Below are 55,584 nucleotides of genomic sequence, written 5' to 3' on the forward strand. Positions count from 1 at the left end.
GCCGCCCGCGCCGTTCCCGCCGTTCGTGCCGTCGCCGCGCAGCACCGTCAGCAGCCGCCGCATCTCGCCCAGCGACTCGCGCGCGGCGGCCGCGATCGCCGCGAACTCCTCCCGTACGGGCTCCTCCATGCTCGGCAGCCGGTACGGCGCCGAATCGGCCTGCACGGTGATCACCGACATGTGGTGGGCCACCACATCGTGCAACTCCCTCGCGATGCGCGCCCGTTCCTCCAGCAGGGTGCGCCGCGAGCGCTCCGCCTCGCTGATGCTCTCCTGCTCCGCGATCAGCTGCCGGGCATCCCCGAGCTGCCGCAGCGCACCCGTCAGGGCCAGCACCGCCCCGCTCAGGACGAACATCAGGGCGACGGTGTCCGTCACCCCGGCGGGCTTGAAGAAGCCCGTCACCACCCCGGCCGCGCCCGTCACCAGCCACACCCCCACCAGGGTCCGGACCGACTCGCGCAGCCCCAGGCAGACCATCAGGACCAGGTACCCGATGATCGCCATCGGAGTCCACGGCCAGGAGTGCCCGGCCAGCCGGTCGGCGTGCAGCAGCACCACGGCCCCGACGCAGTCCGCGGCCAGCACCATGCCCCAGGCGGGCAGCGGCCGCGTCACCGCCAGCAGCAGCGGCACCGTCTGCGCCACGCCCAGCGCTCCGGCCCAGCCGCCGCCCGCCGCGTAGTCGTTGGTCAGGACGGCGATGGTCACCGGCAGCAGCGACATCACGAAGACGGCGACGACGCCGAAGGGCAGCATCCGCTGCCAGCGCCGGGGCGCCCGCGCGAACAGCGCCTCGCCCGGCCGGGCGGGCGTCCTCAGCACGACCGCGAACCGGTCGAACGAACCGGTCCCGCGCATACGGAGCTCCTCGCGCCCGGCCCGCCCGCCCTCGCCGGGAGTGCCGCGAGGGGCCTTGAGGGGCCGGAACCGGGCCGGGATACGGACTTTGAGGCTCATGATCCCCCCAGCCTAGGGGCTGCCCGGGCCGCGGCGCCGATCCGCGGTCCGTTCCCCCGGCGGGCCCCGCTCGTTGACCCGGCATGGAGCTGCTGCCGACCATCGCGGCGCCGGGCGTCGGTGAACGGGCCGACGCCGCGGCCGATGCCGCCTGTCACCTCTACGACGCCGTCGTGCCCTGGAGCGGCGGCCGGCCCGGCGGCTGGAGCCGGACGGCCGCCGAGGACGCCGCCGAGACCATCGAGACCACGGCGCACGCCCTCGCGCACATCCACCCCCGCGCCGAGGTCATCCTGGCGCCCGTGCACGCGGCCCTCGCCGACCTGCGCCGTCAGCTCGAACTGGCCCCGGCCGACCCGCTGACCGCCGAGGGCGTGCCGCCGACCCCGCGCACGGTCGGCAACCCGCGCCGGACCCGGTGGGTGCGGGTGCTCACGCCGCCTTTGCCCCGGCAACTGCCGCCTGGTACAGCTTCCTGATCTCCGCCCCGAAGTAGGAGCTGTACGAGGTGTCGGCCGTCGGGCCACCCGTCTTCCAGCCGCCGATCACCCCGACCAGGTCCCCGGTCCGGGAGGCCTCGTCGTAGCGGGCGAGGAAGGGGCCGCCGCTGGTGCCGCCCGGGTACCCCGTGCAGTCGATCCGCAGGAACGAGCCCGGGCTCTTCGGGTCGGTGCTGGTGAACTTCGTCGTCCGGTTGACGCAGACGCGCGGACGGGCCGCCGACGCCGGGTGCCCGATCAGGGTCACCTTGGCGTGGGCGAACGTGGCCCCGGTGACGAGCCGGTTGCCGCCGACCGCCTTCTCCACCGGGATCCCCTCGGCGTTCGGGCCGACGGCCGCGAAGGCCACGTCCAGGGTGGCCGCCTTCTCCGCGCCCTGGGTCTTGTAGCGCTGGTCGATCCACACCGAGGCGTGCCCGGCGGAGTCGCGCAGCACCGGGAACATTCCGTACGGCCGGGGGCTCGACCGGGTGTACCGGGGGACGAAGGCCACCTGGCGGGTGTCCGACCCCAGCAGGCAGTGCCCGGCGCTGACGACGAGGTTGCGGCCCGGGGAGGAGACCACGCTGGCCGTGCAGAAGTAGGCGCCCGAGCCCTTCATGACGTACATCCGCCCGACGGCCGGGATCCCGTCGAAGTCCTGCCCGACGCCGGTCGTGGCGGGTACGGTCCCGGGCGCGCGGGTGGGGGCCGCGGGGGAGGGGACCGGCGCGGGGGGCGCCGGCGCCGTGGCCGGTGCGGAGGGACCGGGCGGCTCCGACGGGCCGGCCGGGCCGGCGGACGGGGCCACCGGGCTCGCGGGACCAGGCGGAGCCGGGGGGAGGGGGACGGCGGGACCGGAGGCGTCGGCGGGCTGCGGCGCCGGAGCCGGGCCGACGGCCCCGCCCGTGTCCGGGGCGGCCGGTGCCGGGTCGGCCGGTGCCGGGTCGGCCGGGGGAGCGGTGGTACCCGGTCCGGTACCGCCGCCCGGCGCCGGACCCGCGGGCGGCGCGGCAACGCCGGGGGCGGCCCCGGCCGGCGGCGGAGCGACGGCGGGGACCCCGTCCGCCGGGGCCGTGCCGGTCGCGGGGGCCGTCGCGCCGGGCCCGTCCGCCGGGAGCCCGGCCCCCGCCGCCGGGCCGCCCGCCGCCGGGCCGCCCGCCGCCGGGGCCGGGTCGGGGACGGGGAGGGCCGCGGCCATCCGTTCCGGCGTCCAGAAGGCGATGGCCTCCCGCGCGGTCCAACGGCTCTGCGCCGCCTGCGCGCTGTCCGTCCGGGTGACGGGCAGCGGCCCGCCCGGCAACACCAGGCTGGCCGCGGCCACGGCCGCCGCCACCGTCAACGTACGTCGCATGCATCGCTCCTGTGGGTGGGGGTCGGGACCGCGCTGGGGGAGCGGCGGCCGGGACGGCTCATACGGCCTGCGGGAAACGGAACAGCCGGTCCGGGTCGTACGTCCGCCGGACCGCCTCCAGCCGGGGGAGGTTCGAGCCGTAGTAGGCCGCGCGCCAGCCGGAGAGGGCCGGGTCGGCGTAGTTCTGGTACGCGCCGCCGCCCGCCCAGGGGCGCAGGTCCCGCCAGAGCCCGTCGAGCCAGGCCCGGTGCCGGGCCACTTCGGGACCGGGCGCGGACGGCGGCCAGTAGACGAGGTACTGGGCCAGGAAGGCGCTGTCGCGGTGGACGAACGCGGTCGCGGCGGCGGGCACCCGGTTCAGGGCGCCCCCGCACACCCCGTCGAACTGGACCACCCCCAGGCCCCCGCGCGGCGTCTCCCGCGCGTACCGCCGGACGGCTTCCAGGACGGTCGCGGCCGCCCGTTCCGTCAGCCCGGCCGCGCCCCAGAAGTCGCTGCGCGCGGCGTAGGAATCCCGCTGGAGGAGGCCCCGGGGGTCCCGTCCGGGCAGCCGGCCCGGCAGCCGGCACTCGGCGGGAGCACGTTCGAGGCAGCCCGCCAGGGCCCGCACGGTGTCGCCGTAGCTCCGGACGACGGTCCACTCGTCCCGGGGCTCACGGCCCACGAGGCGCGCGAGCCGCGCCAGTTCCCGCTCCAGCTCGGCGCGCCCGTCGAGGCACACGACCCGGACGGCCGGTACGGCGGCCGCCCCGGCGTCGCCCGCGGCCCCGGCGGTGAACTCCACCTGGCTCCAGAACGGCTCCGCCAGCCCGGCCAGCCAGCGCTGCCAGCCGCTCAGCACCGCCGGGGAGTCGGCTTCGGCCCAGTGCAGTTCGGCGAAGGCGGCGTCGGTCACCGGATGGGTGCGCAGCCGGAACTCGGTGACCACCCCGAAGTTGCCGCCGCCGCCCCCGCGCAGCGCCCAGTACAGCTCGGGGTCCCGGTCGGGGCCCGCCTCGCGCACCACCCCGTCCGGGGTCACGGCCCGCGCGGCGGAGAGCCGGTCGCAGGTGGCCCCGTAGGCCCGCGAGGACAGGCCCAGGCCACCCCCGAGGGCGAGCCCCGCGATGCCGACGGAGGGACACAGCCCGGCGGGTACGCCGAGCCCCCGCCCGGCCAGGGCCGCCTGCACGTCGCCGAGGCGGGCACCCGCGCCGACGCGCACCTCGTCCCCCTCGACCGTGACCGCGGCCATCGCCCCGGTGTCGACCACCAGCCCGCCGGCCACGGTGGACCATCCCGCGTAGCCGTGGCCGCCGCCGCGCGGCACCACCGCGGCGCCCGAGCGGCGGGCGAAGTCCAGGCAGACGGCGACGTCCCCGGCGTGGGCGGGGTAGGCCACGGCGCCGGGGGCGACGGAGTCGAAGCGGGGCTGGAACAGCTGCCGGGCCTCGGCGTAGTCCCCGTCGCCGGGCAGGACCACCCGGCCGTCCAGGGCGCGGCCGAGCGCCGCGAAGTCCGGGGCGCCCCGCGCGGCCCGCGCCCCCGCACCGGCGGCGGCCGTACCGGCGCTGCCCGTACCGGCGGCGGCCAGGACGGCGGCCGCGGTGCCCGTGAGGACCCGGCGGCGTGGGATGTTCATCCCACCTTCCTGCCACTGCCCGGCCCGATCGCGGCGAAGGCGGGCCCGCCGGGACCCGGTTGTCAGCCGAACAGATTACCCCTCGCGCTCACGTGCCCGGGGGCCCGCGTCCACCCGCCCGGCCGGCTCCGCCCTCACTCGGCCGGCGGCTTGCGGATCAGGAGCAGGCCCCGGGGGCCGCTCTCGTCCGCGCCGGGCCGTCGCACCAGCCGGCCCACCTCCGTCAGGCCCGCCCCGGCCAGCAGCCCGGCGAGGCGCGCGGGCGGGGTTCCGGTCTCGGGGCCGGACGGACGGCCGGGGCCGGGGGAGGGGTCCGGGGCGCTCCCCCCGTCACCGGCCTCGAAGGCGACCAGCGCGTAGCCGCCCGGGGCCAGCACCCGGGCGAACTCCGCGAAGACGGCGTCCGGTTCCTCCGGCGGCGGGTGTGCCACGGGATACCGGGCGACGACCCCGCCCAGTACCCCGTCCGCCGCGTCCACCGAGGTCGTGCGGCCCACCTCGAAGCGCAGCCCCGGGTAGCTGCGCCGGGCCGCGGCGACCATGGCCGGGGACAGGTCCACGCCGAAGGCCCGTATGCCGAGACCGTCCAGGTACGCCGTGGTGCGGCCCGGACCGCAGCCGAGGTCGGCGACCGCGCCGCCGCCGTGGGCGCGCACGCACTGGGCGAAGGCGCCCAGCATGGCCCGGTCCAAGGGGTCGGCGTCCAGGGCCCCCGTCGGCGGCCGGGCGGGGTCGGCGGCGGCGTCGTGGGACGCCCGTACGGCACTCGGGCGCGAGCTCTCTGTCATGCCCCTGAACAGTAGCCCGCCCGGCCGCCGCGCTCACCCCCCGTCCGGACCCGGGCGGGCCCGTTCCGCGCGCGTTCCCCGCCGCTTAGGCGCCGGTTCCCCACCCGTTCCGTCCCCGGCGGCCCTCGATCAGGCCCCGGCCAGCGGGGAGGGGAGCTCCGCCCACTGGTCGCCCGGCACTCCCGGGCTCAGCCGCATCAGCGTCAGCGCCTTCACCGGCAGCGGTCCGCCGCGCAGCAGTGCGGAGTCCGCGGTCGGGGCCAGGCCGTCCAGCGCGGCGGCCAGGGCCCGGCCGAACCCCTGCGACGAGCCCGCCGTCGAGGCGAGCGCCCCGGCCGCCAGGGAGCCGAAGAGCTTGCGCCGCAGCACGGTGACGTCGTCGGTGACGAGCCGCCCCGCCAGCGGCGGCACCGCCAGCCCGTGCCGGGCGAGCCGGGCGGGGCTGATCCGGATGTCGGCGAGATCGCGGTAGACCAGCCGCAGCGGGGCGCCGTCGGGCGCCAGCACCACCAGCAGGTTCTGGCCGTGCGCCTCCAGCGCCACGCCGAGGTCGAGCACCGTCAGGCACACCGACAGCGCCAGCCGGGCGAACGCGGCCTGCCAGGCGGCGGAGCGGGCCAGGGCGGTGCCCGCGAGCGCCGCCACCGGCACCACCCGCTCACCGGGCCCCGCGTACGCCTCCGGGGCCTCGCGCAGCACCGCCGCCAGGTCCGGGCCGTAGGCGGTGGCCGCGCCGAGGGTACGGGTGATGTGCAGCCGGCCGTCGAGGCGTTCGGTCAGCGCGTGGGCGAACGCGGAGACCACGGCCGCCGTTTCGACGGAGTACGCGGAGATGTCCCGGACGGAGGAGGTGAGCCGGGTGCTCAGGGCGGTCTTCACGTGGGGGCCGCCCGCCGCCGGCGCGAGCGTGCGCAGGGCCATCAGCGGATGCGCCGCGAAGGCGGCGGCGCGGACGTCCTCGCCCTTCAGGACGTGCTCCGCCTGCCACGGGTGCACCGGCACCAGGACCCGGTCCCCGTCGCGCAGGTGCTCCGGCCACTCCCCGGTGACCAGGCACTCCCGCGCCGGTACGGGGACCAGCCCGAGCTCGACCAGCGGCCGGTGCTCCGGCGCGTAGGCCAGCTGCTCCGCGACCGAGAAGCCGGGGCGCGAGCGGCAGTTGGGGTGGTAGGGATGGCCGTCGACCACCCGCTGCTCCCACTCCCAGCCGCTGCGCGGCTCCGCCTCCGCCTCCGGCCCGGCGGGCTGCCCGGCCCGGGACAGGGCCAGCGAGGCGGTGCTGTCGTCCAGCTCGGCGGCGAAGGCCGCCCCGTGCGGCACCCGCAGCGCCGCCACGAGCCGTGCGGCCTGCCGGTGGCTCCGCCCGTCGAGCCGCAGCGAGGTGACGCGGGCGTCGGTGGCGTACGGGTCCACGGGCGGCCCCTCCAGCCGTCCGCCGCCGGCCAGCCACAGGGTGAGCGAGTCCGGCCCGTGCTCCCGGCGCACCACCCACGGCAGCGGCTCGAAGGCCAGGCCCCGCCACAGCCGGCTCAGCACGGCGGCCCGCGCGCCGTCCAGCGAGGTCTCGTACGCGGACCCGAGCCCGGGCCGTACGCCGGCCAGTCCGGCGGCGACGGCCTCCTCGGCGGCGGTGGCGGCCGGGGCCGCCGGAGCGGGGCCGGGGCGGGGGCCGTGGGCGGGATCGGGGACGTGCGTGCTGCGGTCCAGGGTCCTGTTCCTCTCGCGTCGCTTCACCTGATGATCACGTCATCATCGCGGATACTGAAGATCACTGAAGATCACCGATCGAGCACCGATCGAGCACTGAAGATCGCCGAAGATCACGGCCGGTGGTCCCGCCCGTGGACCTCCGGCGCAGCACCGGATGGACCGAATGGAACCAGTGGACCTCACCTCCGCCGCCGACGCCCGCGCGGCCGCTCCGCTCCTGAACTGCCTGCTGCGGGAGGTGGCCGACGCCGAGGGCGGCGGCGTCCACCGGCTGCGCGGCAGCGGCCGGCTGCTGCGGGTGAGCGGCGGCCACCGGCCCGCGGGAGCGGCCCTGCGCACGGAGGCCGGCTGGCATCCGCTCAGCCACGCGGAACTGGTCAAGCTGACCTCCGACGAACTGCTGCGCTACACCGGCGTCGCCAACGACGAACTGCCCGCGGAGATCGCCGACAGCCGGCACACCGTGTCCGTGCTGCTGGCCGCGCGGGCCGCCGCCGAACCCCCGCCGGACCCGTACGTCCGCTCCGAACAGGCCCTGGTCACCGGCCATCCGTACCACCCCGCGCCCAAGGCCCGGGGCGGGGCGCCCGCCGCGAGCTGGCTGCCGTACGCCCCGGAGGCGTACGCCCGCTTCCCCCTCGTCGTCCTGGGCCTGCGCGAGGACCAGGTGGCCGAGGAGGGCGGCCCGGCCGCCGCCGACGCGCTCGACGCGCTGACCGCGGTCCTCGACGGCCCGCGCCCGCCGGCCGGGTACCGGGCCCTGCCCGCCCACCCCTGGCAGCTGGAACTGCTGGCCGGGCGCTCCGGGTTGCGCGAGGCCTTCGCCGACGGGCGGCTGCTGCGCCTCGGTCCGACCCGGCTGCCCGTCTGGCCCACCGCCTCCATCCGTACGGTGTACGCCCCCGGGGAGCGGACCGACCTGTTCGCGAAGTTCAGCCTCGACGTGCGGATCACCAACGACGTCCGCCGGCTGTGGCGCCACGACCTGCTGAAGCTGCGCCGTACGGACTCCGCCGTCGAGGAGGCCTTCGCCGGCCTCGGCCGCCGTACGGGCGCGAACGCGGTCTGGCTGCGCGACCGCGGCTACCGCACGGCCGCCTTCGCCTTCGAGGAGCTGGCCGTCCTGGTCCGCGACGGCCTGCGCACCCGGGTGGCCGCCGGCGCGACCCCGCTGCTGGCGGCCGCGCTCGCCGAGGACTTCCCCGGCAGCCCCCTCGCGGCCACGGCCGACCCGACCGGCTGGTGGCGGGCGTACCTCGGCCATGTCGTGCCTCCGGTCCTGGACGTGTTCGCCCGGCACGGGATCGTGCTGGAGGCCCACCTCCAGAACTGCCTGGTCGCGGTCGACGACCGGGGCGTGCCGGTGCAGGCCCTCTTCCGCGACGCGGAGGGCGTGAAACTCCGGCAGGACATGCCGCGTGCGCAGGCCTGGCAGCGGCTCGTGTACTGCCTGGTCGTCAACCACCTGGCGGAGGTGGCGGCGACCCTGGCCGAGCACCACCCGGAGCACGCCGGGGCGCTCTGGCCCGCCGTGCGGGACGAGTTGCGGCGCTACGACGCTGCGCACGGGCTGCCGGAGATCGCGGAGCTGCTGACCGCCCCCGCGCTCCCGGCCAAGACGAACCTGCTGCTGCGCTGGACCCGCGCGGACGGCGCCGACGCCCGGTACCTGCCGCTGCCCAACCCGCTGCGGGGGTAGCCGCCGCCCGCGCCGGGAGTGGGATTCGGCCAAGGTGGTCCGGGCGGGCGGAACCCCCGTACCGAAAGGTATAGACCAATGTTAGGTTGGTCGGGCAGACCGCGCAGTCCTTGACCACCCGTCAGAGGAGAAGCCATGCCCTCCCCTTCGCGGGGCGGCGGCCCGGCCGCCACGCCCAAGTACCAGCGGATCGCCGCAGCCCTGCGGGACGAACTCGACCGCGGCTCCGGCGGCCGGCTGCCGTCCGAACGCACCCTGGCCGCCCGTTACGGGGTCAACCGCCAGACCGTCCGCGCCGCCCTCCAGGAGCTGCGCGCCGACGGGCTGATCGTGACCGGGCGCCGCGGCACCCGGGCGGCGGCTCCGGCCGTCGGCGCACCGGCAGTCGGAGCAACGGCCGCCGGCCCCGCCGCCCGGGCGGCCGTCCCGCGCGGGGCGCCCGCACCGGCCGCGGCCACCGTGAACCGGCTCGCGCTGGTCACGGTGCCGCCCTCGCTGGCCGGGCTGCTCGGCATGAGCGGGGGCACGCGCACCCTGGTCCACCACCACCGCGTCCTCGGCCCGGGCGGCGAGACGCTCCAGCACGCCGTGACGTACTTCTGCCCGCGCACCGCGGCCAGGGCTCCGGAACTGGCGCCGTACCTCGACCGGCCGGCCGGGGTCCAGGGCGAGGACCTGCGTCCGCTGCACCGCTGGCTGGAGCGGGCCGCCGTCCGGGGCCGGACCTCCGAGACCATCACCATGACCCGGACCAGCCACCCGGCCTCCCCCTCCCCGGCCTGCGGCCTCTCCGTACGCCGCCTCCTGCACGACACCACCGGCCGGCCGGTCGCCGTCACGGACGTGGCCTTCCCGACCTGGGACCGGCTCACCTTCGACCGGCACCCGCAGGCGGCCGGCTTCCGCGTGAGCTGATCCGCGCCGCGCGAGTGAGGCCGGGTCAGGAAGGGGCCGGGTCAGGAAGAGGCCACCGCGGTACCGGCCGCGGGTCCGTCCGCCACCGGTCCGTCCACCGCGAGCGGAGCCGCGCCGGCGAGGCGCTCCGGCGCGGGGTCCGCGTCCGGTTCCGGGTCCGTGTCCCCGTCCGTGTCCGGGGCGTCGTCCCCCTCTCCCGCCGCCCTCGTGCGGGCGGGCTCCGGGTCCGCCGCGGGGACTCCGGTGAGCAGGGCGAGCAGGCCCGCCACTTGTACGCCGGCCTCCGCGGGGTGCTTGAAGACGGCGCCCGCCGAGATCTCGTACCGGTTGCGCCGGCCGTCCCGCACCCGCTGGAGGTAACCGTCGGACTCCAGGTCCGCCACGATCGTCTGCACGGTGCGCTCCGTGAGCGCGCACGCCAGGGCGACGTCCCGCAACCGCGCTGCCGGGTCCCGGGCGATGGTCACCAGGACGCGGGCGTGATTAGTCAGGAATGTCCAGTTTTGTCGACCTGTGATGCTGCCCATGTGTACATGATGCGTCACATGATTCATGTGATGCAAGACGCGAAATCAGTTTCCGGTAATTCTTGACGTACGAGCGAAAGAGGGCCAGCATCTACCGCAGTCAAGGTCCCGCGCCGCAAGCGACCAGCCCAAGGAGCGAACCCCCATGCCGGTACCCGCCACTTCCGCCCGCACCACCGCCACGCTCGACACGGACACCCTCACCACGGACTCCCGTGTCCCGGCATCCGCGGTCCCCGGCCCCCGCCGCACCGCCGACCTCGCCGAGGCAGCCGGTCTCCCCAGGATCGAGGAGCCCCGCGAGGTGGCCCCGGCGGACGCCCGCGAGCTGTCGAAGGCGTTCTTCAAGCGCCTGCGTGAACTCTCCGAAGGCACCCCGGAGTACCAGTACGTCCGCAACACCCTCATCGAGATGAACGCCTCACTCGTCCAGTACGCGGTGCGCCGCTTCCGGACCCGGGGTGAGAACGGCGACATCGAGGACATCGTCCAGGTGGGCACCATCGGTCTCATCAAGGCCATCGACCGGTTCGACCCGGCCCGCGAGAACGAGTTCTCCACCCTCGCCATGCCGTACATCACAGGTGAGATCAAGCGGCACTTCCGTGACACCACCTGGGCCGTCCGGGTCCCGCGCCGGCTCCAGGAGCTGCGCATAGACATCGCGAAGGCGAAGGAGGAGCTGACGGTCCGGCTGGACCGCTCGCCGACCGTCGCCGACCTCGCGGCGCACCTCGACCTCACCGACGAAGAGGTCATCGAGGGGCTCGTCGCCGCCAACGGCCACACCAGCGGCTCCCTGGACGCCCCGCAGAGCGATCACGGCGACGGTCCCACCGAAGGTCAGACCCTCGCCGACGTCATGGGTGAGGATGAGCCGGCGATGGAGCTGGTCGAGGACATCCAGACCCTGGCCCCGCTGCTGGAGCGGCTCAGCGAGCGCGAGCGCAGCATGCTGCGGATGCGCTTCGGCCAGGAGCTGACCCAGGCCCAGATCGGTGCCGCCCTCGGCATCTCCCAGATGCAGGTCTCCCGGCTCCTCACCCGGCTGCTGGGCCACCTGCGGGCCTCGATGCTGGACGACTCCGCGCCCGCCACGCCCGCCGCCGCCCGCCGCGCAGCGTGATCCGGGTCACTCCGCCGTTTGCCCGGGCGAAGTCCGGGCAAACGCGCGGCTGGAGCGGAACCACGCCCTCCGGTCCTTAGTGGCCGCGGGCGCGGACCGTGCGGGCCGACCCCGCCCCGCTCCCCGGCCGCCGCCGCCAGCGGTGCCCCGGACCCGGTACGACCCACGAGGTGCATGTGTCCACGCTCCAGGCCGAACACGTCTACAAGGTGTTCGGAAGACGACCCGACCGGCTGAAGGCAGCCGTCCGGTCCCTCGAACGGGGTGCCGACCGCGACGAGCTGCGTGCCGAGGGCACGACCGCCGCCGTGATCGACGCCACATTCCGCGTCGAGCCCGGCGAGATCTTCGTCGTCATGGGGCTGTCGGGCTCCGGCAAGTCCACCCTCCTGCGGATGCTCAACGGTCTGCTGGAACCCACGGCCGGACGCATCCTCTTCGACGGTGAGGACCTCACCGCCCTCGGAGCGCGTGAGATGCGCCACGTACGGTCCACCAAGATCTCCATGGTGTTCCAGCACTTCGCGCTGTTCCCGCACCGCGACGTGCTGGCGAACGCCGCCTACGGCCTGGAGGTCCAGGGCGTCCCCCGGGCCGAGCGCGAACGGCGCGCCGCCGAGGCGCTGGCGCTGTGCGGGCTCGGCGGCTGGGAGAAGTCCTGGCCCGACGAGCTGTCCGGCGGCATGCAGCAGCGCGTGGGCCTGGCCCGCGCCCTGGCCACCGACGCAGACCTGCTCCTGATGGACGAGTCCTTCAGTGCCCTGGACCCGCTGATCCGCCGCGACATGCAGGACCAGCTCCTGGAACTCCAGCGGACCCTGAAGAAGACCATCGTCTTCATCACCCACGACCTCAACGAGGCCATGCGCCTGGGCGACTCCATCGCCGTCATGCGCGACGGCCGCATCGTGCAGCAGGGCACCGCCGAGGACATCCTCACCCGCCCGGCCGACGACTACGTCGCCTCCTTCGTGCAGGACGTGGACCGCTCGCGCGTGCTCACCGCGGACGCCGTCATGGACGACGCCCCCGAGCCCGCGGACGGCTGCACCTGCCCCACCGTCAGCGCGGACACCCCGCTCGCCGACCTGTGCGCGGTCAGCGCCCGCGTCCCGCACGCGGTGAGCGTCACGGACGCGCGGGGGGCCGTGGTCGGCTCCGTCCCGCAGGACCGGCTCGTCGCCTTCATCGGTGACGAACAGCGGCCCCCGATGGCCTGCGCCTGCGCGGAGGTGGCCGCCTGATGCCCCGCCTGCACCTCGGCGCCTGGGCCGACAGCACCGTCGACTTCCTCCAGCGCCACCTCTCCTGGCTCTTCGACGCCATCAGCACCCTGGTGACCGGCCTCTACGACGGCATCGACGCGGTGCTGTCCGCGCCGGCCCCGCTGCTCTTCGCGGGCATCCTCGCGGTCGCCGCCTGGTGGCTGCGCGGTCTGCTCGCCGCCCTGCTGGCCTTCGCCGGATTCGCGCTCGTGGACTCGGTGGCGCTGTGGGACGAAGCCATGTCCACCCTGTCCCTGGTCCTCGTGGCGACCCTCGTCACGCTCGTGTTCGCCCTGCCGCTCGGCGTCTGGGCGTCCCGTTCCGACCGGGTCAGCGCCGTCCTGCGGCCCGTCCTGGACTTCATGCAGACCATGCCGGCCATGGTCTACCTGATCCCCGGCATCATCTTCTTCGGCGTGGGCGTGGTCCCCGGCATCATCGCCACGATCATCTTCTCGCTGCCGCCCGGCGTCCGGATGACCGAACTCGGCATCCGCCAGGTCGACGGGGAACTCGTCGAGGCCGCCGAGGCCTTCGGCACCGCCCCCCGCGACACGCTCTTCCGCGTCCAGCTCCCGCTGGCCCTGCCCACCATCATGGCGGGCGTCAACCAGGTCATCATGCTCGGCCTGTCCATGGTCGTCATCGCCGGCATGGTCGGCGGCGGCGGACTCGGCGGCGCCGTCTACCGGGCCATCGGCAACGTCGACATCGGCCTCGGCTTCGAGGCGGGCCTGTCCATCGTCATCCTCGCCATGTACCTGGACCGGATGACCGGAGCGCTGGGCCGTCAGGTCTCCCCGCTCGGCCGCCGCGCCCTGGAGAAGACCCGCGCGGCCGCGACCGGCGCCGCCAAGCTCTGGAGCCACCGGCCGCAGCCCGCGTACGCGGTCACCGGCGCGGTCGTCCTGGCCCTGGTGGCCGGCGGTATGAGCACCTTCGGCGCCCACGAGGAGTCCGGCCCGGCCGGCGCCGCCGACATCGGCAAGGGCCGCACCGTCTCGCTCGGCTACATCCCCTGGGACGAGGGCATCGCCTCGACGTTCCTGTGGAAGGAGCTCCTGGAGCGCCGCGGCTTCAAGGTCGACGCGCGCCAGCTGGAGGCGGGCGCGCTCTACACCGGCCTCGCCGGCGGCCAGATCGACTTCCAGACCGACTCCTGGCTGCCCGTCACGCACGCCCAGTACTGGCAGAAGTACGGCGACAAGCTGGAGGACCTCGGCTCCTGGTACGGCCCCACCTCGCTGGAGCTGGCCGTCCCCTCGTACATGAAGGACGTCCGCTCGCTGGCCGACCTCAAGGGCAAGTCCGGCGAGTTCAAGGGCCGGATCATCGGCATCGAGCCGAGCGCCGGCGAGATGTCCATCCTCAAGGACAAGGTGCTGGGCCAGTACGGCCTCGACGGCGAGTACAAGGTCGTCGACGGGTCCACCCCGGGCATGCTCGCCGAGCTGAAGCGGGCCTACGAGAAGAAGGAGCCCGTCGCGGTCGTCCTGTGGTCCCCGCACTGGGCCTACTCCTCCTACCAGCTCACCAAGCTGGAGGACCCCAAGGGAGCCTGGGGCAAGGGCGACGGCATCCACACCCTCGCGCGCAAGGGCTTCGCCGCCGACGAGCCGAAGGTCGCCGAGTGGCTGCGCTCCTTCAAGCTCACCGAGGCCCAGCTCACCGGCCTGGAGGCGAAGATCCAGGAGACCGGCAAGGGCCAGGAGCAGCAGGCCGTGCGCGCCTGGCTGAAGGACCACCCCGAGGTGGACAAGCTCGCCTGACCCATGGGCGGCCCGCGCGGGGCCGCCTCCGTACGCGCCGGGGCGCGCGGGGCCGTCACGGTCCCGCGCGCCCCGGCGCGTACGCGTCTTCAGCCCACCGGCACCCGCTCGGCCCCCGGCCGCACGGCCGGCTGCTCCCCGCCGCGCACCCGCGGCCGCAGCGGCCACCACAGGGAGCGGCCCAGCAGCGCGGCCAGCGCGGGCACGAGCACGATCGACAGCACGAAGGCCGACAGCAGGATCCCGACCGCCGTCGCGAAGCCGGTCTGCTGCGTACCGGGGTGCGGGCTCACGGCCAGGCTGCCGAAGGACGCGGCCAGGACCAGCCCGGCCGTCGCGACGGCCGGGGCGGTGTGCCGCACGGCGCGGGCCACCGCGGCCCGGGCCGTCCCCGGCCGCTCCATCTCCTCCCTGATCCGGTCGCCGACGAGGATGTTGTAGTCGGTGCCCAGCGCCACCACGAACAGGAACAGCACCAGCGGGAGCGTGAAGTCCACGCCCGGCCGCCCCAGCCCGTGCTGGAAGACCAGCGCCGAGGCGCCGAGCGTGGCCGCGAAACCGAGGCCGACCGCGAGCATCAGCACCACCGGTGCGAGCAGGCTCCGCAGCAGCACCAGGAGGATGACGGCGATCAGCACCGCCGCCACCGGGAAGATCACCTTCAGGTCCTCGTCGACGGCCACCGCGATGTCCGCGAACACCGACGCGGTGCCGCCGACATGGGCCTCCGTCCCGGCGGGCAGGTGCGCGCGGACCGTTTCGCGGACCGGCCCGGAGACCAGGTCGCGGGCCTTCTGCTCGCCGGATCCGGCGGTCAGCAGCAGATCGATGCGGGCCGCCCTGCCGTTCTCGCTCACCACGGTCGGGGCGACCCGCCCCACCCCGGGCACCCGGGCGAGCTCCCCGGCCAGAGCGGCCACCCGCGCGGCGCCCAGCGGGGCACCGTCCGTGGCGGCGACGAACACGCTCGTCGGGTCCGAGACGCCGGCGGGCAGCGCGCGGGAGATCTCCGCCGCGGTCCGGGCGGCGGCGGTCCGCTCGGCGTCCGCGCCGGACTGCCCGTAGTCCATCCGCAGTCCGGCCAGTCCGGCCGTCAGCGCGCCGAGCAGCGCCAGCGAGGCCAGGACCAGCGCCACGGGGCGCCGGGCCGTGAGCGCGCCGAGCCGGCCCGCCACCCCCTCCCGGGGCGCGCGTTCCAGGGACTTCGACGGCCAGAACATCCTGCGGCCGGTCACGGCCAGCAGGGCGGGCATCAGCGTCAGGCTGCCGAACAGCATCACCAGGACGGACACCGCGATGGCCGGGCCCAGCACCCGGAACTGGCCGAAGGAGGCGATCCCGAGGGTGGCGAACGCGGCGACGATGGTCAGCGCCGCCGAGGTGATGGCCGTCCCCACCCGGCCCGCGACCTGCGCGGCGGCCTCGCGGCCCGACTGCCCCGGGTGCCGGCGCAGGTGCTCGCGGAAGCGGAACAGCAGGAAGAGGAAGTAGTCGATCCCGATGCCCATCAGCACCACGTTGATCAGCCCGGGGGTGGAGGGGGCCAGCCGGATGCCCGTCGCCATCGCCGCCATGATCACCGCACCGGCCGCCGCGCCCCCGATGACCGCCATCGCGACCAGCGGCAGCAGCGCGGCGAGCGCACTGCGGAACACCAGGACGTGGAGCAGCACGATCAGCCCCATCACCAGCGAGCCGACGACCGTCGAGCGGGTCTTCTCGGCATCGGCCGTGTCCACCGTCGCGGCCAGCCCGCCGGTGAACCCCGTCCGCAGCCCCGCCTCGCGGAAGGCGGTCCGGGCCTGGTCCCGGAACTCCTTGTAGGTGCTCTGCACCCCGGGGTCCTGGGGGTTGCCCTTCAGTTCGACCGACAGCAGCCGGAAGGTGCGGTCGGGGGCCGTCATGCCCGGGGCGATCCGGGGCACTTGGGAGTGGTCCTGGACGAACGGCGGATCGTCCTCGCTCCTCGGCATGACGATCTCGCGCCCCGCCAGCCGCGCGGACACCTCCTCGATGCCGCGCTCGTCGGCCGCGCCGAGCGCGGCGCCGTCCGTACGGGCCACCAGCACCGTCAGCGGGTCGGAGTCGGGCCGGGCGCCGAAGTTCTCCTCGGCGATGCGCAGCGCGGCGGCCGAATCGTAGGAGGCGGGCAGGAAGCCGTCGTTGCCGGGCTGGGTGGCGCGGAAGACGAACACCTGGCCCAGGATGGTCAGCCCGATGCCGAGCACCGCCCAGAGGGCGATCACCTTCCACGCGTTCCTCGTCGAGCATCCCGTCAGGGCGCGGATCACTGTTCTCCTCCGTCTGTCCGTCGCGTCGGGCCGGGTGTCCGGCCCCCATCCAGAACACCAGCGCCCGGGGCGGCGGACGTCCGGGCGAAGGACGAGTTCGCGGCCGGGACCACGGTCCGGGGAGGGGCCCGGACCAGGACCGGAGTCCTGGTCCGGGCCCCTCCCCGCGACCGGCGTCCGGCTCCGGCGGCGGTGTGAGAATGGAGCGACGAGGGCTGCCGCGCGGCGGCCCGTGGGGGAAGGCCGCAGGAGATGAGCACGCTCGCCGACAGGCTCACGTGGACGCGGGGCGACGCCCTGGTGGCGGCCGGGGCGGTGGCCGTGGACCTCACCGGCTTCGCGTTCGCTACCCAGTTCGCGGGGGCCCCGCTGGAGGTGACCGCGGCGTTCCTCGTCGTGGCCGCGGCGCTGGCGCTGCTCGCCCGGCGCCGCCACCCGGTCGTGACGCTCGCGGCGGTGGTGGCGCTGACCGCCGCGGCGAACCTGACCCTGCCCGTGTCACCGCACTTCGGCCTCACCCCGGCCATCGCCCTGTTCTCGGTCGCGGTGGCCTGCCGCCCCGCCGTGGTGGCCGGCGGCGCCCTGGCGACGGCCCCGCTGGTCACCCTCGGCCAGGGCGGTCTGCCGTTCGGCTCGCTCACGGGCCTCGCCGCGAACGCGACCGCGACCGTCCTCGTCGTCGCCACGGGACTGGTGGTCAAGCGCTGGCAGCGGGAGACCGAGGCCAACCGGGTGCTGCTCGCCGACCGGGCGGTCGCCGAGGAACGCCGCCGCATCGCCCGGGAGCTGCACGACATCGTGGCCCACCACATCACCACCATGCAGCTCATGGCCGGCGGCGCCCGGGCCAACCTCGACCACGACCGGGAGGCCGCCCGGGAGGCCCTGGTCACCCTGGAGGGATCCGGCCGGATGGCGCTCGGCGAGATGCGGCAACTGCTCGACGTGCTGCGCGCGGGGGACGAACCGGACACGGTCCCGCCCGCGCCGCAGCCCGGCCCGGCGGACCTGGAACGCATCGTCGCGGAGTCCCGGCTGGCCGGCATGGAGACGGAGTTCACGGTACGCGGCCCGGTCCGGCCGCTGCCGCCCACCGTCGGCCTGACCGTGTTCCGCGTCGTGCAGGAGGCCCTGACCAACGCCCGCAAGCACGCCGGGGACGCCCGGGCCCACGTACGGCTGACGTACCACCCGGACGAGGTGGCCGTGGAGGTGCGCGACGACGGTCCGGGCAGCGGATCCGCGGGCGGCCAGGCCGGCGCGCGGCCCGCCGGGCCCGGCGGGTACGGTCTGATCGGAATGCGTGAACGCGTCGCCCTGCAGGGCGGCACCCTGGAGGCCGCCCCGCAGCACGAGGGCGGCTTCCGGGTCTCGGCCCGCCTCCCCGTCGCGGCGGGGGCCGGCGCCGCCCGAGGAGAGGAACCCGCCCGATGATCCGCGTGCTCATCGCCGACGACCAGCCGCTGGTCCGGCGCGGCCTGGCCCTGATCCTCGCCCCCCACCCGGACGTCGAGGTCGTCGGCGAGGCGGGGGACGGCGCCGAGGCGGTGGAGCTCGCCGGGCGGCTGGATCCCGACGTGGTCGTCATGGACATCCGGATGCCGGTCCTCGACGGGGTCCGGGCCACCGCGGAACTGGCCCGCACCAGCCCGCGGGCCCGGGTGCTCGCGCTGAGCACCTTCGACATGGACGAGTACGTGGTCGCCGCCCTGCGCGCGGGCGCCCACGGCTTCCTGCCCAAGGACATCTCCCCCGAGGAACTGATCGCCGCAGTCCGCACCGTCCACACCGGGGAAGCGGCCGTCGCGCCGCGCCTGCTGACCCGGCTGATCTCCACCTACGTACGGGCCTCCCCGCGCGCGCCCCGGCCCGCACCCGGCATCGCCGGCGCCGGACTCACCCCGCGCGAGCTGGAGATCTGGCGACTGCTGGCCGGCGGGCTGGACAACGCCGAGCTGGCCGCCGAACTGGACATCAGCGTCTCCACGGTCAAGAACCACATCACCGGCGTCTTCAACAAGTTGGGCGTGCGCGACCGGGCGCAGGCCGTCATCGCCGCCTACGAATCGGGACTGGTCGAGGCCGACCGGAAGAGCACTTGATCACCAAGTGCCCGACGACGACCGCATTGGGCCTGGTGGAACTCCCTCTGACCAGCCAGAACCCTGGATGATTCGCCCGTGCGCGCAGGCCCCCCGGCGTGGCACAGTGCCTGGAGTACAACCGCCGGACCAGGGAGCCGCCATGCGTGACCCGCACCCCATGCCGCCGACGCTCGCGGCCCGGTCCGAGTGCCGCGAGGCGCCGCCGGGTCCGCTGCCCTCCTGTCCGGCGTGCGGGACGGCGCCCGAGCGGATCTCCTGGCGGCAACGCCCGGGCGAACCGGTGGTCCTGGTCTTCGACCCCTGCGGACACCGCCACGCCTCGCCCGCCCCGCCCGTCCTGGCCGTCACCCCGCCGGGGGCGTACCCCCGCGGATGAGGAGCGCCCGGCGCGGCTCCGGGACGCCGGGGCGGCAGCCGGGGCCGTCCCGCCTCAGGGGGCGGGGACCGGGCCCCGCATGTGCGCGCTGACCCACTGGATCAGCGCCCCGTCGTGCATGCCGGGCACGTAGGTGCGGGCGTTGTGCCCGCCGCCCTCGTCGATGTGGAACCGCGTCTTCACCGGCCCGGTCCCGTACCGCGCGATGAACTTCTCGATCTGCGGCCGGCACCGGATGTCGCTGCCCTTCGTACCGACCTGGAAGGCGAGGTAGACCTCCGGACCGTGCCGGTCGATGAGCCGCTGCGCGAGCCACGGCGGGCTGTTCTCCAGCTTCTCCCGCGGATGCCCCTGCCACAGCCGGGAGTCGGGCAGGATGTCCGGACCCCCGGCGATCACCGCCTTGAACCGGTCCGGCTTCTGCAGCACCGCCTTCAGCCCGGCGAAGCCACCGGTGGAGCTGCCCATGAACGCCCACCCGTCGCGCGACCTGATGGTCCGGAAGGCGGACCGCACCAGATCGGGCACGTCCTCCGTCAGCCAAGTCCCCATCCGCGGCTGGCCGGGGATGTCGCTCCCGTCCCAGTACAGGCCCTCCTTCCCGTCCGTGCGCGGATTGAGGACCGGCATGGCCAGGATGAACGGCAGGCTGCTGCCGTCCTTCGACCAGCGCGAGATGCTCGCCTCCAGCTTGAGGTTGCGGTCCATCCAGTAGTTGACGGGGAAACCCGGACCGCCCGGCAGTGCGATCAGCACCGGGAACCCGCTGCGGGCGTAGCGGGGTTCCGCGTACTGCGGCGGCAGCCACAGCCACACCCTGCCCGTGAAGCCGGACTTCCTCCCCGCCAGGGTGGTCACCATGACCTTGCTGCCGTCCTCCGGGATCGTCGCGGCGATCCGCAGCTCCGGCGCGGGCCCGGCGGGCAGTTCGGTCTGCGCGTCCACCGGCGCGCCCCGCGCCCGGCCCGGGCCCGCGTCGATCCGTACCGTCCGGCCCGTGTCGGAGGGGGCCCCGGAGCCCGTCAGGACGCCGCTCGCGACCGCGCCCGTGAGGGCCAGCGCCACCGCGCCCCCGATCCAGCGGCCGCGGCGCGGGCGCGCGCGGCGGTGTCCTGCGCCGGCCGTGTCGTTCACGGCAGCAGTATGTCCCTTTCCGCCGGAAGCGGACCTGTGGCAGGCCGGTGACCGGGACCTCGTATCCTGCAACCGAGCTCGGCCCCGAGCAGATCCGAAGGGCCGTGCCGCGCCCGGGCGCGCGCACGGCGGGAGAGGGAGACCCCTGATGGACGTGCAGCACTTCGAGCGGATCACCGCGTTCATCGAGGCGCGGCTGACCCCGCTGTTCGAGGCGGAGACCGGGAGTGAGCGCGGATTCGCGATGGACGACACCTCCCGGGCGCTGCGCGCGCTGCGCAACAGCGTGCTGGAGGCGTCCGTGGTGAAGGGGCTCGTCGCGCAGCGGGAGACGGCCGACCAGCGGATGCGCAACGTCATCGACCAGTCGGTGGAGCACCACTGGGACGTGCTGCGCGGCATCGCCCGCCAGTGGGAGGACCACCCGGACTTCCGCCGGGAGTTCAAGCGCCACGCGTGGGAGCTCGACGGGGTCCCCGCCTCCGCGTGAGCCCGGGCGGGCGGGTCCGGCGGTGACCTCCGGCGCCCGCCCGCGTCACTGGCTGGGAGCCCCGCCGATCAGGTAGTCGACCCGGCGCCGCAGTCCGCTCCAGCGCCGGTCGTGGTGGTAGGCCCGCTTCAGGCTCCGGGCCCGTGCCCCGGGCCGGCGCCGGTAGAACCGGCGCGCCCACGGAGAGGCCGGCCGGGCCAGCCGGACGGCCGCGAACAGGGCGATCAGCGGGACGATCATGCCGAGGACGGCCATCCGCGGTTTGCCCTTGAAGAGCGCGACCACGGCCACCAGCAGGTTGAACACCACCGTTGCCATGACGGTCAGCCGGCTCTGCTCCTCGTCCGGCGTCAGCCCGTCCACGCCGAGCGGCAGGAACCCGCACAGCAGCAGCGAGGCGAGCGCCGAGGTGAGGATCACGACCTCGACGCTGACGGTCCCCTCCTTGCTCCAGTAGACGTCGCTCAGGTGCAGGATCAGCGCGAACTCGTCGAGCACCAGGCCGGTGCCCATCCCGAACAGGGCGGCAGCCAGGCAGGTGCCCCACCCCGAGCGGCCGCCCGCGATGGCGGTGAACCCGCCCAGGGTCATGAGGATCACCCCGGGGACGGCGTGGTGCACGTGCAGGCCGCCCGGGGTGACGTTGCGGAAGGGGCCCTTCCCGGCGCGGATCATCCGGGTGATGACCCGGGTCACGGCGAAGGTCAGGACGAACGCGGACAGGGCCAGGAGCAGGGGCAGTTTCCCCGGCTCCAGGATGTTGCGGTACCACCATGCGCCCATGGCGTCACCCTCCCGGCCCCGGCGCCCCCGCGCACCGCGGGCACCGCCGTTCGGGCGCCCCGCCTCCCCCCTGGGCGGCGCGTCAGGACGCGGCGCCCTGCGGCAGCGGGGCCGGTCCGGCCTCCCGGGCGGCCCGCCGGCGCCGTGCGTCCTCGTCGGTGTCGGCGTCGTAGGAGATCAGCTTCGGCAGCAGCGCGGCCAGCAGGGCCACCGAGGCCACGCAGGCCAGGCCGCCGCTCCAGAACGCCGGCCGGGTGCCGGTCCAGCCGGCCATCGTCCCGGCCCGGACCTGGCCGAGCTGCGGTCCGACGCTGTACGAGAGCACTTCGATGCCCGCGAGCCGTCCGCGCAGTTCCTCGGGGATCGTCTGGTTCCAGATCGTGGCCCGGCCCAGGCCGCTCAGCATGTCGCCCGCCCCGGCCACGGCCAGGCACAGCAGCACCACCCAGATGCCCGTGGCCCAGCCGGCCGCCGCGATGGCCAGGCCCCACGCGGCCGCCCCGCAGACCACCAGGAGCCCGTGCCGCCGTACCCGCGACACCCAGCCGCTGGTCAGCCCGAGGGCGAGCGAGCCGACCGCGCCCGCCGCGTACATCAGGCCCAGGGCCCACACCGCGTCGAGCTCGTCGGCGAGGAACGGCAGGATCGCGTTGGGGAAGGCGAAGAACATCGCCGCCAGGTCCACGGCGTACGTGCCCAGCAGCACCGGCCGGCTCCACGCGTACCGGGCACCCTCGGCGATGGACCGCAGCGAGGGGCGGTCCGCGCCGCCGGCCGGCGGCGCGGGGCTGAGCCGGGTGCACAGGGCCACCGAGACGAGGAAGCCCGCCACGGTGACGCAGTACGCGGGCGCGTACCCGGCGTACGCGACGACCACGCCGGCCAGGGCCGGTCCCGCGATCGCCCCGAACTGGTAGCGCAGCCCGTTGAGCGCGGCGGCGGCGCTCAGCTGGTCGTGCGGCACGATCCGCGCCATCAGCGAGTCCAGCGCGGGCCGCTGGAGCCCGGTCAGCGCCGACACCCCGGCCGCGACCACGTACAGCGGCCACAGCAGCGGGTGCGGCAGCAGTGCGTTCACCAGCAGCACCAGGGCGAGGACCCCGAGCCCGGCCTCGGTCAGCAGGATCAGCCGCCGCCGGTCGACGGCGTCCGCGAGGGCGCCCCCGTACAGCCCGCAGACCACCAGCGGGACCAGCTCCACCGCGCCCATGGCGCCGACCGCCAGCGGCGAGTCCGTCAGGTGCTTGATCTGGAGCGGCAGGGCGATCATCGCCATGAAGGAGCCGAAGAAGGTGACCGTCCCCTGGAAGAAGAGCAGCCGGAAGTCACGGCTGGAGCGCCAGGGGGACAGGTCGGGCAGTACGGACGAAAGACGGGATCCACTCACGACGGGCCATCGTGCGCGTTCTCGGGGGCCCGGGCAAGGCATTTTCGCCCCGGACGGGCGAATACGCCGCTCCGCGCGTGGCAGCCGCCGCCCGGCGTGGCACCCATGGTGCATGCCGACGGTGTCACCGATCCTGCGTACGGTCGCGTCCTACGCGTGGCGCCTGCTGGTCGTGGGCGCCGCGGTCTACGCGGTCTTCGCCGTGCTGGGCCGCTTCCACGAGATCGCCGTGGCGCTCTTCCTCGGCCTGGTCATCACCGCCCTGCTCCATCCGCCGGCCCGGCTGCTGACCCGCTGGGTGCCCCGGCCCCTCGCGGTCGCGCTGAGCATGATCGGCAGCGCGGTGGTGCTGCTGGGCGTGCTCGCCCTGGTCGGCGAGGCGGTGGCGGGGGAGAGCGGGAGCCTGGTCCGCGAGTTCCGCGAGGGTCTGTCGAGCATCCAGCGGTGGCTGGCGCGGCCGCCCTTCCGGCTGGACCCGCACGCGCTCGCCGACCTCCAGTCGAAGATCGGCGGCTATGTATCCAGCCACCGCTCCACGCTGCTGAACACGGCGGTCACCGGCGCCGGCCAGCTCGTGCAGGTGCTCACCGTCCTCGCGCTCGCCGTGTTCTCCTCGGTGTTCTTCCTGCACGGCGGGGACCGCCAGTGGGCCTGGTTCTGCGCCCAGCTGCCGCCGGGCGCACGGGAGCGCGTGGCCGTCGGCGGGCGGGCCGCCTGGCGCACGTTCACCGGCTACACCCACGGGATCGTGCTCGTCGCGGCCACGAACGCGGTGCTCGTCGGGGTGGCCCTGTACTTCCTGGGGGTCCCGCTGGCCGTGCCGCTGGCGATGCTGGAGTTCCTCGCGGCCTTCGTCCCCCTCATCGGCTCGCCGGTCGCGCTCGCGGTGGCCGCGGTGGTCGCCCTCGCGGCCAAGGGGCCGGTCATCGCGGCCGTCGTGGTGGCGCTGATCGTGGTCATCGGCCAGATCGAGGGGCACCTGCTGCACCCGCTGGTGATGAGCTGGGCGGTCCGGCTGCATCCGCTGGTGGTGGCCGTCTCGGTGGTGGCGGGCGCCATCGCGGCCGGTGTGGTCGGCGCGGTGGTCGCCGTCCCGCTCGTGTCGGTGACCTGGTCGGTGCGTACCGCCCTGCGCTCCCCGGCCCCCGTGCCGCCGCCGCCGGTGCCGCCGCCGCCCGTGCCGCCCGCCGCAGGGTCGTCGTGATCCCGCGGCCCGACTACCGTGGACGTGGGGGCGACGTGGGAAGGCGGTTGCCATGGCAGAGCACACGGCCCCGGCAGGGGCGGCCCGCGAGCTGGAGGACGGCCGGCTGCTCAGGGAGCTGGAGACCATCCACCGCACGCGGCACGAGACGCTGCTGCACGGGTCGGACGAAGCCCTGGCCACGCACACCCAGCGGCTGAGGGAGCTGGAGGAGGAGTACCTGCGCCGCCATCCGCAGCGCGCCACCACCGCCGGCCGTACCCGCTCCGGCGCCCGGGCCCGCACAGCGGGCGAAGGCTGAACCGGGGGCCCCGCCCCGCCCGGGCGGGGCCGCCCCGCGAGGAAACTGGTCCGCCCCGCGAATGCGCGGGGCGGCATCGCACTTCTGCCCGTGGGCACCGCCCCGAAACCCGGCCGGCCGGGTCCGGGCCGGTGCACATCTGGAGGACATCACGTCTCAGGTGAGCGTTCTTTGCGTCTGGTGAGACAGATCTGTATCATCCGAGGCGAAGGAGGCTCATCCCCATGCGTGAAGAAGAACTGCTCGACGGCGCGGCACGCGTCCTCGCGGGCGATCACAGCGCCTCGACGGTGCAGATCGCCGCGGGCATCGGCATCAGCCGCGCGACGCTCAGCCGCCGCTACGCCACCCGCGAGGCCCTGCTGAAGGCGGTCGCCGTCCGGGCCATCCAGGTCGTCGACGGCTGCCTCGCCCCCGCGGACCTCCCCGGGGCGAGCGCCGACGGACCCTCCTTCGACGCGGCGCTGGAAGACCTCGTGGTCGCCCTGCTGCCCGCCGCCCACCTGTACGGATTCACCTCGCGCGACGCCACCGTCCTCGCCGACCCCGCCTTCCGGGCCGGGCTGGAACGCCAGGACCAGCGCGCCCTCGCCTTCCTCGCCCTCGGCCAGCGGCTGGGGCGGCTGCGCACGGACCTGCCGCCGTACTGGATCTGGTACTCCCTGTGGGGCCTGCTCGACGCCGCCGCCGAAGGCGTGCGCGACGGCCACCTGGCGCCCCGCGAGATCGGCCGCCTCGTCCTGACGTCCTTCCTCGGGGGAGCGCGGCCCCCCTGGCCGCCACCGGCTCCGGCCCCCGCAGCCTGATCAGCCGCCCCGGGCGGCACCCCGTGCGCACACCCGAACGGAATCCCATGCACACCCCCACGCTGGACCCGCGTCGCTGGATCGTCCTGGCGATCCTCTCCGGCAGCCTCCTGCTCATCTCGATGGACACCACGATCCTCAACGTGGCCTTCCCCTCCCTCGTCGCCGACCTCCAGCCCGGCGCCGTCCAGCAGCTGTGGATCATCGACGTCTACGCGCTGGCCCTGTCCGGACTGCTCGTCACCGCCGGCGCCCTCGGCGACCGCTGGGGCCGCAAGCGGCTGCTCCTCACCGGCTTCGCGATCTTCTCCGTGGCCTCGCTGATCGCCGTGTTCTCCACGGAGGCCTGGCACGTCATCGCGGCCCGCGCCCTGCTCGGCGTGGGCGGCGCGGCCATCATGCCGTCCACCCTGTCGATCCTGCGCAGTGTCTTCACCGACGCCAGGGAGCGCGCCTTCGCCCTCGCCGTGTGGGCCGCGGTCTTCGGCGGCGGCATGGCCTTCGGCCCCGTCGTGGGCGGCCTGCTCGTCCAGGACTTCGGCTGGCACTCCGCCTTCCTCCTCAACCTGCCCGTCGCCGCCGTGATCGTCGCGGCCGGCCTGCGCTACCTGCCCGAGTCCCGCAATCCGGGCAGCACCGGCCGCTGGGACTGGGCGGGCGTCGGCCAGTCGGTCGTCGGCATGCTCGCCCTCGCGGGCGGCATCAAGGAACTCGGCAAGGCCGGCGCCGGCGACCCGCTGCCGTGGGCCCTGCTGGCCGTGGCCGTCGTCGCGCTCACGGTGTTCGTCCGCCGCCAGCTGCGCGTGGACAACCCGTTGCTCCAGGTGCGGCTGTTCGCCAAGCCCGCCTTCAGCGTCGCCGCCACCGCGATCTTCCTGCCGATGGTGGGCATGGGCGCGATCCTCTTCCTCGTCACCCAATGGTTCCAGTACGGACAGGGCTACACCCCGCTCGAAGCCGGACTGCGCCTGCTGCCGGCACCGCTCGCCCTGATCTGCGCCTCGATGGTCGCGCCCACGCTGATGCACCGCTTCCCCATCCGGCACGTGCTCGGCGCCGGGCTCGTGGTCCTGGCGGCCGGCATGGCCCTGCCCTGGACCCTCCAGCAGTTCACCGGCCTCGGCTACCCCGCCTTCGCGGCCGCCCTGACCGTCATGGGGCTGGGCGCGGGCCTCGCCACCACCGTGGCCTCCGTGACCCTCATCTCCGCCGCACCCGCCGACCAGGTCTCCAGCGCCGCCGCCATCGAGGAGACCTGTTACGAGCTGGGCTCCGCCATGGGCGTCGCCATCCTCGGCAGCACCGCCGCCGCTCTCTACCGGGGCAACCTGCCCGCGCTCGACCTGGACGGCGCGTCGGCGAGCGCCGTACGGGACTCCGTGGGCGAGGCGGCGCACACCGCCCAGCAGCTCGGCGGCACCGTCGGCCAGGCCCTCCTGGAGACGGCCTCCCGGGCCTACACCCTGGCGATCACCCCGGCGTTCCTGATGGCCGGAGTCCTGGCCGTGGCCGCGGCGGCGACCACCTGGGCGCTGATCCCGCGCGACCTCCAGCCCACCGAGAACCACTGACCGCCGCGCCCGCCGCGCCCGCCCGCACCGCCGCTCCCGGCACCGCCCTCACCGCGGCGCCGGGAGCGGCGGCGCGTCCGGCGCCCGGTCCGGCGCCCGGTCCGGCGCCCGGTCCGGCGCCGCGAAGGGGGCCGCCGGGGGCGGGCCCAGGGTGGTCGTGCCCGGGGCCGCCGCACGGTGGCCGAGCCCGGTGCGGTAGGCGTCGAGCGCCGCCTCGGTGCGGCCCGCCCGCCGCAGCAGATCACCCAGCAGCCGGCACAGGTCCGCCAGATCGCCGCCCGCCCCGCTGCGCTCCAGCAGCGCCAGCGCCCGTACGTAGTGCTCCTCGGCCGCCTCCGGGTCCCCGCGCTCCTGGGCGATCAGCCCCAGCAGCCGGTGCGCGCCGCCCGCGTGCACGGCCCCGGCGTCCACCGACCCCGGCCCGGCGTCCGGGTCCACCAGCGCCGAGACCAGTTCCGCCGCCTCCTCGAACCGGCCCAGCCGGCGCAGCACGTCGGCCAGCTCCACCTCCACCTGCGCGGTGAACAGGGCCGCCCGTCGGGCCGCCAGCATCTCCCGGGCGGTCCGCAGCTCGCGCTCCGCCGCCGCCAGCTCCCCGTGCTGCGCCTGGAGGTAGCCGCGCATCCAGTGGCAGTGCGCCAGGTCCGTGCGCATCCGCAGCTGCCGGTACACGGCCTGCGCCTTCGCCAGTGAGGCGTCGGCGTCGGCCGACCGGCCCGCCGCGAGGAACGTGCGGGCCACCTGCCGGTGCATCCCCGCCACCAGCGCCGGATCCCCGACCCCGGGCGCCAGCGCCAGCGCGAGTTCGGCGGCGTGGGCCGCCCGGGCCAGGGCGCCCATGTCGAGGTACGGACCGATGACCGCCGCGTACAGCAGGACCAGCGCCTCGGGGTCGCCGAGCCCGCCCGCGTTCAGCGCGTCGATCGTGGACTCCAGCAGGTAGCAGGCGTACCGCAGTTCCCCGCGCAGCAGGTGGGCGACCGCGCGTCCGCGCACGGCCCGCGCCCGGCGCGGCAGCGGCTCCGCGGCCAGCAGCAGCTCCGCCGCCTCGAAGTGGCGCGCGGCCCCGGCCGGATCGCCGGACTCCAGGGCACAGTCCCCGAGTCCGAGCAAGGCCTCCGCCCGCTCGTCGGGGAGGTCCAGCCGCTCGGCGTCGGCGAGCAGCCGCGCGAAGAGCGGGGCGGCCTCCCCCGCCGAATCGGTGGCGAGGGTGCGCTGGGCGTCGGTCAGGGCCAGGCGCAGTTCGGTGGCCAGGTGCGCCGGGCGCCCGGTGGCCAGCTCCTCGTACGAGGTGCCGAGCCGGCCCGCGAGGAAGCGCAGCGCGGTCTCCGAGGGCCGCACCTTGCCGGCCTCCAGGGTGGAGACGTACGCCGGGGTGTAGCCGGGCTGCGCCAACTGCTTCTGCGTCAGCCCACGTTGTGCCCGCAGCCGCTGCACCCTGCGGCCGATCTCGGACGGTTCGTCCACGAAATGCCCCCTGTTGTACTCCTGGCCGACTCAACTCGCCAGTATCCAGGCGCAGTCACCCATTGCGCAGGTCCCTCACGCCACCTAATTTAAGCAGCCGGTTCAACCGGCTTAACTTTCCGCTTAATCACTCCGGCTCGATCATCTCGGTCAACTCCCTTTTCAGGTTGAGGACTTCATGGAACCAGCCGACCGACCGGCCCGCCGGCCCGCCCTGCGCGCCGCCCTCGCCGCGCTCTGTGCGGGCGCCGCCCTGCTGGCCGCCTCCGCACCCGTGGCGGCGGCCGGGCCACCGCCCCGCCGCGACTCCTCCGTCGAGGTCGAGATACCGGGGCCCGAGCAGGGCGCGGAAGCGGGCTCCGGGCACGTCCGGGTACCCGCGTCCACGCCCGGCAAGACCCCCTCCCGGCTCTCCGGCGCCGCCCGGGCCGCCGACGGGCAGGTCACGAAGATGATCGACAACGGGCCCGTCGGGGACCGGCTGGACGTGGTCGTGATCGGCGACGGCTACACCGTCGGCGAGCTCGGCCGCTTCCACGACGACGCCCGGGCGAAATGGGCCGAGGTCACCGCCGTCGAGCCCTACGCGACCTATCGCGACCTCTTCAACGTGTGGACCGTGGACGCCGTTTCCGCCGAGACCGGGATCTCCGGCGACCCCGGCCCCGACACCGTCCGCGACACCGCGCTCGGTTCGTACTTCTGGTGCGAGTCCATCGAGCGGCTGCTGTGCGTGGACCAGCCCGCCGTGGACGCGTACGTGGCCCGGGCGCCCGCCGCCGACCTGGTCATCGTCCTGGCCAACAGCGCCAAGTACGGCGGCGCCGGATACAACGAACCCAGCGCCGCCCTCGGCTACGAGGGCATCTCCACCGCCTCCGCCGGCCACCCCAAGTCCGGACAGGTCGCCATCCACGAGACGGGGCACTCCCTCGGCAAGCTCGCCGACGAGTACTTCTACCCCGGCGTCCCCGACTACGAGGAGTACACCGGCCCCGAACCGGCCGAGGCCAACACCTCGACGCTCGACGCCGCCGCGCTGGCCGGGCAGCGCGCCAAGTGGTACCGCTGGCTGGGCGAGGCGTCCCCCGACGGCGGCACCGTCGGAGCGTACGAGGGCGGCGGATACTACGTCACCGGCCTCTACCGGCCCACCGACAACTCGATCATGCGGGTCCTGGGCAGACCCTTCAGCCTGCCCGGGGCCGAAGCGATGATCGGCGGTTTCCTCCGGCACGCGCACCTCGTCACCCCGCTCACCCCCACCGGCCGCGTCCTGCGGCCGTGGCACACGGCGAAGGTCTCCGTCCCGCGCCTTTCCGCGCCGGACGGACGCCGGCTGACGGTGCGCTGGTACCTCGACGGACGGGAACTGAAACGGTTCGCCGGCCGCACCGAGGTGGCGATGGCCGACCTGTGGCTGCTCGACCTGCGCACCCACCGGCTCTCGGTGACCGCCGAGGACCGCACCCCCGCGGTCCGCGATCCGGCCGTCGCCCGCACGCTCAGCTCCACGGCCACCTGGAACGTGCGGCTCTGACGGCCCGTCGGCTCACGGACGGCCGGACCCGGCCGCGTAGCGCCAGAAGGCGCGCATCACCGGCGGCGGGGTCGGGCCGTCCAGTTCGAGCTGGGTGAGCAGGATCGCGGTGGAGCCGCAGGAGGGGACGATGTGGGCGGCCGTGCCGGTGCCGCCCACCCAGCCGTAGCGGCCGAAGACGTTCCACGGTTCCCGGGGGGTGACGTCCACGGACCCGCCAAACCCCCAGCCCTGCCCCTCCAGGAACAGTTCGCCGCCCGCGCGTTGGGCGGGGGTCAGCCAGTCGGTGGTCATCAGCCGGACGGACCGGGCGGACAGCAGCGGCGTGCCGTCGTCGGCCGCGCCCCCGGCGAGCAGCATCCGGGCGAAGGCGTACAGGTCCGGGGCGGTGGAGACCAGGCCCCCCGCGCCGGACGGGAACGCCGGCGGACGGCTCCACTGGCCGTCGGGGGCGTCGATCAGTTCCGGCGGCCCACCGGCGGATCCCCGGCGGTAGTGGCCCGTGAACCGGCCCAGACGGTCCGGGGGCACCGCGAAGGCGGTGTCGGTCATGCCCAGCGGACGGAAGATCCGGTCCTCCAGGAACGCGGGCAGCGAAACCCCCGCGACCCGGGCGATCAGCACGCCGAGCACATCCGAACAGGTGTTGTACAGCCAGGCCTCGCCCGGCTGGTACAGCAGCGGGATCCGCGACAGCGCCGCCGTCCAGGCTCCGGGCTCCGCGATCAGCTGCGGCTGCGGCGGCCCCTGGCGCAACTCGCTGAACAACAGCCCGACGGCGGGCAGGGAGAAGTCGGCCGGGAAGCCCCAGCCGGCCCGGAAGGTCAGCAGGTCCGCCACGGTGACGGGCCGGGCGGCCGGCACCACGTCGTCCACGGGCCCGTCCGGCCTGCGCACGGCGACCAGGGAGGCCAGCTCGGGCAGCCAGCGCTCCACCGGGGCGTCCAGGGTGAGCAGGCCGTCTTCGACCAGCACCATCGCCGCGGCGGCGGTGACCGGCTTGGTCAGCGAGGCGACGCGGAAGAGGGAGTCCTCGGCCATCGGTGTGCCGCCGTCCGTCCGGGCGTACCCGAGGGCGGCCGTCTCGACGCGGCCGCCGCGCGCGATCAGGGCCACCGCCCCGGGGATCGCGCCGCCGCGCACGTACGGGTCCAGGATCTCGCGCAGGCCGGTCATCGGGCCGCCTTCCGGGCAGGAGGGGTGGGCGCGGGCGCCGGGAGGGCGTCCCACAGGGCGCAGTGGTGGGCGGTGGCCGCCGCGAACGGCCGGATCCCTTCGGGGCCGGGGGCCAGTCGCAGCACCGGCGCGGAGGCGGCGGGGGTGAGCCGGGGCCAGCCGACGGCGCCCGGCGCGTCGGGCGAACCCGTCCGGGCGAAGCGCGTCCAGTAGCCGGTCATCGCCCGCGACAGCCGCAGTTGGGGCGGCGCCGAGGGCACCGGGGCGAAGAGGTAGGGCAGTTCGAAGCCGTGCGCGGCGCCGTACGGGAAGCCCGCGAGCGGCGGCAGTCCGCTGGAGTCGGGGGCGTCCCGGTCGGCGAACAGGTAGCCGTACGTGGGCACGTGCCGGGCCAGCGCCCGGCCGTCGCGCAGCGCCGGACAGGTGAAGGAGGCGTCGGACAGCGCCGTCGCCCAGGCCAGCGCGGCCGTGGGGAAGGCGGCGGGCGGGTACGCGGCCTCGACGGCCGGGGCGCCGGCGCCGAAGGAGGCCGACAGGTGCTCCCGGTAGCCCCGTTCGCCGTCGACCGGGTACGCCGCCAGGGTCTGCGCGAGGAAGAGCCGCATCTCGTCCAGCGTCGTGCCGATCATCACCGGCACCCGGTGGAAGCGGCCCGACTCCAGGGCCCGGCGCGGTTCGAGGGGGAGCGCGGCGCCGCCGTAGGAGAGGGCGGAGAAACCGTTCATCAGCTCGGTCGTCGCCAGCCGGGCCACGGGCAGGGCGCGCAGGCAGTCCAGCACCGCGCCGGACGTCGGCGCGGCGCAGCCGAGCCGGGCCGCCGCCCGGACGCCGTCGGAGACGGTGCGCCGCTCCGGCACGAAGGGCACGTAGGCGCCGAGCGTCGGCAGCAGGGCGTACGGCGGCATCGTGGTGGAGCAGGAGCCGCTCTGCGCGACCGCGCGCCGCAAGAGGCCCGCCGAAGCGGGGGAGACGAGGTGGGCGCAGACGGAGAGGCCGCCCGCCGACTCCCCGAACACCGTCACCCGGCCGGGGTCCCCGCCGAACCGGGCCGCGTTCGCCCGCACCCAGCGCAGCGCGGCCTGCTGGTCCGCCAGCCCGAAGTCGGGGGCGCCGCCGAGTGCGGGGTGGCCGAAGAAGCCGAAGACGCCGAGGCGGTAGTTGACGGTGACGGCCACCACGCCGCCGCGCGTGACCAGGGGTTCGGGCCGGTACGGGTCGCCCGCGCCGTTGCGGAAGCCGCCGCCGTGGAACCACACCAGCACCGGGCGGCCCCGGCCCGGCTTGGTGGGGGCGGTGACGTTCAGGTACAGGCAGTCCTCGGAGCCGCTGGGCCCGCCCGGCCCGAGCGGCGGCAACTGGACGCAGCGGGTCCCGGGCGCGCCCGCGTCGAGGATCCCGGCCCGGCGCGGTGCGGCGCGCGGCAGCCGCCAGCGCAGCGGGCCCGTCGGCGGTGCGGCGTACGGGAGGCCCTCGAAGGTCGCGTACGTACCGTGCGCGCGGCCCCGTACGGGCCCCTCGGCGGTGTTCACGACGGGCCGGGACCCGCCGTCGGCGGCGGCGGGCGGCCCCCAGCCGGCGGCGCCGAGCAGGGCCGCCAGGGTCAGCAGCACGGCGCGGCCGCGCCGGCCCCGGGGGCCGTGGCGGAGGGCGGGGCGGAGGGCGGGGCGGGGATCCGGCACGGCGGGCACCTCCTGGACGGCGGGACCCGCCCACTGTGCCCGGCCCGGCGCCCGGGGCCGGTGCGGGGCGGGGCGTGTCCGGGCGGCGGCCCCGTACGGCCGGGGGAGGAACCCGTTTGCCCGCCCCGAATGGCGCAGTGCGGGGAGGTGCGGCTGAATGTCACCAAGCGTGCGCTTCCCATGACGCACGATGACCGGCCCGCGATGTGTAGACCCGCGTGTCGGCGAACGGAGCTTTCCATGAATGACCCCAGCACCTTCGCGGTAACGGAACACGACGAACGCGACGGTCATCACCCCGAACCGAACCCCCACCCGTCCCTCCAGCAGTCGGCGGCCCCGGTGTTCACACCGGCCCCGGCCCCGGTCGCGACGCCGATTCCCGCGTGGACGGCGCCCCCGGAGCCGGCCCAGGCCCCGACACCGACCCCGGACCCGGCCTCGGGCACGCCCCAGGACCAGGCCCCGGCCCGTGCCGACGCCCAGGCATCGGCTCCGGCCCCGGCCCAGTCCCCGGCCCCGGCCCAGTCCCCGGCCCCGGACCCGTCCCCGGCCCCGGACCCGTCCCCGGCCCCGGACCCGTCCCCGGCCCCGGCCCAGTCCCCGGTCCCGGGGTGGTTCCCGGACCCGGAGCGGGCCCCGGCGCCGGCGAACCGGTACCCGAGCCCGTCCCCGGCCCGGCCCCCGGGTCAGGAAGCGGCCCCGGACCCGCACCCCACTCCGGCCCCGGTCGCGGCGCCGGCCGGCGGGCAGGCCCTGACCCCGGCCCTGACCCCGGCCGTGACCTGGGCCCCGGCCCCGGTCGCGATGCCGGCCACCGCCCCGGCGGTGGCCCCCGGTACGGGCCTGGTGCCCGTCCCGGTGTCGACCTTCACACCGGGCTCCGGACCGGCTCCGGGCGTGACCTGGGCCTCGGCACCGGTGTCCGCCGCACCCGCCCCCGCCCCCGCTGCCCCCGCAGCCCCCGCAGCCCCGGCCGCGGTGCAGGCGGCGGCAGCGGCCCGAGAGCCGGCCCCCGTCAACGGGACCGGTCCCGCCGAAGGGCCGCCGCCCGGTGGTGCCGACGCGGTGGTGCCGGACGGCGAGCCCCACATCGAGCCGATAAGGACGCTGCTGGAGACGGCCGTCGCCTACCGGCCCGTCGAGGAGGTCACCGCGCTGGTGAGCCTGCTCAAGCGGACCGGCCGGCACACCGACCCCGGGCACGACGCGCTGCGCGCCGCCGCGGTCTCCCGCCCCCTCCAGGACGTCCAGAGGATGGTCGCGCTGCTGGCCGAGCACCCGCAGGAGGAGGCCGAGGCCGACATCACCCTGCGCGCCGCCGCCGTCGGACGGCCCATCGAGGACGTGGCCCTGCTGGCCAGCATCCTCGGCCCCGACGGAGCCTGCGACGGAGCCGTCGAAGCCCCCGACGCGGCCGCGGCCGCGGCCCCCGACGGAGCCTCCGTCACCGCCCGGTCCGCCGGCCGGACCCCCGCGCCGCCCCCGCTGCGCGGGCCCGCCCCGGCCGCCCCGGCTCCCGCCCCCGCCCGTACCCCGGTGTCCGCACCGGCCCGGGATCCGCGGGACCGGGGGGCGCTGCGCCACCTGCTGCGCTGGCCCACCGCCTTCGCGCTGCTGCTGTGCGGGACCCTGCACCTTCCGCAGGATCCGGCCGCCCTGGCCGTCCCCGGTCCGGGCCAGTGGCTCGCTCCGGCCGCGTCCCTGCTGTGCTTCGGGCTCGGCGCGGTGCTCGCCCTCCGGGACACCCCGGCCGTGTGGCGGGCCGTGGCGGTGGGGGCCCTCGCGGTCGTCACGCTGCACGTGGTCGGCGGGATCGTGTTCTTCGATCCGCTGGAAGGCGCCTTCGGCGGGGCGTACGCCTGGGCCGGCAGCACGGCGGCCGTGTGCGCCGGGGCCGGAGCGGTCCTGGCCGGCGTGGCCCTGAGGTACCGGCCGTCGCGCGCCGGGGCGGGCGGCGCCGCCTGACCCACCCGGCGCAGGGGCCCCGGCCGCGTACGCGCGGCCGGGGCCCCTCACCGTGCCAGCAGGTTCACCGCCCCCGAGAACGCCCGGGGCAGCCGGGCCGCCAGCGGGACGATCCGGCCGGCCAGCGGCGGCCGGCCGCGCGCCCACAGCAGGGCGGAGGTCAGGACGCGGTAGCCGCGCGACAGCTCCCGCCAGGCCCGCTCGTACTCCTGCGGGCGGCCCGCGCGCACGCAGCGTACGAGTTCCCCCGCGGCCGACACGGCCAGTGTCAGGCCCTCGCCGGTCAGCGCGTCCACGTACCCCGCGGCGTCCCCCACGAACAGCACCCGCCCCGCCACCCGGGTCCGGGCCCGCTGCCGCAGCGGCCCGGCGCCGCGCACCGCCGCGCCGGGCCCCGGCGACGGCAGCCGGGCGGCCAGCCCGGGGAACCGGTCGGCGAGCTGCACGTCGAAGGGGGCCTGCCGGGAGGTCAGCACGGCCACCCCGATCCGGTCCGGTCCCAGCGGGGTCACGTAGGCCTCGCAGTCGGGCGCCCAGTGCACCTCCACCAGATCGCTCCAGGGGGCGACGGCGTAGTGGCGGCGCAGTCCGTACCGGGCCGGCCGCCCCGGCGCGGCCGGCACCGCCAGGCCCAGCGCGCGCCGCACCGGCGAGTGCAGGCCGTCCGCCGCCACCAGGTACCGGGCCGTCAGACCCGCCGCGCCGACCCGGTCCGCGTCCTGGCGGACCTCGCCGGCCCGCCGGGCGAGGACCCGTACGCCCAGCTCCTCGGCCCGCCCGGCCAGCGCGGCCTGGAGCTCGGTACGCCGGACCCCGCGGCCGGGGCCGGCGCGGAAGAGCCCCTCGGCGCGCAGGCCCGTCGCGCCGTCCACGTAGCGGATCCCGCGGAAGGCGCTGCCCGGCACCGGTACGCCCAGCTCCTCGAAGCGCCGGACGGCGCCCGGCATCAGACCTTCGCCGCAGGCCTTGTCGATCGGGGTCGGCCGCGGTTCGAGGACCACCACCTCCAGCCCGGCGAGCGCGCCGTGGATGGCGGTGGCCAGCCCCGCCGGGCCGCCGCCCGCGACCAGCAGGTCGATCACGGCGCGGCCCCCGCGAGCCGCCCCGCTCCGGCGGCGGTGCCCAGCGCACGGTCCTCGCAGGCGATCCGCACCCGCAGCAGCAGGGCGTTGAGCACGGTGAAGACGGTCGCCGTCAGCCACGCGGAGTGCACCAGCGGAAGCGCCAGCCCCTCCAGCACCACCGCCACGTAGTTGGGGTGCCGCAGCCGGCGGTACGGTCCGCCCGCCACCAGCGCCAGCCCGGGCACCACCAGGACCCGGGTGTTCCAGCGGGGCCCCAAGGTCGCCACGCACCACCAGCGCAGCCCCTGCGCCGCCACCGCGAGCGCCAGCGCCGTCCAGCCGAGGACGGGCACGAAGGGCCGGTACGGGGCTTCGAGCGCGCAGCCCGCGAGCAGCGCGGTGTGCAGCGCGACCATGGCCGGGTAGTGGCCGCGGCCGTACTCGACGGCGCCGCGCGCCAGGCTCCAGGCGGCGTGGCGGCGGGCGACGGCCAGTTCGGCGAGCCGCTCCAGCGCCACCAGGGCGAGCAGCAGCAGGTACGGGACGGGCAGGTCGGGCACGGACGTCATCGGGACCTCACCAGCGCAGCAGGACGAGTTCGGAGGCGAAGCCCGGGCCGAAGGCCAGCATGAGACCGACCGATCCGGGCGCGGGCGGACCGGCTTCCTGGACGGAGCCGAGGATGTGCAGGACGGACGCGGAGGAGAGGTTGCCCGCCGCCGCCAGGGAGCGGCGGCTCGGCGCGAAGGCGCGTTCCGGCAGCCCCAGGGCCTCGGAGAGCACGTCGAGGATCTTCGGGCCGCCCGGGTGGCAGATCCAGGTGCCGACGTCCGCGGGCTTGAGGTCGTGCGCGGCGAGGAAGGACTCGATCTCCTCCACCACGTGCAGCCGCACCAGTTCGGGCACTTCGCGGCCCAGCACCATCCGGAAGCCCCAGTGGCCGATGTCCCAGCCGAGCAGGTGCTCGGTGCCCGGGTAGAGCCGGCTGCGCGCGGCCACCACCACGGGCCCGGCGCCGCTCTCGTGGAGGGGATGGCCCGCGCCGACCGCCAGCAGCGCCCCGGCCCCGTCCCCGAAGAGCGCCCCGGCCACCAGGTTGGCCATCGAGGTGTCCGCGGGCTGGAGGGTGAGCGAGCACAGCTCGGTGGACAGCAGCAGCGCCGCCCGCCCGGGACGGCCCGTCAGCTGCCCGTGGAGCAGCGCCAGTCCGGCCGCGCCCGCCGCGCAGCCGAGCCCGAACAGCGGCATCCGGCGCACGTCGGGGCGCAGGCCGCTGCGGTTGACGAGGCGGGCCTCCAGGGAGGGGGTGGCCAGCCCCGTCACGGTGGTCGACAGCACCAGGTCCACCTCGTGCGCCGGGACGTCGGCCGCCTCCAGGGCGCGTGCGACGGCTTCGGCGCCGAGGTCCAGGGCGGCGCGGACGAACAGGGCGTTGGTGGTGCCGAAGTCGGCCGCCGGTCCGTAGCGCTCCAGCGGGAGGGCGAGGTGGCGCGAGTCGACCCGGACCGAGGCGTGCACCCGGCGCAGCAGGGCCGCGTCGGCGCCGGGCGGCAGGAAACCGGCGAGGGCCTCCGTGATCCGCGACTGCGGGTACAGGTGGGGCGGGAACACGCTGCTCACTGCCAGGACACGTGTCATTGGCCCAACATAGGGAAGAAGCGGCGGATCTGGAGGAAGCGCGCGAAAGGTGCGCGGCGGACGTGTCGCCGCGGCGTAGCGTGACGCCGTGCCCGCCCCCGCGCTCCCGGCCCCCGCCCCGCTCCCGCCGCCGGTTCCGCCGCCGACGCGCGGCGGAGCCGTCCCGGCCCTCGCCCTGCTGGGCGCCTGCCACCCCCTGCCGGCGGCCGCCGTGACCCTCTTCGCCGCCGTCCTGGCGGCCGCCGCCGGAAGGGGCCCCGCCGGTACCGCGCTGACGGCCGCCGCCGTGGGCGCCGGACAGCTCTCGGTGGGCTGGTCCAACGACCGGGCCGACCAGCGGCGCGACCGGGCCGCCGGCCGCCGCGACAAACCACTGGCCACGGGCGCCGTGCCGGCCGCCCGCGTGAGCGGCGCCGCCGCCGGCGCGCTGCTGCTGTGCGTGCCGCTGTCCCTGGCCGCCGGGCTCCTCGCGGGCGCCGCGCACCTCGTCGGCGTAGCGGCCGCCTGGGCGTACAACCTGCGCCTCAAGGGCACGGCCGCGTCCTGGTTCCCGTACGCCCTGGCCTTCGGGCTGCTCCCGGCCTTCGTGACGCTCGGCCTGCCCGGCCGGCCCTGGCCGCCGCCCTGGCTGACCGGCGCCGCCGCCCTGCTCGGCGCGGGCGCGCACTTCGCCAACGTGCTGCCCGACATCGCCGACGACCTCGCCACCGGGGTGCGGGGCCTGCCCCAGCGCCTCGGCACCCGCCGCTCGGCGGCCCTGGCCGCCGCCCTCGTCCTCGCCTCGACGGCCGCCCTGGTGCTGGGCCCGCCCGGCCCTGCGGGCCCGTACGGCTGGGGGCTGCTCGCGCTGACCGGCGTCCTGCTCGCCCTCACGGGGCGGGCGTCCGGCCGGATCCCCTTCCTCGCCACGATGGCGGTCGCGGGGGCCGACGTCCTGCTGCTCCTGGCCCGGGGCGCGGGCCTGCGCTGAGGTCCGCGGGCCCCGCCCGGTCAGACGCGGGTACGGGTCCACTCCAGCAGCTGCTCCTGCGGCCAGGTGTTCACCACCCGGCCGCCGTCCACCCCGCACTCCACGGCCCGTTCGCAGCCGACGATCTGCCAGTCCAGCTGGCCCGGGGCGTGCGCGTCGGTGTCGACGGCGAAGAAGGTGCCCGCCGCCACGGCGAGGCGCAGCAGCCGCCGGGGCGGATCCAGCCGCTCGGGCCGGCTGTTGATCTCCACGGCCGTGCCGGACTCCGCGCAGGCCGCGAACACCCGCTCGGCGTCGAAGGCGGACTCCGGCCGGGTCCGGCCCGTCACGAGGCGTCCCGTGCAGTGCCCGAGGACGTCCATCAGCGGGTTGCGCACCGCGGTCAGCAGCCGGCGCGTCATCGCAGGGGCCTCCATCCGCAGCTTGGAGTGGACGGAGCCCACCACCAGGTCGAGCCGGTCCAGCAGCTCGGGCTCCTGGTCGAGCGAGCCGTCGGGGAGGATGTCGCACTCGATGCCGGTCAGCAGCCGGAACGGCGCCCAGGAGGCGTTCAGCTCCGCCACCACCAGCAGCTGTTCGCGCAGCCGCTCCGGGGACAGGCCCCGGGCGACCGTCAGGTGCGGCGAATGGTCGGTGAGCACCGCCCACTCGTGGCCCAGCGCGGCGGCGGCCCGCCCCATCGCCTCGATCGGGCTCCCGCCGTCCGACCAGTCCGAGTGCACGTGGCAGTCCCCGCGCAGGGCCGCGCGCAGCGCCACGGCGGCGGGGTCGGGCGGCGGCCCCTCGGGCATCGCGGCGGCCTCGTCCTCCAGACGCAGCAGGTACTGCGGGACGGCCCCGGTCAGGGCCTCCCGGACCACCTGGGCGGTCTTCGGCCCGATGCCCTTCACCGCTTCGAGGGAGCCGGACGCGGCCCGCTCGGCCGTCTCCCGTTCACCCATCCGGGTGAGCGCGGCGGCCGCCGTGCGGAAGGCCCGCACGCGGTACGTGGGAGCCTGCGCGCGCTCCAGCAGGAAGGCGATCCGGTCCAGCGCCGCCACGGGGTCCACGGGCCCACCTCCTCCCGGGCCAGTGTCGCAACGCGCCGCCCGGTCCGCGACCGGCGCCGGGGGTCAGGGCGTGGAGGTGAGCGTGAACAGGGCCCCGTCGGGGTCGCGCAGGGCGATCGAGCGTTCCGTCGGCGTGGTGGTGAACACCGAGACGGTGCGGCCGCCGAGGCCGAGGGCCGCCTCCACGGCCTCGTCCAGGTCGGGGACGCGGAAGTGGACGTGCCAGCGCGGCCGGGTGTGCGGGGTGTAGGCGCCCGGTTCCACGGGCCCGCTGTTCAGCCGGGCGACCGGTTCGCCGCCCTGGCGCAGCACGACCTGCTCCTCCTCGTAGGAGACCTCGCAGCAGCCGGGGCGGCCCGTCGCCCACTCCAGCACCTCCCCGTAGAACAGCGCGGCGTCGAAGGCGTTGCGGGTGCGCAGTTCCAGCCAGGCCGGGGCCGGTCCCCTGCCGACCCGCCAGCCGGCGGCCACGGGCCCCGCCCAGATCCCGAACACCGCCCCGTCGAGGTCGGCGACCAGCGCGGCGCGGCCGCCGGCCGGGAAGGACACCGGGCCCACCGCGACCGTGCCGCTGCGCTCGCGGATCCTGCTCGCCGCGACGTCGGCGTCGTCGACGGCGAAGTAGGGGGTCCAGGCCACGGGCACCGCCAGGTCGGCGGCCAGCGCCCCGATCCCGGCGACCGGTACGCCGTCCAGGACGGCCACCGAGAACCCCTCGCCGAGCCGGGTCGCGGGCCGGAAGGTCCAGCCGACGACCGTCCCGTAGAAACGCTGGGAGGCCTCCAGATCGCGGGCCATCAGGCTCACCCAGCAGGGGGCCCCGAAGACGTCCTTCGCAGAAATTGCCACAGCACAAGAAGTAGCGTCCGCCGCCCCCCGCCGCCCCGCAGGCGCGCCCGCAGGTCATCACCACCAGTAGGCGGGGTACCTCGGAGCCTTGCGGCGGATGCGGGAGCCGGCGTAGCCGGTGAGGACGAGGAGCACGGTGGAACCGAACAGCAGGGGCACGAACCGGGCGGGCGCCGGGGCCTGCAGGACGGTGACCACGGCGGTGGCCACCGCCGGCGAGTGCGGGGTCCGGGCGAGGGTGAGCAGGGCGAGGGTCAGCCCGGCCGCGACGGCCGCGGCCCAGCCGCTGCTGCCGGCCGCGGCGAGGACGCCGTAGCCCGCGGCGGCGCCGATCAGGTGGCCGACGACCACGCCGCGCGGCTGGGCCAGCGGCAGGGTGGGGGCGCTGTGCACCAGGGCGGCGCTGGCGGCGAGCGGGGGTATCAGCACCGGCTCGTGGATCATCGCGCCGATCGCCACGAGGGCCAGCAGGACGGTCGTCGCCGCGCTGACGCTGTGCACGGCGGCGGCCGCGCTGGGCCGGGCCGGGGCCCGGAGCGCGGCCGGCCGCGGGGCGGCCGCGGCGGGCGGGACGTCCGGGCCGGGCTCGGCGTGCGGGGCGGCTTCGGGGCGCGGGGCGGTGGCGGTCGCCGGGCGGGAGTTCATGGCAGGGCGGATTCCGGGGCAGGGGACGGTACGGGCGGGACCGGCGGGGGAGCCGGACCGGACCCGGTGATCCACCTCCGGCCCGGCCTCGCGTCCGTTCCGTGTGCGGCCGGCGCAATCCGGACCCGACCCTACCGTTCACCCGTACGATCCCCGTGACGGGGGTCGAGGGCGCCGGTGCCGTGGGCCCCCGACGGGTGGGAACGCGGGAGCGGGCAGGGACGGCGGGAAGGGCCGGCATGACGACACGACCGGAAGCCGCGAGCGGGGTCCCGGCGGACCTCGACGCGGTCATCGCGCACGCCCCCGACGACGCGGCCGGGGCGCTCTGGCGGCTGACCGGAGCCGCGCGGGACCTCGACTCGGAGCTGACCCGGCTCCGCCCCGGCGCCGTCCTCGCGGAGCCCGCCGGGGCCGCCCCCGGCGTCCTGCTCGTGGTCGTGAGCGGCAGCGGGCGCATCGACACCGGGGACGGCCCGCACGAGCTGCGCCCGCACGCGGCGGCGTGGCTCGCTCCGGGGCCGGGCCGCCCGCTCGTCGCGGGCCCGCAGGGGATGGCGTACCTGACCGTGCGGGCCCGGCGTCCCGGGCCGGACGGCGGCGCCGGCCAGCCGCCCACCGCCGCGGTGCCCGCCGGGATCCCCGCCGTGACGTCCTCCGGGGGCTTCGCCGAGGGCGGTGAGTCGGCTTGCCTGCTGCACCGGGTCTGCCCCGACTGCGGACGCCTGGCGGGCGAGTCCGGCGCCCGCTACTGCTCCCGCTGCGGCGCCGGGCTCCCGGACTGACTCCGGGACGGCGGGAGGCCCCCCGGGCCGGAACCCGGGAGGCCGAGCCCGGCCGTGGCGGCCGGGGCCGGATCAGAAGCCGCAGCCCGTGACCCACTTGTGCGAGGAGATCCGGTCGTTCCACTCCCACGGGATGTTGCCGCGGGCGCCGTTCGGCGCACAGGTGGAGGCGCCGCCGTAGTTGATGTTCTCGTAGACGCGGACGTCGCCGAGGCTGCCGGAGTAGCCGTTGTTCCAGTAGGCCGAGGCCTTGTCGTTCATGTTGTAGCCGCCGCCGGCGCCACAGGTGCGCCAGTCGGCGTCGTTGCCGCTCCAGCCGCAGCGCGCGCCGCCCTCGTTGGTGTTCTCCCACACCCAGTAGTTGCCGTCGGCCGCCACCCCGGAGGCGTCGGCCGGGGTCGCGGAGGCGGTGGCGAGCATCGAGGGGAGCGCGAGCAGCGGGAGCGCGAGCGCGCAGGCCAGCATCGTCGTACGGAACTTACGCATGGGGTCCTCCTGGAGAGTCGGTACTCGGTGTGGTGCCATCGGGCTTTCCGGGGGTGCCGGTCGTTCCGGTCGTTCCGGTCGTTCCGGCTTTTTCGGACGCTCGGGTCGGCGCGGTCCCTCCGGCCGCGTCATCGGGTCGGTCGGACGGGGGGACGACGCGCTCCGCCTCCGGGAGCGCGGCGTTCTGGAGCCTTCGCCGCAGGTCGACGTCGCCGCGGTGGCGCGCGCGGAACTCATCGCCGTAGGAGAGGTCCAGAGCGTGGGAGACCCGGCTCAGGGCGGTGCCGGTGGCACAGGTCGCCTCGGCGACCGCGAGCGCGCTCTCGGCCGCGTCGGCCCGGTCCGGCGGCAGTTCCCGCGCGAAGGCGGCCGCCGCGGCCCGGGAATCGTCGGGGGAGCCGTAGGGGCGGCCCGCCGCCCGCATGCACGCCGCCCACGCGCCGACCGCCTCCGCGTACCGGGGGTCCGCGCGGACCTTCGCCTCCTGCGCGGGGCGGATGTTCATCGTGACGACCTTGACGCGGAACCAGGCGGCCAGGTCCCCGTACAGGGAGCGCTCCGCCCGGGCGATGCAGCCGTCGGGGCTCGCCGTGAGCGTCGTGCCGGTCGGGGCGGTGGCCGTCAGGCCCACGGGTGAGGCCCCCATGAGCGCCGTCCGGGCGGCCGCCCGTCCGCGCGCCGACAGGCCGTGGAAGTACCGCTGGTTGGGATCCGCCAGCCGCGCCGCCTCGGCCGCCCGGTCGTCCCGGCCGCCGTAGCCGTGGGCCCGCGCCCACTCCACGTCGTCCAGCCCGTACGGGAACGAGCGCTGCGCCGGCGGGGGCTCGGTCACGGCGTAGCGGAACCCGCGGTTCGCCATACAGCGGCCGATCAGGACCTGTTCGGCCCGCTCCAGCAGCCGGGACTGCCCCGCCGTGGGCTCCACTGCGGCCGGGCCGGCCGCCCCGCCCCCCGGGCCGGGACCCCGGGCGGTCCGGCCGTCCGTCCCGCACCCCGTCAACGCGGCCAGTGCCACCGCCGCCGCCAGGGCGGCCACCGCCCCCCGTCGTGTCCGTGCCATCCGTGCGGCCCTCCTCTCCGGTCCGTGCCCGGCGTCCGGTCCCGGCGCCGCGACCCAGGTGTAGCCGCCATCCGTTGTTCGCCGTCGGCGCCCTGGCAGCGAACAAACAATTGCTGAACAATCCACCCCGGACCGCAGAAAAGGGGCCTGGTGGAAGGGGCTGTGCATGGCACGCAAGGAACGCCCGCTGGAGGGCGGGGAAGGGCCCCTGCTGGAGTTCGCCACCGCCCTGCGCAGACTGCGCCACGAGGCCGGGTCCCCGCCCTACCGCGACCTGTCGGCGCGCGCCCACTACTCGGTGGCGACCCTGTCCGGGGCCGCCGCCGGCCGCCGGCTGCCCAGCCTGGACGTGACCCTGTCCTACGTCCGTGCCTGCGGCGGCGACCCGGGGGAGTGGGAGCGCCGCTGGCACGCGGCCGCCGTGGAACTGGCCGTCGAGGGCCTGGCACCCCCCGCGGCGGGGGCCGGCCCCCTGGGCGCCGGTCCGGCCGGGGAGGACGCGCGGGGGCTCCCGTACGTGGGGCTCGCCGCCTTCCGCGCCGAGGACGCCGGACTCTTCTTCGGCCGCGAGCGCCTCGTCGACGACCTCGCCGCCGCCCTGGCGCGGCACCGCGTCGTGGCCCTCGTCGGTGCCTCCGGAGCCGGCAAGTCCTCCCTCCTGCACGCCGGTCTGCTGCCCCGGCTGCGCGCCGACGCCCCCGCGGCCGCCGTCGGCGTGCTCACCCCCGGACCGCGACCCCTGGACCGGGCCCGCCAGGCGCTCGACGGGCACGAGGCGCCCGACTGCGCCGAACGGGTACTGATCGTGGACCAGTTCGAGGAGGTCTTCACCGTGTGCGCGGACGCCGCCGAACGCGCCGCCTTCGTGTCCCTGCTCGCCGGCGCCGCCCGGCGGCCCGGCTCCGGCTGCCGGGTGGTGCTCGGCGTGCGCGCCGACTTCTACGCGCACTGCACCCGCCACCCCGAACTCGTCGAGGTGCTCCGCGAAGCCCAGGTCGTCGTCGGCCCCATGAGCGCCGCCGAGCTGCGCCGCGCCGTGGTGGAACCGGCCCGCCGGGCCGGTCTCACCGTCGAAGGGGCCCTCCAGGCCACCCTCGTGGCGCACGCCCACGGCCAGATCGGCGCGCTGCCCCTGCTCTCCCACGCCCTGCTGGAGACCTGGCGCCGGCGCCGGGGCGCGGCGCTCACCCTCGACGGGTTCCATGCCGCCGGGGGCTTCGAAGGGGCCCTCGCCCAGTCCGCCGAGGCCCTCCACGCCTCCCTCACCACCCGCCAGCAGGCCCTGGCCCGGCAGCTGTTCGTCCACCTCATCGCCCTCGGCGAGGGCACCGAGGACACCAAGCGGCCGGTCGCGCGCGCCGAGTTCGGCCAGGATCCGGACAGCCGCGCCGTCCTCGCCCGCGCCGCCGCCCTGCGCCTGCTGACCCTGGACCAGGGCGTCGTCGAGCTCACCCACGAGGCCCTCATCCGGGCCTGGCCCCGGCTGCGCGGCTGGATCGGCGACGACCGCGAACGGCTGCGCCGCCACCGCCAGCTCGCCGAGGCCGCCCGCGCCTGGGAGGGAGTGCGCCGCGACCCCGGCGCGCTGCTGCGCGGCACGCGGCTCGCCCTGGCCCGCGAGATCGCCGCCCCGCCCGCCCTCGGGCTCAGCGCCGCCGAACGGGAGTTCCTCGACGCCAGCGCCGCCGCCGAAGCCGCCGCCGGCAAGCGGGCCCGGCGCCGCACCCGCCGGCTGCGCTGCCTGATCGCCACGCTCGCCGCCGTCGCCGCGGTGGCCGCCGTCGCCACCGGCAACGCCGTGCGCGCCGAAGGGGAGGTCACCCGGCAGCGCAACGACGCCGTCGCGCAGAACCTCGCCGAAACGGCCTCCGACCTGGTGGCCACCGCCACCGCGGGCGGCGCCGGATCCGGCCTCGCCGTCCAGCTGGGCCTGACCGCCCACCGGCTCTCGCCCACCTCCCGGACCCGCGACAGCCTCCTGTCGGCCCTGATGACCTCCCTCCCCGCGCACGACAAGGAGGTCGTCGCCCTCGCCTACCGCCCCGACGGCCGTCAGCTGGCCACCGCGAGCGGAGACCACACCGCCCGGCTGTGGCAGACCAGGGGTACCGCCCGGCCCACGCCCGTCGCCACCCTCACCGGCCACGCCGACGACCTGCGCGCCGTCGCCTACCGGCCCGACGGCCGCCTCCTGGCCACCGCGTGCGCCGACGGCACGGTCCGCCTCTGGGACGTCTCCGAGCCCGCCCGGCCCGCCGTGGAGGCCGAACTGCCCGCGCGCGGCGGGGACGTGCGCGCCGTCGCCTTCAGCCCCGACGGCCGGGCCCTGGTCACCGCCGGAGCGCGGGGCGGCGTACGGCTCTGGGACGTGAGCGGGCCCGGTGGACGTGAGCCCGCCGAGCCGGCGCTGATCACCGGACACCGCGACACCGTGCGGGCGGTCGCCTTCAGCCCCGACGGCAGGATCCTCGCCACCGCCGGGGAGGACCACACCGTCCGGCTGACCGCGGTGGGCGACCGGACGGCCCCCACCGCCCTGGCCGTCGTCACCGGCCACGACACCGCCGTGTTCTCCGTCGCCTTCAGCCCCGACGGCCACACCCTCGCCACCGCTTCGGGCGGCCGCACCCCGGTCCGCCTGTGGGACGTCACCGACCCGCGCCGGCCCGCCGCGCTGGCCACCCTGACCGGGCACACCGACGTGGTCGGCTCGGTCGCCTTCGGCCCCGACGGGCGCACCCTGGCCACCGCCAGCGACGACCGCACCGTCCGGCTGTGGAGCGTGCCCCCGGGAGGGCGGCCCGCCGCGCTGGCCACCCTGACCGGATTCACCACCGCCGTCGGCTCGGTCGCCTTCAGCCCCGACGGGGCCACCCTGGCCGCCGGCGGCTACGACAGCACCCTGCGGCTGGCCGGCACCGACCTCGGCCGGGCCGTGGCCGGGGCCTGCGCGCACACCGGCCCGCGGATCACGCGCGCGCAGTGGTCCTCGTACATGCCCTACCTGGACTACGCGCCGCCGTGCAGCGGCCTCGAACGCCCCTGACCCACCCCATCCCACTCCCCCCCCGGCAGACGGACCTGCGGCTCTGCGGGCGGAACTGGACGCGATCACCGTCCCCCGAGGCCGCCGCCCGCCCCCGGGAGGGGCCCGATTACCCCTGGTCGGCCGCGTTCGGCAGGATGAGGGCATGACCGAGATCCGCACCCCCCGCCTCATCCTGCGCCGCTGGAGCGACGACGACCTCGTCCCCCTGTCGGAGATCCACGCCGACCCGGAGGTGATGCGCTGGATCGGCGACGGCGGCGCCCTGGACCTGGACGGGACCGCCGAGGCCATCGAGCGCTGGGAAGAGGAGTGGGACGACGAGGGCTTCGGCGTGTTCGCCGTCGAACTCCTCGCCTCCGGCGAACTGATCGGCGCCGTCGGTCTGACCGTCCCCGACGGCCCGCCGGAGGTCGAGCACGGCGTGGCCGCCGTCTGGCGGCTGGGCCGGCCCTTCTGGGGCCAGGGCTACGCCTCCGAAGCGGCCCACGCCACCTTGGAGTTCGCCCTCCAGGACCGCGGCCTCGACCGCGTCGTCGCCGTCAACCGGTCCGGCAACGACGAGTCCGAGAACGTCATCCGCAAGCTCGGCATGAAGCAGGACGGCAACACCACCGACCCGGACTCCGGCGCCCTCCTCACCCTCTACAGCATCGACCTCACCGAGTACGAGGCCTGACCGGGCGCCGCCGCCCGCACCCCGGCGGCGCGCGCATCAGCCGATCGGACGACCCCCGGGTCCACCGGACCGCCCGCGGGAGGCCGCCGCCGGGCCGACCGTCCGGCGCCCCGGCCGGGGCCAGCATGGGAGCGGGGCCGGGAACGGGCGGGCACAGGGACGCGCCGCACCGCCCGCCCCGGACCGGAGGAACCGTGAACCCGCACGACCGCACCCTGCTGGACGCCGCCGCCCGCGGCGACGAGGACGCCGTACGCGCCGCCCTCGCCGCCGGAGCCGCCGTCGACGCGCGCGACGACTCCCTGCGCACCGCCCTGCTGCTCGCCGTGCTCGGCGACCACACCGGTGCGGCCGGGGCCCTGCTGGACGCCGGCGCCGACCCCGACGCCGCCGACTCCCGCGCGCAGACCCCCTGGCTGGCCTGCGGGGTCACCGGCGGCGTCCGCATGATGCGGCTGCTCCTGGCCGCCGGCCCCGACCTGCGCAAACCCAACCGCTTCGGCGGCACCGCGCTGATCCCGGCCGCCGAGCGCGGCCACACCGGCTACGTCCGGGCCGTCCTGGCCGAGACCGCCATCGAGGTGGACCACGTCAACCGGCTCGGCTGGACCGCCCTGCTGGAAGCCGTCATCCTCGGCGACGGCGGCCCCCGCCACGCCGAGACGGTCGCGCTGCTGCTCGCCGCCGGAGCGGATCCCGCGCTGGCCGACCACGAGGGCGTGACCGCGTACGAGCACGCCGTGCGGCGCGGCTTCGAGGGGATCGCCCGGCTGCTGCGAGACGCCCCGGCTCCCGGGCGGGAGGCCGGCCGGTGAACCGCCGCCGGGCCCGCAGGCCCCGTACCGCGCTCGCCGCCCTGACCGGGGCGCTGCTGCTGGCGGCCTGTACGGGCGGCGCCCCGGCCGCGGGGCCCGCGGCCCCCTCCGCCGCACCGCGCCCCACGGCCCCCGCCGGCGCGCCCACCGCCCCGGGGACGGTGCTCGTCGCGGACTTCGGCGCCGACACCGTCACCTTCGTCGACCCCGTACGCGGCCCCCTGGCGGCCGTCACCGTCGGCCGGGCCCCGTACGGGCTGGCCGTCGGCGCCGACGGCCGCGCCTGGGTGGCCACCGCGGAGGGCGTCGCGGTCGTCGACACCCGTACCCGGGTGCGGACGGCGCTGGTCCGCTACCGGACGGACACCGGACCGGTCCGGGACGGCGAGTACCGGGGCGGCGGGATGGGCATCGCGCTGTCCCCGGACGGCGCCCGCGCCTACGTCGGCGTGAACGTGCCCGGCGGCAACGGGGTCCTGGAGGTCATCGACACGGCGCGGGCCGTGGTCACCGCCACCGTCCCGGTGGGCCGGCGGCCCTTCGACGTGGACGTGGCGCCCGACGGCTCCGAGGTCTACGTCACCGGACACGACTCCTTCGACATCACCGCCGTCACCGCCGCCGGGGCCGGCCCGCTGCGGCCGCGCCGCATCGAGGTGGCCCCGTACGGCACCGAGGGCGGCCTCGGCTCCTGGCTGAAGCCGCACTACGCGGCGGTCCGCCCGGCCGACGGGATGCTGCTGCTCCCGTTCGAGGGGGAGCGGCTGGCCGTGGTCGACCCGCGCACCGGGCGCACCACCGTGGAACGGATGACGGCCGACACCCACCAGCACGGCGCCGCGCTCACCCCCGACGGCCGCCTCCTGGTCGTCGGCACGGGCGCCGTCGACCCCTCGGACGGCGAGGGGCCGTCCCTGACCGTCCGCGCCCCGGACGGCACCGAACGCGTGATCCCGCTGGAGGGACCCCACGAGGACGTGGCCGTCTCCCGGGACGGGAGCACGGCGTACGTGACCGGGGGCTTCACCCGCGACGGGTACTGGAACGGCATCACGGTCGTCGACCTCGCCGCGGGCACCACCCGACGGCTGGCGGCGGGCGACCGCCCGCTGGGCGTGGCCGTCCTGTGAGGTCAGCCAAAAGTCAGCCTTTGGTAAGCCATAAGCTCCGGTTATGAGGTCATAACCAGGGGGCGGGTGCCGGGTTAGGGTGGCCTTAGTTTAGGGTTCTCTTGATCAGTCAGATTGTCGGTCGAAGGGAACCCAGTCATGCCTCGCCCTCTGCGGGTAGCAATCGTCGGTGCCGGCCCCGCCGGTATCTACGCGGCCGACGCGCTGCTCAAGTCCGAGGCGGCCGTCGCTCCCGGTGTGTCCATCGACATCTTCGAGCGGATGCCCGCCCCCTTCGGACTGATCCGGTACGGGGTCGCCCCCGACCACCCCCGCATCAAGGGCATCATCACCGCCCTGCACCAGGTGCTCGACAAGCCCCAGGTCCGCCTGTTCGGCAACGTCGACTACCCGGGCGACATCTCCCTCGACGAGCTGCACGCCTTCTACGACGCCGTGATCTTCTCCACGGGCGCCACCGCCGACCGCGCGCTCAGCATCCCGGGCGTCGAGCTCGACGGCTCCTACGGCGCCGCCGACTTCGTCTCCTGGTACGACGGCCACCCCGACGTCCCGCGCACCTGGCCGCTGGAGGCCGAGAAGGTCGCCGTCCTCGGCGTCGGCAACGTCGCCCTCGACGTGGCCCGCATCCTCGCCAAGACCGCCGAGGAACTGCTGCCGACCGAGATCCCGGCCAACGTCCACGACGGCCTGAAGGCCAACAAGGCCCTCGAGGTCCACGTCTTCGGCCGGCGCGGCCCGGCGCAGGCCAAGTTCAGCCCGATGGAGCTGCGCGAGCTCGACCACTCGCCCAACATCGAGGTCATCGTCAACCCCGAGGACATCGACTACGACGAGGGCTCGATCGCCACCCGCCGCTCCAACAAGCAGGCGGACATGGTCGCCAAGACCCTGGAGAACTGGGCGATCCGCGACATCGGCGAGCGCCCCCACAAACTGTTCCTGCACTTCTTCGAGTCCCCGTCGGAGATCGTCGGCGAGGACGGCAAGGTCGTCGGCCTGCGCACCGAGCGCACCGAGCTCGACGGCACGGGCAACGTCAAGGGCACCGGCCGGTTCACCACCTGGGACGTGCAGTCGGTCTACCGGGCCGTCGGCTACCTCTCCGACGAACTGCCCAAGCTCCCCTGGGACGTGGAGTCGGGCACGGTCCCGGACGAGGGCGGCCGCGTCATCGAGAACGGCGAGCACCTGGCCTCGACGTACGTGACGGGCTGGATCCGGCGCGGCCCGATCGGCCTGATCGGCCACACCAAGGGCGATGCCAACGAGACGGTCGCCAACCTGCTGGCCGACCACGCCGGGGGCCGGCTGCCCGCCCCCGCGACCCCTGAGCCCGAGGCGGTCGAGGCCTTCCTCACCGAGCGGCAGGTCCGCTTCACCACCTGGGAGGGGTGGTACAAGCTGGACGCCGCCGAGAAGGCACTCGGCGAGGCGCAGGGCCGCGAGCGCGTGAAGCTCGTGGAGCGCGAGGAGATGCTCGGCGCCAGCGGCGCGTGAGCGGACGAACGGGGCCCGCCGGACGACGGCGGGCCCCGTTCGCGCGTCCGGGCCCGGCGGTTCCCCGCGCCGGGCGCCCGGATCAGTCGGCGATCGAGGTGAGCTTCTTCGTCTTCAGGTCGGCCTGCACGCGGAGCAGGGTGGTGTTGTCGCCGCTGCCGCCCCAGCTCAGGGTCACCGTGGCGTTGGTCTTGCCCGCCCCGCTCCCGGTGGACGTCACCTTCCACCCCACGGGTACGTTCTGCGCGCGCAGGACGCCGTTGGCGTGGTTGGCCTCCTCCCACTGCTTCAGCTCCTGCTGGAGGGGCTTGGAGAGGTAGAAGGAGCGCAGCTGGTCGGCCGTCTTGCCGTCACCGTCGTAGACCGCGTCGATGTAGGAGCCGTAGAAGTCGGCGATCCGGTTGAAGGCGCCCTCGGGGCTGCCCGACACGGACTGCGGAGCCGCGGCGGTGGCCGAGGTGCCGGTGACGAGGGCGAAGGAGAGGGCCGCCAGGCCGGCGGTGGCCGCGAGGGCGAAGGAGGTGGCGCGCTTGGTCGGGAGTTTGGACATCGGTCGGAACCTTTCCCCGTGGTGGTGCTGCCCGCCGGCAGGTACCCGGCGCTGCCCTGGACGACGGGAGCGCACCGTCATCCGGTTCTCCGCGTAGGGGAAATGGCCGAAATTCGCTCGTACGGAGGAATCCGAAATCCCGGAGTCAGGTCACCGGAATGCGCCGGGCGGCCGGGTGGTTCGCACAGACGCGATATCCGACTCCGCACGCACTGGAGAGCTCATGAAGATCGGCATCATCGGCGCCGGCAACATCGGCGGCAACCTCACGCGCCGGCTCACCGCCCTCGGACACCAGGTCAGCGTCGCGAACTCGCGCGGTCCCGAAACCCTCGCCGCCCTCGTCGAGGAGACCGGTGCCACCGCCGTCACCGTCTCAGAGGCCGCCCGGGGCGCCGAGGTCGTCGTGGTGACCGTCCCCCTCAAGAACGTGCCCGACCTGCCCGCCGGACTCTTCGACGGGGCCGCCGACGGCTTCGCCGTCATCGACACGGGCAACTACTACCCGCGCGGGCGCGACGGGCGCATCGCCGCGATCGAGGACGAGGGCCTGACCGAGAGCCGCTGGACCGAACGGCACCTCGGACACCCCGTGATCAAGGCCTTCAACGGCACGTACGCCGCCGACATCCTCGACCGCCCGCGCCCGGCCGGCGACCCCGGCCGCATCGCCCTGCCGGTCGCCGGTGACGACGAGGCCGCCAAGAAGACCGTCCGCGCCCTGATCGACGAGATCGGCTTCGACACCGTCGACGCGGGCGGCCTCGACGAGTCCTGGCGCCAGCAGCCCGACACGCCGGTCTACGGGCTGCGCGCGGGGGTCGCGGAGGTCACCCGGGCCCTGGCCGAGGCCTCGCCGGTCCGGACGGAGGAATTCCGCGGCTGACGCCCTTCGGCCAGGGGTGTTAACGCTCCGCGTACACCCGTTTTCGCTGTGCTACGGTGCAGCTCAGTTGCAGGTGTGGTTCCCCATATTTCAAGCGCGGCCGTCGGATTCCGTCCGACGGGAGCACTTTTTATTTCCGGATGCTTTCGGACAGGGTCAATCAACACGGCGACGCCGGCGTCGCACAGTGCGGCCCCGGGTACAGCCCCGAAGGAGAATCCATATGGCATCCGGCACCGTGAAGTGGTTCAACGCGGAAAAGGGTTTCGGCTTCATCGAGCAGGACGGCGGCGGCGCCGACGTGTTCGCCCACTACTCGAACATCGCCACCCAGGGCTTCCGCGAGCTTCAGGAGGGCCAGAAGGTGAACTTCGACGTCACGCAGGGCCAGAAGGGCCCGCAGGCCGAGAACATCGTGCCCGCCTGACGCCGAGCGCAACAGAGAGCCGGGGCCCGCACCGAACGGTGCGGGCCCCGGCCCGTTGTCCCCGGGCGCCTACCGGCGGTCCCGGCCCACCCGGCAGACTGTCCGGCGTGACGACACTGAGCAAAGGCGCCAACCTGCCGGTCCCGGCCTCCTCCGTCAGCGTTGTCCTCGGCTGGCGGCCCGGACCGGGCGTGCCGGACGTGGACGCGTCCGCCCTGCTGCTGGCGGCCGGCGGCCGGGTGCGCTCCGACGGCGACTTCGTGTTCTACAACCAGCCGGTGCACGCCCGCGGCGCCGTGCGCCACCGCGGCAAGCGGCCCGGTGCGGACACGCTGGAGGTGAACCTCGCCGCCCTGGAGCCGGAGGTGGAACGCGTCGCGCTCTGCGCCTCCGCGGACGGCGGCACCTTCGGGCAGGTGCCCGGACTGCACCTGCGGCTGCTCGACGCGGCCTCGGGGGCGGAGATCGCCCGCTTCGACATGAGCGCCGGGCCCGAGACGGCCTTCGTGAGCGGGGAGCTCTACCGGCGGGCGGGCGTCTGGAAGTTCCGGGCCGTGGGCCAGGGGTACGCGAGCGGGCTCGCGGGGCTGGCGACGGACTTCGGGATCACCGTGGACGACGAACCGCCCGCGCGGACGGCCCCGGCCCCCGGCCCGCCGCCGCCGGTGCGGGCCCCGGCGCCCGCGCCCGCCCCGTGGCCCTCGCCCGCCCCGGTCACCGCCCCCGTCGCCCCGGCGCCGCCGCCGCCGGCCGGCGGCGTCCGGATGACCAAGGGGGAGGAGCGGCTGCCCGCCGACATGCGCGGCCGGCTCTCGCTGCGCAAGCAGCAGGTGGCCGTCAGCCTGGAGAAGAACGGCGCGGCCGGGGTGACGGCCCGGGTGATCCTCGTCCTCGACGCCTCGGGTTCGATGGCCGCGCTCTACTCGCGGGGCACCGTCGCTTCGGTCGTCGAGCGGATGGCGGCCGTCGCCGCGCAGCTCGACGACGACGGAGAGGTGCAGGCGTGGACCTTCGCCAGCAACCCCGCCCGGCTGCCCGACCTCGTCATCGGTGACCTCCCGGAGTGGCTCCGACTGCACGTGCGCGTCGGCCAGATGAGTCTCTTCGGTCGCCGCAAGCCGGCCCGGGGCCTGCTGCCGGGCCAGATCGACATGCGCGAGGTCGGATTCCAGAACGAGGAGCAGAAGGTGATCGCGGAGGTGCGCGCCTACGTGCGCGCACACCCGGTGGCCGTCCCCACCCTCGTGCTGTTCTTCTCCGACGGCGGCGTCCACCGCAACGCGGAGATCGAGCGGGAACTGCGGGAGGCCGTGGAGGAGCCGGTGTTCTGGCAGTTCGTCGGCCTGGGCCGGTCCGGGTTCGGAGTGCTGGAGCGCTTCGACACGATGACCGGGCGCCGGGTCGACAACGTCGGCTTCTTCGCCGTCGACGACATCGACCGGCTGTCCGACGCGGAGCTGTACGACCGGCTGCTCTCGGAGTTCCCCTCCTGGACGCGCGATGCCCGGCGGGCGGGCATCCTGCGCTGAACTGCCCCCCGCCGCGCGGCGGACGGACGGATCCGGGGCGGCCCGGACCCTTGACCGGATGGTTGGTCCAGACCAATCATGGGGCGTCCGTCCGTTCGCTCGCGCCCCACCGGGAGCTTCGTTGAGACACCTTTCGCGTTCCGCCGTCCGTCCGCGTCCCCTGCGCTCCTTAGCGGCGGCGTTCGCCACCCTCGGCGCCTGTGCCGGGCTCCTCGTCGCGGCGGGCGCGGGTCCCGCGCAGGCCGCGCCGACCCCCCTGCCCGCGCACGTCTTCGCCCCGTACTTCGAGGCGTACTCCTCCGACAGTCCGGCCGACCTGGCGCAGAAGTCCGGCGCCCGCTACCTGACCATGGCCTTCGTCCAGACCGAGGCCAAGGGGTCCTGCACCCCGTACTGGAACGGCTCCACGTCCCAGCCCATCGCCTCCTCCGTCTTCGGCGCCGACTTCGCCACCCTGCGCTCGCGCGGCGGCGACGTCATCCCCTCCTTCGGCGGCTACGCGGCCGACAACGGCGGCACCGAGATCGCGGACAGCTGCACCAGCGTCGACTCGATCGCGGCCGCCTACCAGAAGGTGATCACGACCTACGACGTGACCCGCCTGGACATGGACATCGAGGACAACTCCCTGACCAACAAGGCCGGGATCGACCGCCGCAACCAGGCGATCAAGAAGGTGCAGGACTGGGCCGCCGCGAACGGCCGTCCCCTCCAGGTCTCCTACACCCTCCCGACCACCACGAGCGGTCTCGCGAGCAGCGGCCTGGCCGTCCTCAAGAGCGCGAAGACGGCCGGAGCCCAGGTCGACGTCGTCAACCTGATGACCTTCGACTACTACGACGGCGCCGCCCACAACATGGCGAACGACACGAAGAGCGCCGCCACCGGCCTCTACGACCAGCTCGCCGCCCTGTACCCCGCCAAGACCCCCGCCCAGCTGTGGGGCATGATCGGCGTCACCGAGATGCCCGGCATCGACGACTACGGGCCCGCCGAGACGTTCACCACGGCCGATGCCACCGCGGTCTACGACTGGGCCGTAGCCAAGGGCCTGGGCACCCTCTCCTTCTGGGCGCTCCAGCGCGACAACGGCGGCTGCCCCGGCACCGGGGGCTCCGACACCTGCTCCGGCATCGCCCAGGACCCCTGGTACTTCACCCACACCTTCGCCCCCTTCACCCGGGACGGCGGGCCGGTCGCCAACGACTTCTCGGTGTCCGTCGCACCCGGCTCCGCCTCCGTCGCGCCCGGCGGAAGCACCACCGCCACCGTCTCCACCCAGGTCACCTCCGGTACGGCGCAGCCCGTCGCGCTGACGGTCACCGGCGCCCCCGCCGGAGTCAGCGCCTCGGTCGCGCCCGGCTCGGTCACCGCGGGCGGCACGGCCCGGCTGAGCGTCACCGCCGCCGCCTCGGCCGCGCCCGGCACGTACGCGCTCTCCGTCACCGGGACCGGCGGCGCGCTCAGCCACTCCGCCGCCTTCACCCTGACCGTCTCCGGCCCGGGCGGCGGCAGCGGCGCACTCGTCAACGGCGGCTTCGAGAGCGGCTCGCTCGGGCCGTGGACCTGCGAGGGCGGCGGCTCCGTCGTCACCTCCCCCGTGCACGGGGGGACGTACGCCGTCCAGGGCACCCCGGCCGGTGACCGCACCGGGGAGTGCGCGCAGAGCCTGACCCTGGCTCCCAACACCGCCTACACGCTCAGCGGCTGGGTCCAGGGCAGCTACGCCTACCTCGGCGTGCGGGGCGGCGCGAACGCCAGTACGTGGACCAGCTCGGCCGGCTGGACCAAGCTGAGCGTGCCCTTCACCACCGGCGCCTCCGGGACGGTCACCGTCTACCTGCACGGCTGGTACGGCCAGGGCGCCGTCCACGGCGACGACTTCGCCGTGAGCTGACCCGCCCCCGGTGACCCGTCACCGCCGGGCCGCCCGCCGCGCGATGCGGCGGGCGGCCCGGTGCGGCTACGCCGCGTGGCCGCCGTCG

The 55,584-nt window shown here is 75.8% G+C and carries 50 protein-coding genes (2 of these 50 running past the window's edge); 27 read left to right on the top strand and 23 right to left on the bottom strand.

Features of this window, described 5'->3' with window-relative positions; all coding sequences use genetic code 11:
• A protein-coding gene (locus tag ACGFXC_RS03675; protein WP_393709601.1) for a sensor histidine kinase crosses the window boundary here: on the bottom strand, positions 1-861 show its 5' portion. 444 nt of this gene lie to the left of the window's left edge; only the first 861 of its 1,305 coding nucleotides appear in the window; the start codon lies at positions 859-861; its stop codon lies beyond the left edge, outside the window.
• A gap of 182 nt (positions 862-1,043) precedes the next feature.
• Between ACGFXC_RS03675 and ACGFXC_RS03680 the strand changes: the two genes are divergently transcribed.
• Positions 1,044-1,439 carry a hypothetical protein gene (locus ACGFXC_RS03680; protein ID WP_393709084.1) on the top strand — a complete coding sequence of 132 codons (396 nt, stop codon included), beginning with the start codon at positions 1,044-1,046 and terminating at the stop codon, positions 1,437-1,439.
• Here ACGFXC_RS03680 and ACGFXC_RS03685 read toward each other — a convergent pair.
• From ACGFXC_RS03685 to ACGFXC_RS03700, 4 genes are all read right to left on the bottom strand, one after another.
• Complete coding sequence (locus ACGFXC_RS03685) at positions 1,393-2,793, bottom strand: hypothetical protein (RefSeq protein WP_393709085.1); 1,401 nt, start codon at positions 2,791-2,793, stop codon at positions 1,393-1,395. The genes ACGFXC_RS03680 and ACGFXC_RS03685 overlap by 47 nt on opposite strands.
• A gap of 58 nt (positions 2,794-2,851) precedes the next feature.
• Complete coding sequence (locus ACGFXC_RS03690) at positions 2,852-4,414, bottom strand: FAD-binding oxidoreductase (RefSeq protein WP_393709087.1); 1,563 nt, start codon at positions 4,412-4,414, stop codon at positions 2,852-2,854.
• A 134-nt stretch (positions 4,415-4,548) separates the two neighbouring features.
• Positions 4,549-5,202 carry a class I SAM-dependent methyltransferase gene (locus ACGFXC_RS03695; RefSeq protein ID WP_393709089.1) on the bottom strand — a complete coding sequence of 218 codons (654 nt, stop codon included), beginning with the start codon at positions 5,200-5,202 and terminating at the stop codon, positions 4,549-4,551.
• A gap of 129 nt (positions 5,203-5,331) precedes the next feature.
• Positions 5,332-6,804, bottom strand: coding sequence for an IucA/IucC family protein (locus ACGFXC_RS03700; RefSeq protein ID WP_393709602.1), 1,473 nt, complete (start codon positions 6,802-6,804; stop codon positions 5,332-5,334).
• Positions 6,805-7,075: 271 nt separating this feature from the next.
• Between ACGFXC_RS03700 and ACGFXC_RS03705 the strand changes: the two genes are divergently transcribed.
• Complete coding sequence (locus ACGFXC_RS03705) at positions 7,076-8,611, top strand: IucA/IucC family protein (protein WP_393709091.1); 1,536 nt, start codon at positions 7,076-7,078, stop codon at positions 8,609-8,611.
• 135 nt (positions 8,612-8,746) lie between these two features.
• Positions 8,747-9,526, top strand: a complete 780-nt coding sequence (locus ACGFXC_RS03710) for a GntR family transcriptional regulator (RefSeq protein ID WP_393709092.1) — start codon at positions 8,747-8,749, stop codon at positions 9,524-9,526.
• Between the two features lie 41 nt (positions 9,527-9,567).
• Here ACGFXC_RS03710 and ACGFXC_RS03715 read toward each other — a convergent pair whose 3' ends face one another.
• The gene (locus ACGFXC_RS03715; protein WP_393709094.1) at positions 9,568-9,993 is read right to left on the bottom strand and encodes a helix-turn-helix transcriptional regulator; all 426 of its coding nucleotides are present in this window, start codon (positions 9,991-9,993) and stop codon (positions 9,568-9,570) included.
• 205 nt (positions 9,994-10,198) lie between these two features.
• Here ACGFXC_RS03715 and ACGFXC_RS03720 point away from each other — a divergent pair, with 205 nt between their 5' ends.
• From ACGFXC_RS03720 to ACGFXC_RS03730, 3 genes are all read left to right on the top strand, one after another.
• Entirely contained in the window at positions 10,199-11,179 is a 981-nt protein-coding gene (locus ACGFXC_RS03720) for a SigB/SigF/SigG family RNA polymerase sigma factor (RefSeq protein WP_393709096.1), read from the top strand.
• Between the two features lie 176 nt (positions 11,180-11,355).
• On the top strand, positions 11,356-12,423 hold the full coding sequence (locus tag ACGFXC_RS03725) for a glycine betaine/L-proline ABC transporter ATP-binding protein (RefSeq protein ID WP_393709603.1): 1,068 nt from the start codon (positions 11,356-11,358) through the stop codon (positions 12,421-12,423).
• Complete coding sequence (locus tag ACGFXC_RS03730; RefSeq protein WP_393709098.1) at positions 12,423-14,213, top strand: ABC transporter permease/substrate binding protein; 1,791 nt, start codon at positions 12,423-12,425, stop codon at positions 14,211-14,213. Before ACGFXC_RS03725 ends, ACGFXC_RS03730 begins: the two co-directional genes overlap by 1 nt.
• An 89-nt stretch (positions 14,214-14,302) precedes the next feature.
• Here the strand turns inward: ACGFXC_RS03730 and ACGFXC_RS03735 are convergent, their stop codons facing one another.
• A complete protein-coding gene (locus ACGFXC_RS03735; RefSeq protein ID WP_393709100.1) occupies positions 14,303-16,459 on the bottom strand; it encodes an MMPL family transporter in 2,157 nt (718 codons plus the stop codon).
• 297 nt (positions 16,460-16,756) lie between these two features.
• On the opposite strand from ACGFXC_RS03735, the gene ACGFXC_RS03740 reads away from it, so the two are divergent.
• The 3 genes from ACGFXC_RS03740 to ACGFXC_RS03750 all read left to right on the top strand — a co-directional run bounded on the left by ACGFXC_RS03740 (position 16,757) and on the right by ACGFXC_RS03750 (position 18,985).
• Positions 16,757-17,938 (top strand): sensor histidine kinase, encoded by a 1,182-nt coding sequence (locus tag ACGFXC_RS03740; RefSeq protein ID WP_393709102.1) that lies wholly within the window; start codon positions 16,757-16,759, stop codon positions 17,936-17,938.
• On the top strand, positions 17,935-18,606 hold the full coding sequence (locus ACGFXC_RS03745; protein WP_393709104.1) for a response regulator: 672 nt from the start codon (positions 17,935-17,937) through the stop codon (positions 18,604-18,606). The genes ACGFXC_RS03740 and ACGFXC_RS03745 overlap by 4 nt, the downstream gene beginning before the upstream one ends.
• A gap of 142 nt (positions 18,607-18,748) precedes the next feature.
• Positions 18,749-18,985 carry a hypothetical protein gene (locus ACGFXC_RS03750; RefSeq protein ID WP_393709106.1) on the top strand — a complete coding sequence of 79 codons (237 nt, stop codon included), beginning with the start codon at positions 18,749-18,751 and terminating at the stop codon, positions 18,983-18,985.
• A gap of 54 nt (positions 18,986-19,039) precedes the next feature.
• Here the strand turns inward: ACGFXC_RS03750 and ACGFXC_RS03755 are convergent, their stop codons facing one another.
• On the bottom strand, positions 19,040-20,119 hold the full coding sequence (locus tag ACGFXC_RS03755) for an alpha/beta hydrolase (protein ID WP_393709108.1): 1,080 nt from the start codon (positions 20,117-20,119) through the stop codon (positions 19,040-19,042).
• A 148-nt stretch (positions 20,120-20,267) separates the two neighbouring features.
• Between ACGFXC_RS03755 and ACGFXC_RS03760 the strand changes: the two genes are divergently transcribed.
• Positions 20,268-20,609, top strand: a complete 342-nt coding sequence (locus ACGFXC_RS03760) for a hypothetical protein (protein WP_393709109.1) — start codon at positions 20,268-20,270, stop codon at positions 20,607-20,609.
• 45 nt (positions 20,610-20,654) lie between these two features.
• On the opposite strand, the gene ACGFXC_RS03765 is transcribed toward ACGFXC_RS03760, so the two are convergent.
• Both ACGFXC_RS03765 and ACGFXC_RS03770 read right to left on the bottom strand, forming a co-directional pair.
• A complete protein-coding gene (locus ACGFXC_RS03765; protein WP_393709111.1) occupies positions 20,655-21,392 on the bottom strand; it encodes a hypothetical protein in 738 nt (245 codons plus the stop codon).
• A gap of 82 nt (positions 21,393-21,474) precedes the next feature.
• Positions 21,475-22,821 (bottom strand): MFS transporter, encoded by a 1,347-nt coding sequence (locus tag ACGFXC_RS03770; protein ID WP_393709113.1) that lies wholly within the window; start codon positions 22,819-22,821, stop codon positions 21,475-21,477.
• A 70-nt stretch (positions 22,822-22,891) separates the two neighbouring features.
• On the opposite strand from ACGFXC_RS03770, the gene ACGFXC_RS03775 reads away from it, so the two are divergent.
• From ACGFXC_RS03775 to ACGFXC_RS03790, 4 genes are all read left to right on the top strand, one after another.
• Positions 22,892-23,983, top strand: a complete 1,092-nt coding sequence (locus ACGFXC_RS03775; protein WP_393709114.1) for an AI-2E family transporter — start codon at positions 22,892-22,894, stop codon at positions 23,981-23,983.
• 52 nt (positions 23,984-24,035) lie between these two features.
• Positions 24,036-24,284, top strand: coding sequence for a DUF6158 family protein (locus ACGFXC_RS03780; RefSeq protein ID WP_393709116.1), 249 nt, complete (start codon positions 24,036-24,038; stop codon positions 24,282-24,284).
• Between the two features lie 224 nt (positions 24,285-24,508).
• The gene (locus ACGFXC_RS03785; RefSeq protein ID WP_393709118.1) at positions 24,509-25,090 is read left to right on the top strand and encodes a TetR/AcrR family transcriptional regulator; all 582 of its coding nucleotides are present in this window, start codon (positions 24,509-24,511) and stop codon (positions 25,088-25,090) included.
• A gap of 47 nt (positions 25,091-25,137) precedes the next feature.
• Positions 25,138-26,661: an MFS transporter gene (locus ACGFXC_RS03790; protein ID WP_393709120.1), complete on the top strand. Its 1,524-nt coding sequence runs from the start codon at positions 25,138-25,140 to the stop codon at positions 26,659-26,661.
• Positions 26,662-26,709: 48 nt separating this feature from the next.
• Here ACGFXC_RS03790 and ACGFXC_RS03795 read toward each other — a convergent pair whose 3' ends face one another.
• On the bottom strand, positions 26,710-28,128 hold the full coding sequence (locus ACGFXC_RS03795; RefSeq protein ID WP_393709122.1) for a tetratricopeptide repeat protein: 1,419 nt from the start codon (positions 28,126-28,128) through the stop codon (positions 26,710-26,712).
• A 178-nt stretch (positions 28,129-28,306) separates the two neighbouring features.
• On the opposite strand from ACGFXC_RS03795, the gene ACGFXC_RS03800 reads away from it, so the two are divergent.
• Positions 28,307-29,668, top strand: a complete 1,362-nt coding sequence (locus tag ACGFXC_RS03800; RefSeq protein WP_393709124.1) for a M64 family metallopeptidase — start codon at positions 28,307-28,309, stop codon at positions 29,666-29,668.
• Between the two features lie 12 nt (positions 29,669-29,680).
• Here the strand turns inward: ACGFXC_RS03800 and ACGFXC_RS03805 are convergent, their stop codons facing one another.
• Positions 29,681-30,844: a serine hydrolase domain-containing protein gene (locus ACGFXC_RS03805; RefSeq protein ID WP_393709125.1), complete on the bottom strand. Its 1,164-nt coding sequence runs from the start codon at positions 30,842-30,844 to the stop codon at positions 29,681-29,683.
• Entirely contained in the window at positions 30,841-32,523 is a 1,683-nt protein-coding gene (locus tag ACGFXC_RS03810; RefSeq protein WP_393709126.1) for a carboxylesterase/lipase family protein, read from the bottom strand. The genes ACGFXC_RS03805 and ACGFXC_RS03810 overlap by 4 nt, the downstream gene beginning before the upstream one ends.
• Positions 32,524-32,763: 240 nt before the next feature.
• Here ACGFXC_RS03810 and ACGFXC_RS03815 point away from each other — a divergent pair, with 240 nt between their 5' ends.
• Complete coding sequence (locus tag ACGFXC_RS03815) at positions 32,764-34,491, top strand: hypothetical protein (protein WP_393709127.1); 1,728 nt, start codon at positions 32,764-32,766, stop codon at positions 34,489-34,491.
• Positions 34,492-34,538: 47 nt separating this feature from the next.
• Here the strand turns inward: ACGFXC_RS03815 and ACGFXC_RS03820 are convergent, their stop codons facing one another.
• The 3 genes from ACGFXC_RS03820 to ACGFXC_RS03830 are packed head-to-tail and all read right to left on the bottom strand — an operon-like array spanning position 34,539 to position 37,193.
• The gene (locus tag ACGFXC_RS03820; protein ID WP_393709129.1) at positions 34,539-35,573 is read right to left on the bottom strand and encodes an NAD(P)/FAD-dependent oxidoreductase; all 1,035 of its coding nucleotides are present in this window, start codon (positions 35,571-35,573) and stop codon (positions 34,539-34,541) included.
• The gene (locus ACGFXC_RS03825) at positions 35,570-36,124 is read right to left on the bottom strand and encodes an isoprenylcysteine carboxyl methyltransferase family protein (protein WP_393709131.1); all 555 of its coding nucleotides are present in this window, start codon (positions 36,122-36,124) and stop codon (positions 35,570-35,572) included. The genes ACGFXC_RS03820 and ACGFXC_RS03825 overlap by 4 nt, the downstream gene beginning before the upstream one ends.
• 7 nt (positions 36,125-36,131) lie before the next feature.
• Positions 36,132-37,193, bottom strand: coding sequence for a type III polyketide synthase (locus tag ACGFXC_RS03830; protein ID WP_393709133.1), 1,062 nt, complete (start codon positions 37,191-37,193; stop codon positions 36,132-36,134).
• Positions 37,194-37,281: 88 nt separating this feature from the next.
• Between ACGFXC_RS03830 and ACGFXC_RS03835 the strand changes: the two genes are divergently transcribed.
• Complete coding sequence (locus ACGFXC_RS03835; protein ID WP_393709135.1) at positions 37,282-38,163, top strand: UbiA family prenyltransferase; 882 nt, start codon at positions 37,282-37,284, stop codon at positions 38,161-38,163.
• Positions 38,164-38,183: 20 nt separating this feature from the next.
• Here ACGFXC_RS03835 and ACGFXC_RS03840 read toward each other — a convergent pair whose 3' ends face one another.
• The 3 genes from ACGFXC_RS03840 to ACGFXC_RS03850 all read right to left on the bottom strand — a co-directional run bounded on the left by ACGFXC_RS03840 (position 38,184) and on the right by ACGFXC_RS03850 (position 40,706).
• The gene (locus tag ACGFXC_RS03840) at positions 38,184-39,212 is read right to left on the bottom strand and encodes a PHP domain-containing protein (RefSeq protein ID WP_393709137.1); all 1,029 of its coding nucleotides are present in this window, start codon (positions 39,210-39,212) and stop codon (positions 38,184-38,186) included.
• A 63-nt stretch (positions 39,213-39,275) separates the two neighbouring features.
• Positions 39,276-40,010, bottom strand: coding sequence for a VOC family protein (locus ACGFXC_RS03845; protein WP_393709604.1), 735 nt, complete (start codon positions 40,008-40,010; stop codon positions 39,276-39,278).
• A gap of 108 nt (positions 40,011-40,118) precedes the next feature.
• Positions 40,119-40,706 carry an HPP family protein gene (locus tag ACGFXC_RS03850; protein ID WP_393709139.1) on the bottom strand — a complete coding sequence of 196 codons (588 nt, stop codon included), beginning with the start codon at positions 40,704-40,706 and terminating at the stop codon, positions 40,119-40,121.
• A 239-nt stretch (positions 40,707-40,945) separates the two neighbouring features.
• Here ACGFXC_RS03850 and ACGFXC_RS03855 point away from each other — a divergent pair, with 239 nt between their 5' ends.
• The gene (locus ACGFXC_RS03855; RefSeq protein WP_393709141.1) at positions 40,946-41,491 is read left to right on the top strand and encodes a hypothetical protein; all 546 of its coding nucleotides are present in this window, start codon (positions 40,946-40,948) and stop codon (positions 41,489-41,491) included.
• A 72-nt stretch (positions 41,492-41,563) separates the two neighbouring features.
• Here ACGFXC_RS03855 and ACGFXC_RS03860 read toward each other — a convergent pair whose 3' ends face one another.
• Both ACGFXC_RS03860 and ACGFXC_RS03865 read right to left on the bottom strand, forming a co-directional pair.
• The gene (locus ACGFXC_RS03860; protein WP_393709142.1) at positions 41,564-41,977 is read right to left on the bottom strand and encodes a peptidase inhibitor family I36 protein; all 414 of its coding nucleotides are present in this window, start codon (positions 41,975-41,977) and stop codon (positions 41,564-41,566) included.
• Complete coding sequence (locus ACGFXC_RS03865; RefSeq protein WP_393709144.1) at positions 41,970-43,037, bottom strand: hypothetical protein; 1,068 nt, start codon at positions 43,035-43,037, stop codon at positions 41,970-41,972. Before ACGFXC_RS03865 ends, ACGFXC_RS03860 begins: the two co-directional genes overlap by 8 nt.
• A gap of 166 nt (positions 43,038-43,203) precedes the next feature.
• On the opposite strand from ACGFXC_RS03865, the gene ACGFXC_RS03870 reads away from it, so the two are divergent.
• From ACGFXC_RS03870 to ACGFXC_RS03890, 5 genes are all read left to right on the top strand, one after another.
• Positions 43,204-46,083, top strand: coding sequence for an XRE family transcriptional regulator (locus tag ACGFXC_RS03870; protein WP_393709146.1), 2,880 nt, complete (start codon positions 43,204-43,206; stop codon positions 46,081-46,083).
• Between the two features lie 145 nt (positions 46,084-46,228).
• Positions 46,229-46,762, top strand: coding sequence for a GNAT family N-acetyltransferase (locus ACGFXC_RS03875; protein ID WP_393709148.1), 534 nt, complete (start codon positions 46,229-46,231; stop codon positions 46,760-46,762).
• A 194-nt stretch (positions 46,763-46,956) separates the two neighbouring features.
• The gene (locus tag ACGFXC_RS03880) at positions 46,957-47,577 is read left to right on the top strand and encodes an ankyrin repeat domain-containing protein (RefSeq protein ID WP_393709149.1); all 621 of its coding nucleotides are present in this window, start codon (positions 46,957-46,959) and stop codon (positions 47,575-47,577) included.
• Entirely contained in the window at positions 47,574-48,707 is a 1,134-nt protein-coding gene (locus ACGFXC_RS03885; protein ID WP_393709151.1) for a hypothetical protein, read from the top strand. The genes ACGFXC_RS03880 and ACGFXC_RS03885 overlap by 4 nt, the downstream gene beginning before the upstream one ends.
• A gap of 138 nt (positions 48,708-48,845) precedes the next feature.
• Positions 48,846-50,207 carry an FAD-dependent oxidoreductase gene (locus ACGFXC_RS03890; RefSeq protein ID WP_393709153.1) on the top strand — a complete coding sequence of 454 codons (1,362 nt, stop codon included), beginning with the start codon at positions 48,846-48,848 and terminating at the stop codon, positions 50,205-50,207.
• A gap of 82 nt (positions 50,208-50,289) precedes the next feature.
• Here ACGFXC_RS03890 and ACGFXC_RS03895 read toward each other — a convergent pair whose 3' ends face one another.
• Positions 50,290-50,757: a hypothetical protein gene (locus tag ACGFXC_RS03895; RefSeq protein WP_393709154.1), complete on the bottom strand. Its 468-nt coding sequence runs from the start codon at positions 50,755-50,757 to the stop codon at positions 50,290-50,292.
• Between the two features lie 223 nt (positions 50,758-50,980).
• Here ACGFXC_RS03895 and ACGFXC_RS03900 point away from each other — a divergent pair, with 223 nt between their 5' ends.
• From ACGFXC_RS03900 to ACGFXC_RS03915, 4 genes are all read left to right on the top strand, one after another.
• Complete coding sequence (locus ACGFXC_RS03900) at positions 50,981-51,643, top strand: NADPH-dependent F420 reductase (protein ID WP_393709156.1); 663 nt, start codon at positions 50,981-50,983, stop codon at positions 51,641-51,643.
• A 223-nt stretch (positions 51,644-51,866) separates the two neighbouring features.
• Complete coding sequence (locus ACGFXC_RS03905; RefSeq protein ID WP_030228921.1) at positions 51,867-52,070, top strand: cold-shock protein; 204 nt, start codon at positions 51,867-51,869, stop codon at positions 52,068-52,070.
• 107 nt (positions 52,071-52,177) lie between these two features.
• Complete coding sequence (locus ACGFXC_RS03910) at positions 52,178-53,599, top strand: VWA domain-containing protein (RefSeq protein WP_393709158.1); 1,422 nt, start codon at positions 52,178-52,180, stop codon at positions 53,597-53,599.
• 160 nt (positions 53,600-53,759) lie between these two features.
• Positions 53,760-55,496, top strand: coding sequence for a carbohydrate binding domain-containing protein (locus tag ACGFXC_RS03915; protein ID WP_393709606.1), 1,737 nt, complete (start codon positions 53,760-53,762; stop codon positions 55,494-55,496).
• Between the two features lie 66 nt (positions 55,497-55,562).
• Here ACGFXC_RS03915 and ACGFXC_RS03920 read toward each other — a convergent pair whose 3' ends face one another.
• Positions 55,563-55,584: the end of an SDR family oxidoreductase gene (locus tag ACGFXC_RS03920; protein ID WP_393709160.1), read on the bottom strand. It continues 710 nt past the right edge of the window; 22 of the gene's 732 nt are visible here — the last part of the coding sequence; its start codon lies beyond the right edge, outside the window; its stop codon occupies positions 55,563-55,565.

Origin of the sequence: Streptomyces sp. NPDC048507 (assembly GCF_043199995.1) — a bacterium.
Taxonomy (GTDB): Bacteria; Actinomycetota; Actinomycetes; order Streptomycetales; family Streptomycetaceae; genus Streptomyces.

What these genes read in the sequence shown, in the direction of transcription:
- ACGFXC_RS03895 (WP_393709154.1), bottom strand. Translation starts at nt 50,757, where the DNA reads ATGTCCAAACTCCCGACCAAGCGCGCCACCTCCTTCGCCCTCGCGGCC.
- ACGFXC_RS03845 (WP_393709604.1), bottom strand. Translation starts at nt 40,010, where the DNA reads ATGGCCCGCGATCTGGAGGCCTCCCAGCGTTTCTACGGGACGGTCGTC.
- ACGFXC_RS03750 (WP_393709106.1), top strand. Translation starts at nt 18,749, where the DNA reads ATGCGTGACCCGCACCCCATGCCGCCGACGCTCGCGGCCCGGTCCGAG.
- ACGFXC_RS03710 (WP_393709092.1), top strand. Translation starts at nt 8,747, where the DNA reads ATGCCCTCCCCTTCGCGGGGCGGCGGCCCGGCCGCCACGCCCAAGTAC.
- ACGFXC_RS03900 (WP_393709156.1), top strand. Translation starts at nt 50,981, where the DNA reads ATGAAGATCGGCATCATCGGCGCCGGCAACATCGGCGGCAACCTCACG.
- ACGFXC_RS03705 (WP_393709091.1), top strand. Translation starts at nt 7,076, where the DNA reads ATGGAACCAGTGGACCTCACCTCCGCCGCCGACGCCCGCGCGGCCGCT.
- ACGFXC_RS03890 (WP_393709153.1), top strand. Translation starts at nt 48,846, where the DNA reads ATGCCTCGCCCTCTGCGGGTAGCAATCGTCGGTGCCGGCCCCGCCGGT.
- ACGFXC_RS03770 (WP_393709113.1), bottom strand. Translation starts at nt 22,821, where the DNA reads ATGCCTTGCCCGGGCCCCCGAGAACGCGCACGATGGCCCGTCGTGAGT.
- ACGFXC_RS03745 (WP_393709104.1), top strand. Translation starts at nt 17,935, where the DNA reads ATGATCCGCGTGCTCATCGCCGACGACCAGCCGCTGGTCCGGCGCGGC.
- ACGFXC_RS03680 (WP_393709084.1), top strand. Translation starts at nt 1,044, where the DNA reads ATGGAGCTGCTGCCGACCATCGCGGCGCCGGGCGTCGGTGAACGGGCC.
- ACGFXC_RS03785 (WP_393709118.1), top strand. Translation starts at nt 24,509, where the DNA reads ATGCGTGAAGAAGAACTGCTCGACGGCGCGGCACGCGTCCTCGCGGGC.
- ACGFXC_RS03730 (WP_393709098.1), top strand. Translation starts at nt 12,423, where the DNA reads ATGCCCCGCCTGCACCTCGGCGCCTGGGCCGACAGCACCGTCGACTTC.
- ACGFXC_RS03850 (WP_393709139.1), bottom strand. Translation starts at nt 40,706, where the DNA reads ATGAACTCCCGCCCGGCGACCGCCACCGCCCCGCGCCCCGAAGCCGCC.
- ACGFXC_RS03695 (WP_393709089.1), bottom strand. Translation starts at nt 5,202, where the DNA reads ATGACAGAGAGCTCGCGCCCGAGTGCCGTACGGGCGTCCCACGACGCC.
- ACGFXC_RS03765 (WP_393709111.1), bottom strand. Translation starts at nt 21,392, where the DNA reads ATGGGCGCATGGTGGTACCGCAACATCCTGGAGCCGGGGAAACTGCCC.
- ACGFXC_RS03805 (WP_393709125.1), bottom strand. Translation starts at nt 30,844, where the DNA reads ATGACCGGCCTGCGCGAGATCCTGGACCCGTACGTGCGCGGCGGCGCG.
- ACGFXC_RS03865 (WP_393709144.1), bottom strand. Translation starts at nt 43,037, where the DNA reads ATGGCACGGACACGACGGGGGGCGGTGGCCGCCCTGGCGGCGGCGGTG.
- ACGFXC_RS03830 (WP_393709133.1), bottom strand. Translation starts at nt 37,193, where the DNA reads ATGACACGTGTCCTGGCAGTGAGCAGCGTGTTCCCGCCCCACCTGTAC.
- ACGFXC_RS03740 (WP_393709102.1), top strand. Translation starts at nt 16,757, where the DNA reads ATGAGCACGCTCGCCGACAGGCTCACGTGGACGCGGGGCGACGCCCTG.
- ACGFXC_RS03720 (WP_393709096.1), top strand. Translation starts at nt 10,199, where the DNA reads ATGCCGGTACCCGCCACTTCCGCCCGCACCACCGCCACGCTCGACACG.
- ACGFXC_RS03685 (WP_393709085.1), bottom strand. Translation starts at nt 2,793, where the DNA reads ATGCGACGTACGTTGACGGTGGCGGCGGCCGTGGCCGCGGCCAGCCTG.
- ACGFXC_RS03870 (WP_393709146.1), top strand. Translation starts at nt 43,204, where the DNA reads ATGGCACGCAAGGAACGCCCGCTGGAGGGCGGGGAAGGGCCCCTGCTG.
- ACGFXC_RS03800 (WP_393709124.1), top strand. Translation starts at nt 28,307, where the DNA reads ATGGAACCAGCCGACCGACCGGCCCGCCGGCCCGCCCTGCGCGCCGCC.
- ACGFXC_RS03690 (WP_393709087.1), bottom strand. Translation starts at nt 4,414, where the DNA reads ATGAACATCCCACGCCGCCGGGTCCTCACGGGCACCGCGGCCGCCGTC.
- ACGFXC_RS03905 (WP_030228921.1), top strand. Translation starts at nt 51,867, where the DNA reads ATGGCATCCGGCACCGTGAAGTGGTTCAACGCGGAAAAGGGTTTCGGC.
- ACGFXC_RS03815 (WP_393709127.1), top strand. Translation starts at nt 32,764, where the DNA reads ATGAATGACCCCAGCACCTTCGCGGTAACGGAACACGACGAACGCGAC.
- ACGFXC_RS03775 (WP_393709114.1), top strand. Translation starts at nt 22,892, where the DNA reads ATGCCGACGGTGTCACCGATCCTGCGTACGGTCGCGTCCTACGCGTGG.
- ACGFXC_RS03825 (WP_393709131.1), bottom strand. Translation starts at nt 36,124, where the DNA reads ATGACGTCCGTGCCCGACCTGCCCGTCCCGTACCTGCTGCTGCTCGCC.
- ACGFXC_RS03760 (WP_393709109.1), top strand. Translation starts at nt 20,268, where the DNA reads ATGGACGTGCAGCACTTCGAGCGGATCACCGCGTTCATCGAGGCGCGG.
- ACGFXC_RS03875 (WP_393709148.1), top strand. Translation starts at nt 46,229, where the DNA reads ATGACCGAGATCCGCACCCCCCGCCTCATCCTGCGCCGCTGGAGCGAC.
- ACGFXC_RS03860 (WP_393709142.1), bottom strand. Translation starts at nt 41,977, where the DNA reads ATGCGTAAGTTCCGTACGACGATGCTGGCCTGCGCGCTCGCGCTCCCG.
- ACGFXC_RS03780 (WP_393709116.1), top strand. Translation starts at nt 24,036, where the DNA reads ATGGCAGAGCACACGGCCCCGGCAGGGGCGGCCCGCGAGCTGGAGGAC.
- ACGFXC_RS03790 (WP_393709120.1), top strand. Translation starts at nt 25,138, where the DNA reads ATGCACACCCCCACGCTGGACCCGCGTCGCTGGATCGTCCTGGCGATC.
- ACGFXC_RS03855 (WP_393709141.1), top strand. Translation starts at nt 40,946, where the DNA reads ATGACGACACGACCGGAAGCCGCGAGCGGGGTCCCGGCGGACCTCGAC.